The following is a 57,671-nucleotide window of genomic DNA, read 5'->3' on the forward strand; positions in this document are numbered from 1 at the left end:
TGACCCTGCCCGTGCCGGACTTCCGTACCCTGCGCGATGAAACCCTGAGTGTGCCGAGCAGCAATTTATTGGACACGCTCTATTTATGCCAGCAGCGGCAGGATTGGTATCGCAATTACGCCCGACTGAATGGCCTGCCGGCACTCGCTTTTGTCGGCAGTGTAAAAACAAGGGATGCGCCGGAGATAGCAGCGCAACAGATACGCGACGCGCTAGATTTATCCATTGATGAGCGCCGCCAGTTGCCCACATGGACGGATGCTCTGCGCCAGATGATTGCCAAAGCTGAAGATGCCGGCATGTTGGTGATGGTCAGTTCCGTCGTGGGCAGCAACAGCCACCGCAAACTGGACGTCAATGAGTTTCGCGGTTTCGCCCTGGCAGATGACCTGGCGCCGCTGATTTTCCTCAATGGCGCAGACAGCAAGTCTGCCCAGATGTTTACGCTGGCGCATGAGCTGGCCCATCTCTGGCTGGGCGCCAGCGGCGTGTCGGACGTACACCCTGGTCAGGTGACGACACAGCAGACGGAACGGTGGTGCAATCAGGTGGCGGCAGAATTGTTAATGCCCCTGACCGCTCTACAGGCAATACACCAGCCCGACAACCCCATACCTGAAGAAATTCAACGCCTGTCGCGGGCGTTCAAGGTCAGCACACTGGTCGCCTTGCGCCGCTTGTTCGACGCCGGGTTCATGGACCAGGATACCCTGTGGCAGCAATACCGTGAAGAAGAAGAGCGGCTGCGCACGCTAAAACAGCGCGGCAGTGGCGGCGGTGACTTCTATCGCACCCTGGGCACGCGCACCGGCAAACGCTTTGCCCGCGCCATGATCGGGAGTACGCTGGAAGGCCTGAACTCATTTACCGAAGCTTTCCACATGTTGGGTATACGCAAGACAGCCACTTTCTACGAAGCAGCACGTCAGTTGGGGGTGACAGTATGAGCTATCTGTTGGATGCCAATGTGTTTATAGCCGCCAAAAATCTGCACTATGGCATGGACTTCTGCCCCGCCTTTTGGGAGTGGCTGGTACACAACAGCAATACGGGCAAGGTATTCAGTATAGACAAGGTATTGGATGAAATTGAGGCCGGTCGGGACGAATTGTCAGATTGGGCCAGAAATCGTGGGGCTGCGCTCTTTCGGCGCACACCACCCACAATGGGGATCCAGTTTGCTCAAGTCAGCACATGGGCAACCAGCCAGCAATACACACCGGCCGCCGTTAACACCTTCCTGCAGAGGGCTGATTACTATCTGGTTGTCCATGCGTTGGCAGGCAGCCATACGCTTGTGACACACGAAGTTGTCCAGGACTCTCAAAATCGCATCAAGATACCAAATGTCTGCATCGGTCTGGGCGTGCGTTTTATAACACCCTTTCAGATGCTGCGTATCGAGGGATCTCGCTTTGTCCTGGGAGATATCGCATGACAAAACAAGCTGCCTTTGCCCTGCGCGAGCGCAACCCCGACGTCCTCTCCTGCATTGCCAACCTCTCCAATGACGAGGTGTTCACCCCGCCGCAGCTGGCTAACCGCATGTTGGATAGGGTAGCCGAGGCGTGGGCGGCTGACCACGACGGCGCCAACATCTGGGCGAACAGCAGCGTACGCTTCCTCGACCCGATGACCAAGTCAGGCATCTTCCTGCGCGAAATCACCAGCCGCCTGACCGATGGGTTAGCCCACGAGATACCAGACCTCAAAGAGCGCGTCAACCACATCCTGACACAACAGGTGTACGGCATCGCCATTACCCACCTCACCAGCCTGCTGGCGCGGCGCAGCCTCTACTGCTCCAAGCACGCCAACGGCAAACATTCCATTGCCAAGGGTTTTGCCAGTGAAGCCGGCAATATCTGGTTCGAGCGGCTGGAACACACCTGGGCCAAGGGCAGGTGTACCTTCTGTGGGGCAAGCCAGAGTACCCTCGATCGCGGTTCGGAACTTGAAACCCACGCTTATGCGTTTATCCACACGGACAACATCAAGACTCGGATGGCCGAGTTGTTTGGAGGCGATATGCAGTTTGACGTAATCATTGGCAACCCGCCATACCAGCTAGACGACGGCGGCTATGGGACAAGTGCTGCGCCAATCTACCAGTTGTTCGTTGAGAAGGCACTCGACCTTGTTCCGCGATATGCGGTGTTTGTGACACCCTCACGCTGGATGGCGGGCGGCAAGGGTCTCGACAAATACCGGGAGCGGATGCTCACCGACAAGCGTCTGCGGAAAATCGTTGACTACCCAAAGCTCTACGAAGCCTTTCCAGGCGTGAAGATTCGTGGCGGTGTTTCCTACTTTCTTTGGAATCGGGATTATGAAGGGCCGTGCGAGGTGCAGACCGTTTGGGATGGGCGCCCCACAGGGCCGGCAGTTGCCCGCCACCTCGATGCCTACGATATCCTCGTGCGGCGCAATGAAGCCGTGCCGATCTTGGACAAGGTCAGGGCGAAGGGTGAGCCGACTCTTGACTCGCGCGTATCGAGCCGCAAGCCGTTCGGCCTGCACACTTTCTTCCACGGCAAGCCAGGCGCAAATGGGCTCAAGAAACCCGTCAAGCTCTTTGGATCACAGAAAGTTAGTTGGGTGGAGAAAGAGGACATCACGACTAACTCTGAGTGGATTGACGAGTGGAAAGTCCTGATGACAGCCGTACAAGGAACAAGTGCGGCGGTCGAGACCAAGTTCCTTAGCAAGCCCATCATCGCGGAGCCAGGCACTGCATGTACCGAGACATATCTCGTTGCCGGGCACTTTGACAATAAGACAGCAGCATTCAATTATGCGCAGTATCTGCGCACCAGGTTTGCCCGATTCCTTGTTTCTCTTCGCAAGCCAACGCAGCACGCAACACGCACCGTGTACTCCTTTGTCCCCGACTTGCCGCTGGAAGAAGAGTGGACTGATGCCAAACTCTATAAGCGGTACGGGCTGACCGAGGAGGAAATCGCCTTCATCGAATCCCAGGTCGCCGAACACGACGATGCTACACCTGATGAAGTTGTTACGGATGAAGAGGACGATGAGTAAACCGACTATCGAAGAAATCCTCGCGCCCAAGCCGCAGGCCACACCGCGCATTTCGTCGTGTTATGCAATCTCTTTGACAGAGTTGCATGCACTGCATACAATGATTGCATTGATGTCAACACTTAGTAACCGCCCGAAAACAACTTCACACTTTTTACGGGCGGTTACTGACAAGCTGCCCGCACATTTCCGCTAATTTAATTGCGGGCAGCCACTTAGGACAGGTGTCTATGTCTAGCCTGACCATTCGCAATGTGGACGAGGCCACCAAGCGTAGACTGCGCATTCGGGCGGCGCGCCATGGGGTTTCGATGGAGGAGGAAGTGCGGCGCATCCTGAAAGAGGCGTTGCGTCCAACAGAAGCGCCCTCCGGGCTTGGCCAGCGCCTGCGGGACCGGTTTGCCGAGGTCGCCGCCGAAGAGTTTGTCGCGCCCAAACGACATATACCGCGCACGCCGTTACAGTGGGATGAATCGGCATGATCCTGCTCGATACCAATGTGCTGTCCGAGTTCATGCGTCCGCGGCCATCGGCCAATGTTGTCTCTTGGCTGGACGGACAGCCCGCAGGTGAGGTTTACACGAGCGCCATCAGCCGCGCGGAGATCGAGTTGGGGCTTCTGCTGATGCCGCCTGGCCAGCGTCAGGAAGCCCTGAGCCAGGCGGCGTGGGCGATGTTCGATGAGGAGTTCGCCGGGCGTTGCCTACCGTTCGACGAAGACGCAGCACGCCATTACGCGCGCATCGTATCCGCCCGGACGCGGGCAGGCCGACCAATCAGCGTGGAGGATGCACAGATCGCCGCGATTGCGCTGGCGCACCGGATGTCATTGGCCACGCGCAACACCACTGACTTTGAGGTGATTGACGGCCTTGAGGTTGTCAACCCTTGGATCGACGGCGCGTAGCCACCCGTGTACCTGGAAGCGGCGGATATATGACCAGACCCATCGACGAGATTCTCGCCCCCAAGCCGGAGGCCCGGCCGCGCATCTACGCCTACGCCATCCACGACGCGGGGCACGCCGGCCTGCTCAAGGTGGGGCAGACAACGCGCAGCGTGAAGCAGCGCGTCGCCGAGCAGCTAAAAACGGCGGCGATCAAGAATTACACCATCGAACTGAATGAACCGGCCGTGCGCGACGATGACAGCTTCTTCAGCGACCACGACGTCCGCGCCGCCCTCGTCCAAAAAGGGTTCGAGAACGTGCAACTGGAATGGATGCGCTGTACCGTCGCCGACGTGCAAACCGTCATCGGCGAACTGCGCGCCGGTCAGCGATTCAGCGGCGCCCGCCACGAGACGTTCACCATGCGCGCCGAACAGGAAGAGGCGGTCAGCAAAACCCACGTCTACTTCCACTCCATCTGGCAGGAGAATATGCACGCCGTGCCCCGCTTTCTCTGGAACGCCAAGATGCGCTTTGGCAAGACGTTCACCGCCTACCAGCTCGCCAAACGGCTGGGGGCCAAGCGCGTCCTCGTCGTCACCTTTAAGCCCGCTGTCGCCGACGCCTGGCAAACCGACCTCGAATCCCATGTGGACTTTGACGGCTGGCAGTTCCTCTCGCGCACCTCAGAGCGAGACCCCACGCAGATCAACCGGCGCAAACCGGTTGTCTATTTCGGCTCCTTTCAGGACTTGCTCGGCCGGGACAAAGCAGGCAATATCAAGCCGCGCAACGAATGGCTGCACCTGATCAACTGGGATCTGGTCATCTTCGACGAATATCACTTCGGCGCGTGGCGCGACACCGCCCAGGAACTGTTTGAGGGCGAAGACGACGCCAGAGCCGAAATCAAAGCGGAGTACGGCACAACGCTTTCCGGCCGGGCCGGCAAAAGCGCCACCCTTGAAGATTTCAAAGAAGGGCTTGAGGAGCTTTCAGAAGCCGAACCCGACTTCCTGCCCATCACCAGCCGCGCCTACCTCTACCTCTCCGGCACGCCGTTCCGGGCGCTGGCCACCGGCGAGTTTATCGAGGAGCAAATCTTCAACTGGACCTACACCGACGAACAACGCGCCCGCGCCACATTCGCCGCCAGCCATCCCGACCAGCCCAACCCCTACGCCGCCATGCCGCAGATGCGCCTGCTCACCTACCAGATGCCGGACGAACTGCTGGCCATCGCCAGCGCCGGCGAGTTCGACGAGTTCGATCTCAATTCATTCTTCGAGGCGACCGGCAAAGGCGTCATGGCGCAGTTCAAGCATAAAAGCGACGTGCAAAAGTGGCTGGACATCATTCGCGGCGGCTACATGCCGACGGCGGTGGAGCATCTAAAAACCGGCACGCGGCCGCCATTCCCCTATTCCGACGTGCGCTTGCTGCCCTACCTGCAACATGCCTTCTGGTTTATGCCCAACGTCGCCGCTTGCCACGCCATGGCCAATCTGCTGGCGGAAAAGCACAATACCTTCTGGCACAATTACGAGGTCATCGTCGCCGCCGGCGCTTCGGCGGGCATTGGGCTGGATGCGCTGCCGCCCGTGCGCAAAGCGATCGGCAGCGGCCTGGACACAAAAACCATCACCCTCTCCTGCGGCAAGCTGACCACCGGCGTCACCGTGCCGCAGTGGTCGTCAATCCTGATGCTGCGCAACCTGCAATCGCCGGAAACCTACTTCCAGGCCGCCTTCCGCGTGCAGTCGCCCTGGTCGATCCAAAACCCCCACGGCGACGACCCCCACGAAGAAGAAATCCTCAAACCCGTCTGCTTTGTGTTCGACTTCGCGCCCACCCGCGCCCTACGCCAGCTTTCGGAGTATGGCATCGGCCTGTCGCCCAACGAACCGAACCCGGAAACGGCCGTGCGCGATCTTGTCTCCTTCCTGCCCGTGCTGGCCTACGATGGCGCCAATATGACGCAAATTGACGCCGGCGGCATTCTGGACATCGCCATGGCGGGCACGTCGGCCACGCTGCTGGCGCGCAAATGGGAAAGCGCGCTGCTGGTCAACGTGGACAATGACACCCTGCGGCGCATCCTCAACAACCCGGAAGCGCTGGCCGCCGTGGAGCGCATCGAAGGGTGGCGCTCGCTGGGCGACAACATTATCGAAACGATCATCAACAAGAGCGAGAAGATCAAGGGTCTTAAGAACAAGGCAAAGGATACGGAACTGAGTCCGGAAGAAAAGAGGGAACTCAGCGCCGAAGAAAGGGAGTTCAAATCGAAGCGTAAGCAGGTGCAGGAGAAACTGATCAAATTCGCCACGCGCATTCCGGCCTTCATGTATCTGACCGACTTCCGCGAGAACACGCTGCAAGATGTGATCACCAAGCTGGAACCGGAACTGTTCCGCACCGTCACCGGCCTGACGGTCGAAGATTTCCACCTGTTGGTGCAACTGAGGGTGTTCAACACCGAGCAGATGAATCAGGCGGTGTTCGCGTTTCGGCGCTACGAAGATGCGTCGCTACGCTACACCGGCATCGAGAGCCACGCTGGGCTGACGCATTATGGACTGTACGATACGGTGGTGGCGAGGGAGTGAAGGATAGTACTGCGAGACTGCTGGCTGACTGGAGCGTTGCGAAAACTTGCGCCGATAATTGCAGGTCCACCATCAAGAATCTGAGTTCCCCAAATCCCTCTTTTCACTCTACCATTGTGATATCCGTAACGAGTAAGAATGCCGGCACACTCCCCCTGCCGGCATCTCCCACCTACCACACCACCCGGCTGCGAAAGACAACCCCCAAACAAAAAAACCTCCTTCCCATTTGCCTCAGGAAGGAGGTTTTGCATTCTGGTGGGCGCGAAGGGACTTGAACCCCTGACCTCACGGATGTGAACCGTGCGCTCTAACCAACTGAGCTACGCGCCCGAAGTGAGCCACATTATAGCATCGTGTGATGTGAGTAGCAAGCGAAGTGCGCTATAATGGGGTCGCTAACATTAGCCTGGGCGTTGGGTCACGGGCAGCCAGGAAAAACATTCGCTGACCGCTCAACCATGAAAAGGGCGTATCCATCATTGTCGGATGCGCTGAAAGGGTTCTCGTTTCCGGGAAAGCACAATTCGCCCCCGAACAAACCCAAAGGAAGTTCCCATGAAAGCATTTGTGACAGGCGGATCCGGCTTCGTTGGCCGGCATCTGGTACGTAAATTGGTGGCGCGCGGCTACGAAGTCGTCGGACTGGCACGTTCGGATCAGAGCGCGGCCATTCTCACGGCGGCAGGGGCGCAGGTGGCGCGCGGAGATATTCTGGATGTGCCCTCGCTGCGTGCCGGCATAACCGGCTGCGATATCGTATTCCATGTAGCCGGCTGGTACAAAACCGGGTCGGCCGACTGGCTAAACGCCGAGCCGATCAACGTCAATGGCACACGCAATGTGCTGCGCACGGCGTTTGAACTGGACATCCCCAAGATCGTGTACACCAGCACGGTGGCCGTGTTTGGCGACACGCACGGAGAGATGGTGGATGAGACGTATGAGCCGGGCGAAGGACCATTCTTGACGGAGTATGACCGCACCAAGTGGCTGGCGCATTACAAGGTGGCGGAGCCGCTGATTGCGGAGGGCGCGCCGATTGTCATTGTGATGCCCGGCGGAATTTATGGGCCGGGGGATACGAGTCTGTTGGGGGAGATGATGCGCCGCTTTGTTTTAGGGCAAATGCCGGCAGTTCCCGGACCCGAACTCACCATCACCTGGGCGCACGTCGATGACATAGCCGACGGGCACATCCTGGCCGCCGAAAAGGGGCGCATCGGCGAATCCTACATCCTGGCCGGTCCCGCCATCCCCATGGGGGAAATGGTCGATTTCTGGTCCTACCTCACGGGAAAACAGGCACCGCTGCTGAAAGTGCCGGCAAGAGCCATCCAACCCCTCGGCCCCGTCGTCGGCAGCCTGGAGAGCAAACTTCCCCTGCCCGATCTCTTCAGCGAAGAAGCCATCCGCATGCTCAGCGCCACCTACACCGCCCGCTCCGACAAAGCGCGGCGCGAACTGGGTTGGCGGCCACGTCCCCCGCAGGCCGGCATGTTGGAAACCTTCGAATGGATCGCCACGCAGAATGCCGCCGCCATTGACGACGACAGCAAGGGACGTTCCCTCGCTCCCTACGCCCTCGGTGCGGCGCTGCTGCTCTTTCTGCTCTGGCTGCTCACGCGCAAACGGCAGGAAGCATAGGGAGCCACGGTATGACTGATAACGTCGCCACCAACGAAGAAAAGCTGGATTTTCGCAAAATCCTGCCCGTTTTCGTCATCGTCCTCATTGACCTGCTGGGGTTGACCATCATCATCCCCTTGCTGCCCCTTTATGCCGCCTCGTTTGGCGCGGACCCATTGGTCATCGGTGTTTTGGGAGCCGCCTACCCGGTGATGCAGTTCATTGGCGCGCCGCTGCTGGGCCGGCTATCAGACCGCTACGGGCGCAAGCCGATTCTGATCATCAGTCAGATCGGCACGTTTTTCGGCTTCATCCTGCTCGGCTTTGCCCAATCGTTGTGGCTGCTGTTTCTCTCGCGCATCATTGATGGTATTTCCGGGGCGAATATCGCCACGGCGCAGGCGGTGATCAGCGACAGCACCACGGAGAAGACGCGCACACAGGGTTTGGGGCTGATTGGTGCCGCTTTTGGCCTGGGCTTTATCATTGGGCCGGTGATCGCGTTTGCCAGTCTGGCGTTGAGTGGGAATCGGTATGAAGTGCCGGCATTTGTCGCCGCCGCCTTCTCCGCCCTTTCCATCATCCTCACCACCTTCTGGCTGGAAGAAACCCTCCCCGCCGCCAACCGCAGCCAGGCTACCGACGGCCACAACAAATCCCCCCTATCCTTTGGCGCCATGATACGCGCCCTCCGCTACCCCGGCGTCGGCATCCTCCTCATCCTCATGTTCAGCCAGCAAATCGCCTTTGGTGGCTTCGAGCAAATCCTCTCCCTCTTCACCCTCAACCGCCTCGGCCTCAATGCCTCCGGCAACGCCGTCGTCTTCGTCTTCGTGGGCATCATCGTCGTCGCCGTGCAGGGAGGGCTGATCGGCAAATGGAGCCGCCGCTACGGTGACCGCCGCCTCATCTACGCGGGCCTGGGGCTGCTGGCCGTCGGCCTCACCCTCACCGGACTGACGCCGCGTCAGCCGGTGCCCTGGTACTCACGCGCCGAACTGACGCAGGAACTATCGGGAACACGGCAAGCTCCCGGCGAAACACCCCCCACGCAGGACATGTCCGTGCCCATTCCTGACGACGACAACAATGGCTGGCTGGGGTTGGCATGGATACTGGTAGCCATGATTCCTGCCGGCATTGGCGGCGGCATCCTCCAACCCGCCATCAACAGCCTGATCACCAAGCGCGTCACGCAGCGTGAAACCGGCGGTATCCTGGGCATCTCCTCCGCCTTCCTCAGCGCCGCCAACGCCCTCGCCCCCCTCATCGGCGGCGCCATCTTCCAGGCCATGGGCGCAACGGCCCCCTTTATCTTTTGGGGACTCCTCATGGCCGTCTTGTTGGCCCTGGCGCTGCGCTGGATCACGGCGGGAGCAGAAGAAATGCCCCCCGCCCCCCAATCCGCAACGTAACCGGCAAACAAAAGGCGGCGCGCGCCACGCTTTCACCGGCGCGCGCCGCCCCGACTCCCCCCAATTCTCGACCTCCCGCCTACACAGGCGGGTGCGCCCCTTCCTCTTCCCCCTCCGTCACCCCGTAATACTCCTCTTCACGCCAGAAGTTTTCCGGCGCGGTCAGTCGGTCAATGTACAGCACGCCATCCAGGTGGTCAATTTCATGCTGGAAAATGCGCGCGCTCCAGCCATTGATACGCAACTTCATCTTGCGCCCGTGGCGGTCCAACGCCTTCACGCGCACGGATTGACTGCGCGTCACTTCCCCCACGAAGCCCGGAATCGAGAGGCAACCTTCGATTCCATCAACGACCGTGTCGGACGCCCACACGATTTCCGGGTTAATGATCACGAACAACTCGCGCGAGTTCTCAATTTCCACGCCATCCTTGTCCACTTTAGGCAGGGTTTCAATCACCGCCAGGCGCTCGGTGCGCCCCACCTGGGGGGCGGCCAAACCCACGCCGGCGGCGGCGCGCATGGTTTCGATCATGTTGTCAATCAGGATTTGCAGCGCGGCATCAAGGCGGACAACCGGCTTAGTCGGCTGGCGCAATATCGGATTGGGGGGGGTAACAATCTCCAGTACAGTCATGAGAGGGATTATAACGGCAAACGGGTCAGTTTGGCACGCATTCTCGCTGTTTGCTTGCACGATGTCCGCGTTACGGCGCAAAGGGGCGCATTCGCTTATAAATCTGGCGTTGATGGAGCGCGGGTAGGTGGCTTGCTTGCTGGATAGGCCAGGGCCGATTCTGGGTAAAACCAAAGCGGAACGCGGACGAACGCGGACGAACACGGAAAACGCCGATAAAGGCGGCTCCTGGAGATAGGATAGGGTATGGCTTCCTCGACTACGGGCGCGTGCGGTTGGGGATACGTTCCTGTTCGGTGGCCTGTTTGTATACGTCCAGCAGCACGGCGTATTCTTTGCGTCGCTGCTCCCCTTCGCGGACGCGCTGCTGCTGCAAGAACTGCTCCCGCCGCTTGAAGATGTCGCTCTGGATGCGGTTGGGATCGACGACGTTTTCAAAGGTGATGTTGGCGTTCGTGCCGGCAGTTTCCACGTACACAAAGCCATAATTGAACATCGTCGCCAGCAAATTCGGACGGTCCGCATTCACATTCTGAATGTCGCTCAACTGCGCCTGCTTACGCGACTCGCCAAAGCCAAACGGGCGGCGGTCAATGTCAATCACATAGCGTGGCGTCAACTGGAACGTATCATTGCGCCAATCTTCAACCCGCCAAACCAACGACGCCAGGTCAATCAGGAGGGCAACGAAGGCGCCGATTATCACAGGTGTGATGCGTACAAACCAGGCGACGACGGCAATGATGATCAGGACGCCCACGTGCATCCACGTCTGCCCGACCAACACAAACAGGTGCTTGCGGTAGGTGACGGTATCGCCCGTTTCCACGCGGTAGGCAAACCGCTCACGAAAACGCGCCCAGGCGCTCTTGCGCGGCGGGGATGGTGGCGACGAGGAAGCTTCTCCCTCCTCCTCCGGCGCCACTTCCTGGTAGGTAGGTGGAACCTGGAAATGTTTTTCAATGGCGGTGCGCATGGTGGCCTGCTCTCTGCCGGCATCCAGCAACCGCACCTGCTGCCTCACTTCATTAATCGTCTCCGACACACGCAGCGGATCGTCGATGTAGTCAAAATAAATCGCTCCCTGCTGCGCCGCCGTCGTGATTCGCGCCGTCCCTACCCGCAGCAAATTGGAAAGCAGCGATGGCTTGTCAATCTCCACGCTCTGCACCTGGTCAATCGGCGTCTTGTTAATCACGGAGCTAAAGGTGCGCAGGCTGAACTCCCGATGCACCAGATGCTTGTTCGTAATGATGAAATGATCGTTGCTCCAGTCCAGGTACCGGTAAACGACCACCCCCAACTCCAGCAAGAACACAATCGCAAAGACGATCTCCGCCCCCACCAACCCTTGCGTCAAGCCCACGCGCGGCATGATCACAAACACCAGCAGCGCCGCCAGAGAAAACAAAAGCAGCGTCGGCCAGGCAATGTTTAAGTAAAAAAGCCAGCGCGAACGGCGCGATTGGTAAAGCACCAGTTCCTCCGGCAGCAAACGCGCGGCCTTAAACGCTTTCGGCGGCGCGGCCACGCGCGTCTTCAGGGCTTCCTCCCAGGCTCGTTCCGAAAGCCCCATTGCTTCCTCTCCCTCCATTTCCGGTTCGAAAGGGGCCAGTTTGTCCAACACCCGTGGGTTCCGCTCCAGAAAATCGAGGAAATCGCTGCCCTTGATCACCAGCACGCGGCTGACGCTCGCCGTCTTCACGGTGGCCGGATAGGTCAACGTGGTAAAGAGCCAGAGGTCCTGAAAATAATCGCCCGTTAGATACGCCTGGTCCCACTGGGGCTGGCCTCGTTCGTCCAGGGCATACGCTTGCAGCCGCCCGGTGCGCACGATGTACAGGCGGTCGGCAACATCGCGCTGGTAGACGACGACGGCGCGTTCGGGGTACTCGTACTCCCGCGCGATTTCCGCCAGCAATTCGAGTTCGTCCTCGTCCATGCCGGCAAATAACGATACTTCACCCAGAAATTCAGCTTTACTCGTCACGGCAACCTTCCTGCGTCACATTTTAACATAAGATCATCTAGCGGGAAAGACCGCCATCCTCCCTTTTTGCTCCCGCATTCCTCCTGGTATATCATCCCTCCGCACCATCACAATCCCTTCCCGGAAGCTCAATTTCAGGCCCAAAGCGTCTCGTCACAGCTTTCGGGAAGGCGCTGGAGCGGCTCCAGTCTGTCGCCAGACCTTTGTCGTCTCAGTTGAACCAAAATCCGCCGCGAATTTGACCCCGGTCAGAACCATGTCCTTCAATTTTATCACCTCCCTCTTTGACCTCCTCTCTCTCTATTATATTTACCGCGCCCTGCGCATTGCCTACGAAACATGGCGTGATCGCGCCCGCCTGGGCAGCAACCCCCTGACGCCCGAACAGCAGCGCCGCGCCGAAGAAGCCGCCTTTTTTCTGGCTATTCCTCCCGGCGTGGCGGTCCATGAGTTTGGGCACGCGCTGGCGATCTGGCTCAGCGGCGGGCAGGTGGTGCAGTTTGGCTACCGCGTTTTTTGGGGTTTTGTCGTCCCTACGGGCACGTTTAGGGCGGCGCAGGATTGGGTGATTGCCGTTGCCGGCACAATCGGCACGCTGATCTACGGTCTGGCCCTCTGGCTCTGGTTCCGCACCCGCCGCACCAGCTCGCTCCGCTTCTTTGGCCTGCGCGCCCTGCGCCTGCACATCTTCTACGCCCTCATTTACTATCCGGTTTTCTCGGCCATGGGTCTGTTCGGCGACTGGGTGACGATCTACAATTTCCGCGCCACGCCTTTGTTGAGTGGGATGACGGCGGTGGTTCATGCCGGCATTCTCCTCGCATACTGGCGGCTAAGTCGGCGCGGCTTCTTTGAGATGCCCCACTTTGCCAATGCCGCCGCCCAGGACCGCCTGCATGCCCTGCAAACCGAAGCCCAGGCACAGCCCCATGACGCGGCGGCGCAACTTCGGCTGGTGCAGGCCCTCATCCAGACAGGCACGCCCCGCCAGGCCGAACGGGCACTGGACGCCTTCCTGGCGCAACACCCCGACAGCGCCGCCGGCTGGTTGGAAAAAGCCACCTTGCAGGCCGTGGGCAAGCGGCACATCCCCAGCCAGGCAGCCACCTCCGCCGAAAAAGCATTGCAAATGGGCCTCTCCGACCCCCATGGCGTCCGTCGCGCCAACTACCTGATTGGCCTGCGCTACCTGGACATGGGCAAACCGGCGGAATCCCTGCGCTACCTGGATCGGGCCGTTGCCGTCGTCGAAAGCGAGGGGATGGAGCCAAACCCCCACTTCCACACCCTCTACCAGATGCGGGCGCGGGCGCGACGCCAGTTGCGTCAGCCCCAGGGGGCGCTGGCCGACGTGGAAAAAGCCATCGCCCTGGCGCGGCAAGTAGAGCAAACGGAGGCGGTGCGGAGTTACGAAGAACTGCGAGAAGCCATTCGCCGTGACGCCGGAAACCCCAAGTGACCGTCCAGTATTTCGTTCTCCCCAAGACGGGTTCTTTCTTGAGTTCACTGAAAAAACCGGGTTTTTTGATTGTTCGGCTGAAATTACCAGAGTGGTTCATGTGCAAAAACCCGGTTTTTGGCCTTTTTTCAGTAGAGTCTTTCTTGGAGAATGAACCCACCTAAACGGAACGAGTTGTCCGATTTTCCAAATCGGACAACAGGATGGGGTTGAACCATCCGATTTGGAAAATCGGATTACAGGATGGGGTTGTCCCATTTTCTAAATGGGACCGTCCGATTTGGAAAATCGGACTACGGGGGGGGGGAATGAAAAGCCATGTAGTCTTAGCTCACCTGGCGTACACTCTTTGGTAAATCCCTGAATCAGCCGACAACCGCTTGAGAATAATCCCGTTCGGGCTTATACTCCCGTGTTTGGATAGCGCAAGGTTGCTGCGCGCGTTCCCGTACCCGTCGCCGCCTTGACGCGGTTTGGTTCTTGAATGGCCGGTTGATTTTCTGCTGTAAGACATGACAAAAATGAAGGCTTTTTCTTTGCGTTTTAGTGGACGAATGGCGCGGTTGATTGACCGCTGGCAGCCGTCGGAATCGGTTGTATTGGGGGCGGCGGCGCTGGTGGTCGGACTGGCCAGCGGCGGTGGGGTGTGGCTGTTCAAGCAACTCATCGAGATTGTGCAGAAAGTTGCCTTTGAGGACGTAGGTGGCTTTCTGGAGCCGCTGGGGGCCTGGACGGTTTTTCTGCTGCCGGTGTTGGGGGGCCTGGTGGTCGGCGGGCTGCTGCACTTTTTCATTGATGAGGAGCGGTATCATGGCGTTGCCGGCATTATGGGATCCGTCGCATTAGCAGGCGGTCGGCTGCGCTACAAAGTCATGCCCTTCAAAGCCGTCGCCTCCGCCATCTCCCTCGGCGCGGGCGCATCCCTCGGCCCGGAAGACCCCTCCGTCCAAATTGGAGCCAACCTTGGCTCCATGTTCGGTCAACTGCTGCGCCTCTCCGACGAACGAGTGCGTACCCTCGTGGCCGCTGGCGTAGCCGGGGGCATCGCCGCCGCCTTCAACGCCCCGATTGCCGGCGTGTTCTTCGCCCTGGAACTCATCCTCGGCGAACTCGGTTCCGGCGCGTTTGGCGTCATCACCCTCGTTGCCGTCATCTCCGCCGTCGTCACCCAGGCATTATCCGGTCCACAGCCCGCCTTCCGCGTGCCATCCTACTCCTTCTACTCCGCCTGGGAATTTCCCCTCTACCTCGGCCTCGGCCTCCTGGCCGGCCCCATCGCCGCCCTCTACACCCGCGCCATCTACGCCGCGCAAGACGCCTTCAACGGCTGGCACATTCCCCGCTGGACCAAACCCGTCGTGGCCGGCCTCATCGTCGGCCTTGTGGGCATCCGCCTGCCCCAGATTTTCGGCGTCGGCTACACCACCGTGGAACGATTGCTGGGCGGCATCACCCCCGGCGTTGGTCTCTTGCTCATCCTCCTCGTCGCCAAGCTGCTGCTCACCGCCATCAGCATTGGTGGCGGCTTCCTCGGCGGCGTTTTTGCCCCATCCCTCTTCCTGGGCGCGACTCTGGGCGCGGCCTATGGCACGATCATGCACCAGCTATTTCCCACGGTCGTCGTCGTCCCCGCTGCCTTCGCCCTCGTGGGCATGGCCGCCGTCCTCGCCGGCGCGGTCCATGCCCCTCTCACGGCTATCATTCTCCTCTTTGAGATGACCAACGACTACCGCATTATCCTGCCGGTCATGTTTGCCGTAGCCATTAGCCTGTTTGTCTCGCGGCGACTGCAAGAAGAATCCGTCTATGAACTGGGGCTGGCGCGTAAGGGAATTCGCCTGGAGCGTGGGCGCGACGTGGAGGTGCTGGAGGGGATCACGGTCAGCGAAGTGATGCAGAAATCAGGCAACTCCTTGAAGGATACGGATACGCTTGCTCACGCCGCCGAGGTGCTGATGCGTACGCGCCATCATGGGCTGCCCGTGGTCAACGAGGCGGGAGCATTGATGGGGATCCTCACAGTGCAGGACCTGGAGCGCGGCCAGAGTGAGGCCGGCAAGATGCTCAAAACAGTGGGGCAGTATTGCACGCGGGAACTGCTGACAGCGTTCCCTGACGAGACGATCGGCACGGCGCTGCGCCGCATGGGGGCACGGGACATTGGTCGCCTGCCTGTGGTGGCGCGGGATGATATGACGAAGTTGTTGGGAGTGCTGCGGCGCTCCGATCTCGTGCGCGCCTACGACATCGCTTTGAGCCGCCGCGCCGCCTTTCGTCATCGCGCCCATCAGGTGCGCCTGGGAGCGGTGAGCGGCATCAATGTGGAGGAGTTTTCGATTGAGCCGCATTCGCGCGCTGCCGGCAAACGCCTCAGCGAACTCCAGTGGCCGCACCAATCCGTCATCGCCAGCATCCGCCGCGGACGCCGCCTGATCATTCCCCACGGCGACACGGTATTGCAAAAAGGGGACACCATCGTCGCCGTGGTCGAAGGGGACGCGGCGGACATCATTAGCGCCATGTGTAGGACCGATAGGGAGCAGATCGGGTAGCGACTGTCCTGAGTGGGGGGCACGAATGAGTGCGGATTTTGCGCTCTGTGGCGGGACCGCTAAATTGCCGGCATATAAGCCACCAGCTCACGCCAATCATTATCATCGCCAGACTCAACCAGTACCAGGGGCTGTTGCCGGCATTTTCCGCCACCACCACCACGATCTCCGTCACCGCCGTCGGCACGTCAATGACAATACGTCCGTCGTCCTCATCTGTAATCAAACGCAGGCCGCTCCCCTGTGCCGGCCCAAATCCGCCATTATTGACATACACCATCACGCCGCCAGGCGCGCCGCTGCTGAGGTGCAGCGGGTCGGTACGCACATCCACAACGGCAGTACCTTGCGCCAGCGCCACAAACGTCAGCGTGACAACAGGCACGGCCACAGCGTTCACCGTGGGGGCGGGGTTGAAGCGATAGCAGTAGCCGCCCACCTCGCCCGGAATCAGGGACGTGAAGAAGCAGAGGCCGCCATCGGCGGCGAACTGGGCGGGCGTGGCCGCCACCAGGTCCAGCAAGGCGGGGTCGTAGGTGATGGCAAACTGGACAGCGTATAGTTCGGCGGCGTCCACCATGATGGCGGTGTCAAAGATTTCCGCTTCCTCGACGACGCGCTCTTCAATGCCGGCATCTGTCGGATCCGGCGCGAAGAACAATTCGGCAAATGTAGCGTTACCTGCATCCACAACACCACTTCCGGAAACGCCATCGCCGGCAGCCGCGCCATCCATGTGTCCCCAACTGTTAAAGCGGGCATCCAACGGGGATAGGCCGTCATGCACGATACCGCTGCCACCATTCTCTTTGAACAAATTGCCGCGCAGGGTCACGACGCCGTTCAACATCACGTTGGTGTCGATGTGAATGCCGGCATCACTGTTCTCATGCAAGTAGCTATTGACCAGTTTGAACGAAGTCACGCTCCCGGCAATCGACACACCATCCAGCCAATGACGCACCTCGCAGCCATCAATGATCAAATTGTCCGCCCCCACCTGCACCACAATGCCCGGATGGGGACTGGGCAAAGCCGGGTCGCCCGGATAACCGTCAAGGTCGCCATCAATGAGGCCCCCTGCGAAGCAGATAAGAGACGTATCCGCGGCAGTGATGGTCAAAGCTGCGCCGGATGGTCCGGGCACAATCGTGGCGTCATTCAGGTCAATGGTCAGGTTCTGCTTGTCAATGACCGCCCCCGTGTATGTTTCTCCTGGCTGCAACGTGATGGTGTCGCCCGGATTGGCGGCGTCTACCAATGGTTGCAAGTCGCTGGCGGCAAACACGCGCGAAACCGAGGCCATCCAGCACAAAACTGCTACCCACCACCATACTTGCCAGATTCGGTACCGGCGGAGGCGTTCTATCCTGTACGCCAGTTGTGTAACCATTGTCGAAGAGCGGCTTTCCCGTTCGTTAAGGGCTGACGACGAAATAAAGTACGGCATTGCATCGTCAGTTTGCAGGAACGGTCAGGAAACAACTTCGTTGTCTTGTTCAATTTCCGTTCCTAAGGCAAAACCGGCGGCGGGATGCACTGAAGACGTGTTCCGCCGCCGGTTTCGACGCGGTTGTATCAACGAACCGCGCCCAACGTGTTCACGAGTTCAAAATCGTAGCAGACGATCCCGGCCTGCGTGGACATCTGGGTGAAGACGCCGACGGTGCCGTAGTGGGGAAAGCCAAAGGTGAAGGCGTTGTCGAAGGTGTAAAAAGAAGTACCCATTGATTCACCTCAAAAGCGTTGTTGGTCTTGACAAAAAGGTCGCAGCCAGACAGGCTGGCTGCGACCCCACGAAAAGCTGCCGTCCCTATGGCGTCCAGGGGCTGCTGTCTTTGCTGTAGTTGCCGGACATAAGCACCAGGTCCAACAGGTCAATGGCGCTGTCGCCGTTGACGTCGGAGTCTGCGCCCGCGCCGCCGGTGCAGGTGCTGCCGCCCGTGCCGAAGTCCGTGCCAATGCAGGTGGCGTCCGCCAGACCAATGACGTTGTCGTCGCTGGCGTCGCCGCCCAACAGTTGCAGCAAGGCCAGGTTCACCGATCCGTCCGGGTTGTCCGGAGCCGTAACCGTCTTGCTGTGTGCGTAGTCCGTGGCGCTGTCGGGGGTGGTGGGCAGGAACAGCGGCGCATCCGCATACAGGTAATAAGTCGTTGCCCCCAACGTCAGGGCGCTGGTGGTGTACGCGCCGGAACTGGCGCTGCCGCCGCCCGCGATTTCCGTGGCCGTGGCGATGGTTGCCTGGTCAAAGATGTGCATCTCGCCGCCGGCGTCATCGCCGCGACCCTCCAGGTCTATGAAACCTGTAAACGTCATGTCAATGATAATGATTTCGCCGTCGTTGTTGTCCAGGATGACGCGCAGCCCGCTGCCCGCCTCCGCACCGTAGCCGCCGTTGTTCACGTACACCTTCACCCCGCCTTGCGCCGTGCTGTTCAGGTTGCTGCCCGCGCCCGTGAGCACATCAAACACGGCCGTACCGGAGGCAATAGCAGTCAAATCCAGCGTGATCGCCTGCGTGTCCACGCCTGCCGCGTCCGCGTCCGGGTTCTGGCGATAGCAGTAACCGCTCACTTCGCCGGCAACGTTGGTAATGAGGGAGCAGTCGCCTGTCCCCGCGAACGTACTCGCCGTCGCGTTTGTCAGGCTCAGGCGGGTGCTGTCATACAGCAGGCGGAACTGCACCCCATACAGCCCTGCGGCGTCCACGTCAATCGTCGTTTGTGTGCTTTGCCCCACGTAGAGGGAGGTTTGCGTCTGGTTCGTATCCCCAGGGACAGGAGCGAAGAACACTTCGGAGAAGGTGGGGTTGCTGGCGTCCGTCGTGCCACTGCCGCCAACGCCGTCGCCGGAGGCCGCGCCGCCGATGTCGCCCCAGGAGTTGTACTGCGCGTCCAGGGCGGTGGCCCCGTCGTGCTGGATGCCGTTGCCCCCGTTGGCCTTGAACAGGTTGCCGCGCGCTGTCACCACGCCGCTCAGGCTGACGCCGCTGTCTATTTGCAGGCCGGCGTCCGTATTGTCGTGGATGTAGTTGCTCAACAGTTTGAAAGAAGTGACGTCCCCCTCGACCTGCACGCCATCCGCCCAATTGAGGATTTCGCACCCTTCAATGATGGCGTTGTCCGCGCCCGCCTGCACCAGGATGCCCGGGAAGGTACTGGGGCCGCCGCCCGTGTCCCCGTCGAGCACGCCGCCGCTGTCGGCGCAGGTGACGGTGACGTTGTCCGCGGCGATAATCAGGCCGGGTGAGCCGGCCAGGATGGTGGCTCCATTCAGGTTGATCGTCAGGTCATCCACGTTGACGGTGGCCCCTACATAGGAACGCCCACTGTCTAGCGTGATCGTGTCGAATGGGTTGGCAACGTCAACCAGGTTTTGCAGCGAGGATGTGGCTTGAAACGACCAGGTTTCGTCATTGTTGACGCTGCCGCCAAACATAATCAGCTCGGCGCGATTAGGATCGTACGCCATGTAATTGGCGTGACGGGCCGAGGGGCGGCTGCCCACGGGGCCTGGTTCCAGTTGGGTCCAGTTCACGCCATTCCAGGCCCAGGTGTCATCCAAATTATTGGCAGCATCGCGCCCGCCAAACAGGATCGCCTGCCCCAGAGGAGGGAAATAGTCCAGGTCCGTGGCATAGCGCGCAGATGGAGAGTTGGCCGGCAATCGCTGCGTCCAATCGCTACCATCCCAAACCCAGGTGTCCGCATAATGCCCACCCGCGTACTGTCCACCAAAGACAACCACTTCGGCGTGCGCCTCATCGTAAGCCATCATGGATTCGCGCCGGGCGGGCGGGCGGGTGGTGAGCGGCGTGCGCTCCGTCCAATCCGTCCCATCCCAAACCCAGGTATCGTCGCGCACGCCCTGGCTGTCGCCAAAGAGAACAACCTCGCCGCGAGCGACATCGTACACCATCCTGTGTCCATAACGGGCTGAGGGGGAATTAGCGGGAAACTGCTGTGTCCAGTTCACGCCATCCCATGTCCAGGTATCGCCCAACTCCTGTGACCCATTTTGACGTCCGCCAAAAAGCAAGACCTGGCTGTTACCCGTATCATAGACGATGCCCGCCACATCGCGGGCGGGGGGTGAAACAGCAGGAAACTGCTGCGTCCAGGTAACGCCATCCCAGACCCAGGTTTCCGCGTTCAGGGTGAACATCACGATTTCATTGTTGGCAGCGTCGTATGCGATAGCCACGTTATCGCCAGCGGGAGGGCTGGTGGTCGGCGTTAACCGCACCCAGTCATATTGGTTGCTGGCATAAGCGGGCGCTACAAACAGCGCCAGCATGACAGCGATCCATGCGAAAAGCGCACCTCTGCGCATTGTTCTGGAAAAATGGAACATCATCATTCTCCTTTTCAATCTGTTTGCGTTTCAGTTGGTGTGTGGCAAGTGCGTCACACGGATGTTGACAAGGTGGGATACACTAGAGTCGAGTGGGCATACCTTTCCCTGTTCTCTCAGGGGTGGCGGGCGATGACGAGGGCTGGCTGCTGGCCGTTATGCAGTTTTGCGTTTTTATTGCGTGCCGGTATCCACCAAGTCATGGCTCCCTGTTTTGCCGGCATTAACCTGAGTCAAAATCAACAACAAAGATCAAACATGCTTTACGCTTCTGTCCCCTGAACCTCCTTTTTGCACCCAGGTAGCCCAAATGCACCGCCAGCATCCCCTGAGAAACTGGCCGTGATTCGAGGCAAAACCCTGAAACCTAATTGATTTTTCGAGAAATGGTTAGTTGTCGGGTCTAGCAACCTGTCTAGCTTCGAGCGACGGAACAACACAAAAAACAGTATAAGACGTACACGTGTGGAGAATCAGGCGCGAGCGTCCGTGTTTTCGGATCGGCACGGGCGAGAGCGATCCGATTTTTCAAACAGGTGGGACAGCAGGCGGACAATCAAATGTCCGCCTGCTGCCAGCAAGGCGAGGGGATGATGTCCCGGTTACCGCAGGCGGCGACCGTTCCGGTCAAGGCCACGCAGGTACAGCGCCTGTGTGTAAAGCGACTCAATATCCTGCTCGGGCATCATCGACCGGAATGACTCGTGGACAACGGCGAGCGTCTGAAACTGAGTCAGGCCATCTGGCGTTAACGCGCCTGTGTCGACAACGGCGAAGTCGTAGCACAACATGCCCGTTTGCTGCGTCCAGAAGATGGTGAAGACAACGACATTGCCGGCATTCGCCAGCGGGAACGTGAATGTGTTCTGATAATTGGTGTTCGCCGGAAGTTGCGAAGTAAACAGAGATTGCCACTGTCCATTGACGTTGACGAAGTTGTTCCACTTCACATTCGTCGGCCCCGTGTACAGATCATAATCCAGCACCAGATTGGCTCCGTCGTAACTGGCAGCCAGGTCCATCGTACAAACGTCCCCAGGCGCGCCCAACAGCCAGGGATCGAAGATAAGATTGTCGCTGACGCGATCCCCCAGCCCGCCCGGATTCAGGTAAGGGTGATAGGGACCACTAGCGTCTCCCCACCAACTATGGCGCACGTCCAGCGTATCCAGCAGCGTGGATTCATTGAGAACACCATAATCCGTGTTTCCCACATAACTGTTTTCAATCAAGAACGGGCGACCGGCAATGATGCGTATGCCATTCTTGTTACGCAACAGTTGCGTATTCATGATCGTTGGCTCCGCCCCATCAGAGATGTAGATACCCGTGGCCTGGCTGAACGAGTCCCGGATGATGGAATTGGTGACCGTAGACGGGCGGTTCACGGTATTGGAGCGGACAGTCAGCGCCTGGTCCATGTCCCCCGCACTATGTCCCGCGTAGGCCATCGTCACATAATCCAGGTCCACCATACCGTCTGTGTACACGTAGATGCCCTCCCAGTAGGTATCCAGGCCACCCGTGAAGGTGATCGGCTGCGCCTGCGTGCCATCAGCGTTCATGTCCCCATGCACCCAAATACCCGTCGTTGTGTTCTTAAACTGCACTTCTGTCCCTGGTGCCACGGTCAACACCATGTCGTGCGGCACGGTGATGTCGCCCTCAAAGCGGAAGGGGACGGGCTGCGGCCCCACCGCGCCCAGCGTCCGATCCCCCGTGAGGGTGGCGGCGCTCAATTCGATATGATTGGAGCCGTTGCCGCTGAGGGTGAGGTTGCTGATGAGGGGGTCGCTGGAGACAGCCATGTTCAGCCAGATTGGCGCGCCGGTGCCGGCATAACTGTCGCGCACGGTTGTGTTGGAAATCACCGCCTGCTGCCCCGCGTAAATCGCCAGCGCCCGCGCATGATTGCCATTTACATGCCCTGCCTTCTCAATCGTCACATAATCCAGCAACGCGGTGGCGTCCACACCGATGCGCACCCCGCCCCAGTTTCCGTCCAGGCCATTGGTAAACGTGATCGGCTGCGACGGTGAGCCATCAGCCATCAGGCTGCCATCCACCAGCAGGTCATACGACGTGTACTTGAATTGCACGGTGACGCCCGGCTGGACGGTGAGGGTGCGGCCTGAGGGCACGGTCACGTCCCCATCCCACATATAGGGAATCGGAGCCGGGCCAATTAGAGCCAGCGTGCGATTGGTACTCAACGCGCCGCTACCCAGTTCTATCACGTCATAGCCATTGCCGGACAGGATCAGGTTGGCGAAGGCCGGATCGCCGCCAGCAATGTTGCCAATCCAGATGGGCGCGCCCGTGCCGGCAAAGCCATTGCGCACCGTCACATTCGCAAAGGAAACGTTGTCAGAATTGATCAAGAGAGAACGGTCAACGTCACTGCTACTATGCCCGCCTTTTTCAATAATGGCGTCATTCATCACCACATTGGCCCCGCTGTCAATGCGAATGCCACCCCAGTAATTATCCACGCCGTTTGTAAACGTCACGGGCTGCGCCGCCGTACCCATCACAAACAGGCTGCCGGCCACAAAGAGATCATGCGGCGTGTTCTTGAACTGCACCTCTACGCCTGGCTCTACAGTCAGGATACGCCCCACGGGCACGGTTACGTCGCTGTCCCACAAGTAGGGGATGGGCGTCGAACCAACGGCGGTCAGGGTGCGGTTAGCGACCAGCGCGCCACCGCCCAACTCGATCTTGTTGGCCCCGTTGCCTGTCAGGGTCAGGTTAGCGATCAGGGGGTCGCCATTGGCCAGGTTGGTGATGTGGATGGGAGCAATGGTGGCCGGATTGCCGGCATATCCGTCCCGCACCACCGTATTCAACACGCTCACCTGGTTGGAATTAATCCACAGCGAACGCGCGTAAGTGCCATCCGTATGCCCGCCGCGCTCCAGCGTGGCATCATCCAGCGTTGCTTTGCCGCCCGCATTCACATAGATGCCACCCCAATAATTGGAAGCGCCGTTCGTGAACAGGATCGGCAGCGCCGGCGTCCCCACTGCCGATAGTTCCCCATCTACCCACAAATCCGTGCCCGTCGCTTCCATTTCCACAGTCACGCCCGGCTCAATCGTCAAAACGTATCCCGCGGGAATGGTCACATCCCCCTCCAGGCGATACGGAATGGGCGTAGGGGCAATCAGCGCCAGCGTGCGGTTACCCGATAGGGACGCAGACTCCACGTCAATGCGGTCTATCCCGTTCCCCGTCAACTCAAAGTCGTCAAAAATGGGATCCGCGGGCACATTGCGCAGCCACACAGGCGCGTCCGCCCCAAATCCGTTGCGGATGCGGCTGTGCACCAGCGTCACGTCCCCCGATTGAATAATCAGGGAACGGGCAATGCCGCTGGTATGGCCGCCATTTTCAATCGTCACGTAATGGAAATCCGCCAACCCCGTAGGATTGACGTAAATGCCGCCCCAATAATCATCCGTGCCATTGGTGAACGTAATCGGCTGCGTGATCGTGCCCGCGGCAATCAGGTTGCCGCTCACGTATAGATCGTGCGCTGCCGCCTCAAACTGCAACTCCACGCCTGGCTCAATCGTCAGCACGCGCCCATTGGGGATCGTCATGTCTCCTTCAAAGCGATAAGGAATCGGCTGCGGTCCAATTTCAGCGGCCAGGGTGCGATTACCGGCCAGGGTCGTATTCCCTTCCAGGTCAATGTAATTCTTGCCATTTCCATTCAACGTCAGATTACTGAAGAACGGGTCAGTGGCGATATTGGAAATGAGGATGGGCGCTTCCGCGCCATATCCGTTTTGAATCCTCACATTGGTGGCGGAAACGTCGGGCGAGCCAATGGAAAGCGAGCGGTTCAGCCCACTGCTGTGCCCGGCCGAATCAATCGTCACGTAATCAAGCACAGCGGTTCCGCCGGCCTGGATGCGCATCCCTCCCCAGAAGTCATCCGCGCCGCTGGTAAATGTAATAGGCTGCGTCGGCGTTCCGTCCGCCACCAGGTCTCCGTTAATGAACAGGCGTTTGGCTACAGTCTCGAACTGCACTTCCACGCCCGGCTCAATCGTGAGTTGTAAGTTAACGGGAACGGTCACGTCTCCTTCAAAGCGATAGGGGATGGATTGAGGGCCACTGATGTGCGCCAGGGTGCGGTTCCCCGTCAGCGTGATGTCTCCCTGTAAGTCAATGTAATCGGTGGCATTGCCTGTTAGCGTCAGGTTGCTGAAGAGGGGATTGCCAGCCATATTAGAGAGCCAGATAGGGGATTCCGTGCCGCACCCAAACTGCACGGTGGTGTTGGTTACGCTCACGTTGGGCGAGTAAAGCGTCAAGGAGTGATGCTGCGAGCCATTCGGGTGACCGCCGTAGGCGATAACGGCGTAATCAAACGTGGCCGTCCCCGCCGACCCGATGTTAATGCCGCCCCAACAGGTATCCTGGCCGCGCGTGAAGGTCACGGGCATAGCCGCCGTCCCCGCCGCCAGCAATGTGCCGTCTACCAGCAGCCTGTGGCTTGTGCTTTGAAACTCGACTGTCACCCCCGGCATGATCGTCAGGATGCGGTTGTTGGGGACGGTGACGTTGCTGAGGAAACGGTATGGCACGGGCACGGGACCAATATGCCCCAGTGTGCGGTTGGCGGTGAGGGTGACGTTTCCTTCCAGGTCAATACGGTTAATCGTGTTGCCCACCAGTGTAACGTTGCTCAGGTTTGGATTGCCCGCCACGTTAGCGATGTAAATGGGCGTCGTCGTGCCGTATCCGTTCTGGATGGTGGTGTTGGCGATGTTCACCTGGTATGTATCCAGCCACAGAGAGCGCCCCAAACTGCCGTTCACGTGCCCCGCTTGGGCGATGGTCACGTGGTCCAGGTCGGCGGTGGCGGAACCATAGATGCGTATGCCTCCCCAGTAGCTATCGAACCCGTTGGTGAAGGTGATCGGCTGCGCCACGGTCCCCAGCGCGACCAGATCGCCTTGAACGTGCAGGTCGTGCGCCAGATTGGCAAATTGCACTTCTGTTCCCGGTTCAACCGTCAGAACCAGGTTGTTGGGCACTGTCACGTCCCCATCTATCCAGCGATAGGGTACGGGATTCGGACCAATCTGGCGCAGGGTACGATTTCCCGCCAGGCTGACATTGCCCTGCAATTCAATGCGATCGGCGCCATTATTAACCAATGTGAGGTTATTCAGAGTGGGGTCGGCGCTCACGTTGCTGATGTACAGGGGGGCAGCGAATGTGTCGCTGATAACGCTGTTGGAAGCGGTGACATTAGAGGACTGGATGGATAGGCCGTAGCGAGCGTTGCTGCTGGGGTCTCCACCATAGGTGATGGCCGTATGGTCCAACACAGCCGCGCCGCTGCTACTGATTTGGATCCCCCCCCAGTTACTGTTTGCGCCGCCCCGAGTAAAGGTGATCGGCTGCGTCGGCGTGCCCTGCGCCAACAGAATACCATTGACAATCAGATCGTAAGCGGCAGCTTCAAATTGCACTTCCACGCCTGGCTCAATGGTCAGGGTGATAGAGCCGTTGACGGTTACGTCGCACGTCACCAGAACAGGGCTATCAACAAGCGCCCAGGTCGTGTTTGTGGTAATAGCCCCACACGCGGCGATGCCCGCGCCGGTTTCTTGGGCGCTGCCGGCATACGCGATTCCCATGGTAAAGAGCAGCATGAGCAACAAAAGATTGCTGGCGAACAGCGCTGCCTTTTGCCATCTGTTAAGCTTCTTAAATTGCATCTGATTTCCTCCCGGATGTAGGCGATAGTCGCACTCTGGCAACGATCAGCAAAGTTTTGTCGCGGATTGATGCGACAACGGACATAGCGGTCATCGTATCGGGTTGCGGCTACGAATTGGCGGAGTCATCATCCGAATTTTGGGATCAGAGGTGGGGGAATTTAGTGATCCGATTTTTCAGATCGGGTATAATCAGGGGCAGGATTTTGCCAGTTGCGCAGTCAATCAATTGCATCCCCGCGAACCAGCTACTCTTGTTTCAAGGCAACTCCGTTGTATTGATGCCGGCATAATCGCTCCCGCTCCACACGTCGTTCGGCTGCCTTTTCAGCGTCAAACATGTCTGCCAAAACCCAAAACAATCAGGATGGATGCCGCAAAATGCCGGCATGTCCGCTCCATTCATCACCCCAAAGTAACTGCCGGGTAGATACTCCCCCAATCGGCAGCGCAGCGACAGAATAACATCCCCCGGCGCGACAGCTCCGAAATCCAAGTCTTTTCCGTTCAGGAACATCGCTATCATTCGAGGTGTACGTAATGCCCAAGCATGAAGCATTCAGCCGCATGTTGTCACAGGCTATCTACATCATCAAGACGCTGGAGAACAAGAATCTCAGCGTCGTGCAGGATGAGCTAGGTTATGCCTTGCAGCGCAAAGGGGGGAGCGCGGTGGAACGGTGGCGCAAAGGGTACTTGCCGCCGACCATTGATGACATTGAAACGCTGGCGCGCCTGTTGATCCAGCGCAGCCAGGGACATTTGAGCGGCGAGTGGTTGAACGCTTTCCTGGTGGCAGCGGAATATCCCTACCCGGACCAACTAAGCGAGAAGATTCTTGTGATGCCGGCATCTTCGCCACCCCAGAACCACTCCACCAGACCCGGCTCAAGGATTGAGCGCCCTTTGGCGACGCAGTCGGTGGCCGGGCGTAGGGCGCTATCCGAAAATCATTCTCCTGTGCCGGCAAACAGGCAGCCGCCGGCCGCATCCACGCTAGCCATGTCACCGGCCGCGTTTATTGCCGGCCCGCCTATTTTGCGTCCACGAGACTTTTTCGGGCGGGAGTGGGAGCTAAAGCAAATCTTTCATCGCCTGCAAGGGGGCATGTTGCAACACGTGGCCGTCATGGGCGCGCGCCGCAGCGGAAAAACCTCGCTGCTGCATTATCTGCGGCAAATCACGACGGCCTCGACGCCATCGCTACGCCCCGACCAGCGACAGGATTGGCTCCCCCATCCACAACATTACCGCTGGGTCTTTGTGGATTTTCAGGACAGCCGTATGCTGCGCCAGTCTACCTTTCTCGGCTATCTGATGGACCAGTTAGAGATCCCCCGCCCTGAACCGTGCGAGCTAAATACGTTTATGGAGGCGGTGAGTGAGAATTTGCACATGCCGGCCATTCTTCTCCTGGACAAAATCGAAGCCGCCCTGGCCTCGCCAGAATTGGACATGCCCTTCTGGTGGAATCTGCGCTCTCTGGTCACCAACCAGACAGGCGGCAACCTGGGTATTGTGGTCACCTCGCATAAACAACCCGTCGAACTGGCGCAGGATTACGGCAAACCCTCCCCCTTCTTCAACATCTTTGGCTACGCCATCAATCTGGGGCCATTGAGGGAAACGGAAGCGCGTGCCTTGATTGCCAGTTCCCCGGTCCCTTTTGCGGCGGAAGATACGGCATGGATCTTGGAACAAAGCAAAGGTTGGCCGGCTCTGCTGCAAATTCTCTGTGCCATCCGCCTGATAGCGCTGGAAACAGGTCAACATGACCAGCTTTGGCGCGAGGATGGCTTGCGCCAGATCAAACATCATCGCCACTTGCTGGAAATGCCGGCATAAACCACCAGCCTCCCATCTCCCAACCATGACCTTCACGGACGCGCCCGATCTCCACCCCCACCCTGTTTGCGCCAGCCTGCAACTGCTCTTCTGGCTCACCTTTCGCCCCTCCGCCTGGCGCGCCTACATGCAGCGCCTGAGCAGTGAGGAAGAGGCGGACATCTCACTACTGCACCTGACCCGAACGCAACGGACCGCGGCCCGCCCACTATTATTGACACTCATCGCCTCGCCTCTCCTGGCAACACTCATCATCATCCTGCTCAGTTGGCTCGTCGGCGGGGAGCGTCTTGGTCTGCTCAACCCAGAAGTCGTCATCACGATCACACACCTGTTCACGGCCACCGGCGCCATCGTCATTACCCTCACGATATGTGGCGGCATTTTCGTCGGTTGGGGCATGGTCGTCAGTCTGCTGCTGGTGACGATACTGGCTCTGGCCTGGCAGCAACTATCTGCCCTACCACTCTTCCAGGCGTCACCCGATTTACTGAACTACGTGTCCCGAATTGCCGGCGTCGGCTTTGCTTCCGGCGTCATCGCCAGCGTTTCCATCAGCGTGAGTTCTGGCGGGCGGCAGCGTTATGAAATCAGGCAGCAGTTGGGTGCGGTCATCGTGGGCATTTTTGTCAGCGGCGTCATTTTAGGAGCCGGGCTGGGGCTGGCGTTGGTGTTGAGCCGCGGCACGGCGGGGGAGGTGATTTCCGGGCAAGCCAATCATATCGCCGGTATTGTGCCATTGGGGCTAAGTGCCGGCATTGCCCTCGGCATCGGATTCGTCATTGTTACACGCCTGCCGGCCCGCCGCTCCCGCAAAAATATCCTCACCGGAATCGCCTTCGCCCTCCTCGTCATCCTCACTTTCCTCCTGGCCGCAAACATCCCCAAAATCTATCGCAACTTCCCCGTCGGCGTTGGCACGGGCATCTTGTTTAGCGTCATGTACATCTTCCCCTTCCAACTCGCGCGGCGGCTGGCAGGCGTTTGGGCCGGAGCCGCCGCCGGGGCCATCGGTTGCGGCAGTCTCTATGCCCTCGCCCTCATTGCCACGGGCAATCATAACCCACTGACCTTGCTCCTTTCGGGCATACTCAGCAGCATTATCGGTTTGAGTTTCTCCTTCTGGCGTCCCCTGCTTTTCTACCCCTTCGCCATGGCCTGGAACACCCTCATCTTTTACCTGGATCGACAGCGTCCCCCAGACGCGCCACGCCTGCTGCACTGGCATTCCGCCTTCTGGGATGAGCAACAACGATTGCCCCTGTACGGCCTGGACAATTACCTGGTCTGGATCGCCACGCCAGACCCGGCCACGGCGAAAACGGCCATGGCCTACCTCACCACGGGCCATCAGCGGTGGGCGGCGCAGGCCGCCAGTATTGAATTGGAAGCGCGACGGATGGAATCCTGTACAACGGTGGCGGAAATTGCCGGCATTCATAAACACCTGGGTTCCGAATATCTATCAGAATCCTCCACGCCCGTCTTCGCCAGCTTCAAACACCTCAGCCAGGACACACAGGCCGCCCTCAACCAGACCATTCGCTACCACCAGCGCCTGACCCTGCACGAAATTGCCCACCGCCTCGAACTGCTGTCGCACGAATTGCAGCGCAGCAACAACCTGTATGCAACCCGTTTTTTCCCCATTGCCCTCCGCTGGCAACAGATCATCACCACGCACGCCCACGAACTCACGCGGCAAGTCGACCACCAGCAAGAAATCGACAACCCGTATATTTTTGGCGTGCCCCTGACGGCCCAACAGCACATATTCGTCGGACGCACCGACATCAGCCGCCGCATTGAGCAGCAGATTTTGGACCAGCGACATCCCCCACTGTTCCTCGACGGGCAGCGGCGTATGGGCAAAACCTCGCTCCTGCACAACCTGGGTCGGTTGCTCCCGAACGCCATCGTCCCCCTCTACGTTGATGGGCAAGGATTGGCCGGCTGCCAGAATTACGCCGACTTGCTCTACAACGCCATCTGGCAGATGCGGCGCTCCGCCATGCAGCACCGCCGTCTGACCCTGCCTGACCTGGCGCGCGATAGCCTGGCGGACAAGCCGTTTCCCGCGTTCAACGACTGGCTGCGGCAGGTGGAAGACATACTCGCACAGGAGAACCAGGCAGTGGGGCTGCTCATTTTTGATGAATTTGAGGCGCTGGATGCCATTCTGCGGCAGCGCGGCCTCGATGAAACAGCCATCATGAATCTACTGCGGCATCTGATTCAGCATCGCCCCACTTTTCGCCTCTTGTTCGCCAGTTCGCACCCGCTGGAGATGTTCGACCATTGGGCCAGCTACCTTATCAATACGCAGGTGTTGCACTTGAGCTATTTGCAGGAACCGGCTGTGCGCCAGTTGGTAGAGCGTCCTATTCCCCGTTTTGGGCTGCACTATGCCCCGGCCGCAAGCGACTATATCTGCCACCTCACCCGCGGCCATCCCCACCTGGTGCAGTTGTTGTGCTACGAGATTGTCAACGCCAAAAATGAACAGCCAGTCACGGAGCGGTTCGTTGCCGGCATTTCCGACATCGAAACAGCCGTCGCGCGTGCCTTAAAAAGCGGGCGCTTCTTCTTCGTGGATATCGAACGCAACCAGGTCGGGCAACACGGCCTCAACGTCCTCCGCTTCCTCGCCGGCCAGAGCGCAACCGGCCCCCTCCCCCTCGACACCCTGCGCCAACAATTCGGCACAAGCGTTGACGCCACCCTCCACCAACTGCAACAGCGCGAACTCATCGAACCAAACGGCGCGGCCTACCAGTTTCAAGTAGAAATGATCCGACGCTGGTTTGCCTAGCGCCGCCACGCCGCCTGCTTTGTCTCCCCTGCGCGCCAATGCTATAATGCCCGCGAAAACGCAAGCAAACACCCCCGATTCCCGACAGGACCACCAATCTTTCGGGGGTGGCAAATGAACAATTATCGTAACGCTAACGCTCTCTAGAAATTGGTCCAATCTGGCTTAGCAGTTGCCAATTATCATTACCATGTCTCTCACCCTGGCAGACGTTGAAAAAATAGCGCACCTGGCCCGCCTCGAACTCACCCACGCGGACATGGAGCAATACCTGGGGCAACTTTCCGCCGTCCTGGACTATGTGGCCCAGATCAGCGAGCTAGACCTGGACGACATCCCCCCCACCACGCACGCCGTCGTGCGGCATAACGTGCTGCGCGACGATCGGGTGCAGCCGTCGCTATCCCCGTCGGACGCTTTGTTCAACGCGCCGGAACAGGAAAACGATCAGTTCAGGATACAGGCCATTCTGGAAGATTGAAAGCGCGTATCCATACACGTAGACCTGCCAGATTTCCTTGAGAAGCATCTCATAAACAAACCGAACCCGGCGGGTCTTGCTCGGAAACCGGGCAGTCACCTGGCAAATTTCCATCTCACAAATGTGGCAGGGCACGCGCCCTGCTTTTGTTTCTTTGGGTTCGTGCAAAATCGACGTTGGCCTATCCGCCAAACAAGAACCCTTCCCGCACATCTGTCATTTCCCAGCTTAAATACGGATGCGCCCTTTGGCATTACCCTTCATGAACTTTTCTTCTCTTACGTTGACTGAACTGCGCGACGCATTGCGCCAGGGGCGCGCCACCAGCGTTGCCGCCACGCAGGCGATGCTTGATCGCATTGTCGCCGTTGACAATGACGTGCGCAGCTACCTGACCATCACGGACGAGATGGCCCTGGAGCAGGCCGCCGCCGCCGACGCCCGCCGCCGGCAAGGGGACGACTCGCCCCTGCTGGGCATCCCCGTGGCCGTGAAGGACATCATCTGTACCGAAGGCGTGGAAACCACGGCGGGCAGCCAGATTTTGGAGGGCTTCATCCCGCCGTATGATGCGTTTGTGGTACAACGGTTACGGGAAGCGGGAGCCATCATCCTGGGCAAAACCAACACGGATGAGTTCGCCATGGGGTCGTCCACGGAGAACTCCGCCTACGTGACGACGCGCAACCCGTGGGATTTGACGCGCGTGCCGGGGGGCAGCAGCGGCGGCAGCGCGGCGGCTGTGTCCGCGGGCATGGCCTACGCCGCCCTGGGTACAGACACAGGGGGGAGCGTGCGCCAGCCGGCTTCGTTGTGCGGGCTGGTGGGATTGCGCCCCACCTACGGGCGCGTCTCCCGCTGGGGCGTGATCGCTTTTGCGTCTTCGCTAGACCAGGTTTCTACGTTGGGGCGCACCGTGGCGGACTGCACGGCCATTTTCCAGGCTATCGCCGGCCATGACGAGCGGGACAGCACCTCCATCGATGCGCCCGTGCCGGATTATGACGCGGCGCTTACGGGGGATATTCGCGGGCTGCGCGTGGGTGTGCCGGGGGAGTATTTTGGCGCGGGGTTGCAACCGGCGGTGAAGACGGCGGTGCTGGCGGCGATTGATCGGTTGGCCCAGTTGGGGGCGGAGATTCGTTCCATTAGCCTGCCGCACACGAAGTATGCGTTGCCGGCATATTACCTGATTGCCCCCGCCGAAGCCAGCGCCAACCTCGCCCGCTACGACGGCGTCCGCTACGGTCCCCGCGTCAACGGAAGCGACGTCATCGACACCCTGAAGAAAACGCGCGCCCTCTTTGGCCCCGAAGCGCGGCGGCGCATCATGCTGGGCACATACGCCCTCAGCGCCGGCTATTACGACGCTTACTATGGGCGCGCCTTGAAAGTACGCACCCTCATCAAGCAAGACTTCCGCGCCGCTTTCGAGACCGTAGACGTCATCGCCGCCCCCACCAGTCCCACGACCGCCTTCAAAATCGGCGAGAAGGCGAACGACCCGCTGAGCATGTACCTGGCGGACATTTTGACGCTGCCGCTGAACCTGAGCGCAAGCTGCGGCCTCTCCGTCCCCTGCGGGTTCGACGAATTGGGGCTGCCCATCGGCTTGCAACTCATGGGCGACACCCTGCAAGAAGCAACCATTCTCAACGCCGCTTTTGCTTATGAACAGTCGGAATCCTGGTGGCGACGGACGCCGCCCATCACGAAAAACGGCTAACTGAGAAAAGAAAACGGGAACAAAAACGGACCATTATCCACTATTCTCGGAGGAGACTTCACCGGCTGCCGCCGACCACCATGAATGAAAATGGTGTGCCGTCGTAGCCCGATTTTCCAAATCGGGCGGGCGATTTGGAAAATCGCCCTACATTTTTGAAGGAGTTTTAGATGAAAGTTGTCATTTTACTCGGCGGTTATGGTACACGTATGCGCCCGCATACGTGGAGCCGCCCCAAGCCGCTGCTGAACGTGGCGGGGAACACCGTCCTGGGTCACATTCTCGACCTGATGCACGAGATCACCACGGAAGAAGTGGTGTTTGTCGTGGGCTATAAGGGCGACATGATTGAGGCCTGGGTGCGGGAAAACTATCCGCACCTGGACAGCCACTTCGTGGTGCAGGAACAGGCATTGGGCCAGGCGCACGCCGTCTGGCTTTGCCGCGATTTTCTGGACGCGGGCGAAGTGGTGATCGCTTTTGGCGATGGCATTATTAAGGCGGATTTCGCCCATTTCGCCAGCGATGGGGACGCTACCTTCCTGGTGCAGGAGGTGGAGGATCCGCGCATTTTTGGGGTGGTAGCCCTGGACGAAGCGGGGTTTGTCTCCCGGTTTGTGGAGAAGCCGGCGACGATGGAGAATCGCATGGCCGTGGTGGGCATCAACTGGTTCCGCGACGCGGCGCAGTTGCGTCAGGCAATTGATATTGTGATGGAAGAAGGGCGCATGACGAAGGGGGAGTATTTCATGGCGGATGCGTATGAGGTGCTGCTGGAGCAGGGGGCGAAGTTTCGGGTGGCGCCGGTTGCGTATTGGCTGGATGCCGGCAATCCACGCAACATCCTCAACACCAATCGCCAACTGCTACAGAACAGTGCCGCCAGCCCCGACGCCGCCGCCCGCGCCGCCGCCGAGGGCTTCACGCTCGTGCCTCCCGTCTATCTGCACCCCGATGCCCAGGTCGCAGCTTCCGTCGTCGGCCCCTATGCCACCATTGGCGCGGGGGCGACCGTGACCAACAGCATCGTCAGTGACTGCATCATTGACGCCGGCGCATCCGTGCAAACGTGTATTCTGAAACAAACATTGGTCGGGCAAAACGCGCGGGTGACGGGGCGGGCGCTGCAACTTTTCGTGGGCGACAATTCCGCCGTAGAATCAGGAGGATAAGATCATGCAACGTTATATTTCGCGCCGGGTGGCGGCGACGCCGCCATCGGGTATTCGCAAGTTTTTTGACATTGCCGCCACGATGGAGGATGTGATTTCGCTGGGGATTGGCGAGCCGGATTTTGTGACGCCGCAACCTGTGTTGAATGCCGGCATTGCCTCCCTCCAACGCGGCGAAACAGCCTACACCTCCAACAGCGGCACCATCGAACTACGCGCCGCCCTCAGCCGCCACCTGCAGCAACTTTATGGCGTCAGCTACAATCCCGACGACGAGATCATCATCACCGTCGGCGTCAGCGAAGCCCTCTACCTGGCCATGACCGCCGTCATCGATCCGGGTGACGAAGTCATCATCCCCGAACCCTGCTTCGTCTCCTACGCCCCCGAAGTCACCTTCGCCGGCGGCACGCCCGTCACCGTGCCCACCTACGTGGAGAACCAATTCCAGGTCACGGCAACGGAGATCGCCGCCGCCATCACCCCCAAGACCAAAGCCATCCTCCTCGGCTACCCCAACAACCCCACGGGAGCCGTCATGACCCGTGCCGTCATGGCCGAAATCGCCGCCGTCGCGGAACAGCACGACCTGCTGATCATCTCCGACGAAATCTACGACCAGCTCGTCTACGGCGTCCCCCACACCTGCGTCCCCAGCCTGCCCGGAATGCGCGACCGCACCATCCTCCTCGGCGGCTTCAGCAAGGACTACGCCATGACCGGCTGGCGCATCGGCTACGCCTGCGCCAATCCCGATCTGCTGGGCGCGATGCGCAAAGTGCATCAATACACCATCATGTCCGCCCCCACCACGGCGCAAATGGCCGCCCTCGTCGCCCTTTCCGACGGCGCGGAACACGTGGCGCGCATGAGGCAGGAGTACGACCGCCGCCGCCGCCTGATCGTGGACGGCTTCAACACGCTGGGGCTAGACTGCTTTGAGCCGCGCGGGGCGTTCTACGCCTTCCCCTCCATCGCCCGCAGCGGCATGAGCAGTGACGACTTCGCCAACCGACTGCTGGCCGAGGAGCAGGTGGCCGTGATTCCGGGCGAAGCCTTTGGGGCCAGCGGCGCCGGCTTCGTCCGCGCCGCCTACGCCACCGCCTACGAGAAAATCGAAGAAGCCCTCAACCGCATCGAATCCTTCATGCGCCGCCACGGTTAATGGGCAGCCGATGGGTCCCCTTGCGCAGGCCGGCGCCCAATTTGCCGAGGTCAGCAATGCAAAATTTAACGATTGAAAATTTCGGTCCAATCAAGCAGGCTGAAATTGAAATACGGAGCGTTCTCGTCTTTATCGGACCGCAGGCGAGTGGAAAAAGCACGATCAGTAAGGCCATTTACTTCTTCAAATCCTTGCGGGATGATCTGTTTCGTTATTTGTTGGACATCCTCAACGGCATTGAGGAAGCTCCCGCCCCACCTGGCTACTCCCTTTCCCAATTTGGCAGGCGGGCGCGTGATAAATTCCTGGGCATCTATGGACCGGTGGCGCACTTTGCTTTGATGCGTTTGTACTACGACTATGGTAATGGTGTGTATGTTGCGGTTGTGCCTTCTAATGACGGTCTGGGCTTTACAAACGTCTGGCTAGGCGGCAGCTTTGGCGAGAAATTCAAGCTACTTGTTCAAGATACCGTCACGTTTCGCCAGAAAGCAGAAGAGTTGCGGAGAGATAGGTTTCTTTCGTCTCGTGAAACGCTGCGTTTTGAGGCAGAACAGTAGAATTAAAAGACCGGCATCTGTTGGCGGGCGTCAAGCAAATCACGGCCACTTTGGAGATGTTTGACCCGTTCATCAGAGAAAGCCATGGGAGACTTTTCGCGCGGATTGTCGTCACCAGGGTCAACAACCCACGCGCCGTTGAAAATGATGCTTCCGTTCTCCGTCTGCGAAAGCGTCTCAAAAAACAAGGTGGAGATTTCAGGTACGAGACTCGCGTGTTAACGGATGTGTTATGACAAAACCCTCAGGACGCTCTATGAAGACATCTTTCCGAAATATCGTGGCTGTGGTGATTGCCGGCATTTGGATCAACGCATCCGAATTTTTCCGCAACGAAATCCTGCTCAAAACCCATTGGATCAACCACTATGAATCGCTGGGGTTGATCTACCCATCCGCGCCCCAAAACGGGATCGTGTGGGTCGTTTGGGGCTTTTTGTTCGCCATCGCCATCTACCTGCTCTCCCGCCGATTCAATCTCTGGCAAACAACCCTCATCAGTTGGTTCATGGGCTTTGCCTTGATGTGGATCGTCACCTGGAACCTGGGCGTCCTTCCGCCTGGCATTCTCATTTATGCCATTCCCCTCAGCCTGTTGGAAGCCTTTCTTGGCGCTTACATCTGCATCAAAATGAGCAGGGATAGCGTCGCCAAGAGTTGAAATGACGCGCCTCGCCGATGATGAAAATGCCGGCATTCATCCACCCAGACAAGCGCGATCAAAGGTTGCACGGCAACCTATGTGAGGGGTCAAAGTGAACGAAGCGTTTTCCCAATGAGTGTGTTTCAAATGGGTTGCTCAGGCTGCGCGCGCCGTAGGACAATTTGCCTAAATTGTCCCTTCATGGCGGAGGACAATTCAGCGAATTGTCCTACAGCAAGCAACAGTCAACTAAAATGAAACACACCCATTGACAACAGGCATTCACAGGAAAAAGGAGCAAAGCATGGAACTCGGCGCATTTTCAATTAGCCTGGCGGTGAAGGACATCAAGGCTTCGCAGGCGTTCTACGAACAACTTGGCTTCCAGGCCGTCATGGGAGACGCCTCCCAAAACTGGCTCATTCTCAAAAATGGCACACACGTCATCGGCCTGTTCCAGGGGATGTTTGAAAAGAACATCCTCACCTTCAACCCCGGTTGGGACAGCAACGCGCAAAAATTGGACAGCTTCACCGATGTGCGCGAGCTGCAGCGTCAACTGAAAGCGCAAGGCGTAGCATTAGTCAGCGAAGCAGACGAAACCACCACCGGCCCCGCCCACATCACGTTACTCGACCCCGACGGCAACCCTATCCTCATCGATCAGCACGTTTAACCAGGCGCTCACATTGACTTGATGGTACTGTTATGACAAATTATGAATTAGTCGTGGGGTTGGAAGTCCACGCCGAACTGCTGACGGAATCGAAAATGTTTTGCGGCTGCCGCGTCGTGGACAGCGTCACGGCGCAGCCGAACAGCGCCGTTTGCCCCGTTTGCCTGGGGATGCCGGGGATGCTGCCGGTGATCAACCGGCGGGCGGTGGATTTTGCCCTGCGTGTGGCCCTGGCGCTGCACTGTACCATTCACGAACATAACATTTTTGCGCGCAAGAATTACTTTTACCCGGACTTGCCCAAGGGGTATCAAATCAGCCAGTACGAGCTGCCACTGGCGACGGACGGCTGGCTAGACATCACGCTGGAGTCGGGAGAGACGCGGCGCATTGGCGTCCGCCGCGTCCACATGGAGGAGGATACGGGCAAAAATACACACCTCTCCGATGGCTCCTCCCTGGTGGATTACAACCGCTCCGGCGTGCCGTTGTTGGAGATTGTGTCGGAACCGGATTTACGCACACCGGAGGAGGTGTATGCCTATGGCGTAAAGCTGCGGCAGGTGCTGCGCTACCTGGGGGTGAATTCGGGCGACATGGAGAAGGGGGTGCTGCGCGTGGAGCCAAACATCAGTGTACGCCCGGTGGGGTCCACGGACTTCGGCACGCGCACGGAGGTGAAGAACCTGAACAGTTTCCGCGCCCTGGCGGGCGCGACGGCGTTTGAGTTCGCGCGGCAGGTGGCGGCGCTGGAGGCGGGGGAGTCTGTCGTGCAGGAAACGCGCGGCTGGGACGAGGGGCGGCGGGTGACTTTCTCGCAGCGGGTGAAGGAGGCGGCGGAGGATTATCGCTACTTTCCGGAACCGGATTTGCCGGCACTTTCCATCCCCCCTATCTGGATCGAACAGGCCCGCGCCGCCCTGCCCGAACTCCCCGACGCCCGCATCACCCGCTATCGCCACAATTTTGGCCTCTCCGCCTACGACGCCCACATCCTCACCGACGAGCGCGCCGTCTCCGACTGGTTTGACGCCGCCATCGCCACCGGCGGCGACCCGCGCCAGGTCGCCAACTGGATGATCAACAGCCTGTTCAGCCTCATGAACGAACACAAACAGGAAATTGACCGGATTCGCGTGACACCGGCGGGTTTGGTAGAACTAATCAGCCTGGTGGAAGCTGAGACGATTAACCAGAACACGGGCAAGGAGGTGCTGGCGGAAATGTTCCGCGGCGGCGAGCCGGCGCCGGCCATCGTCGCCGCCCGCGGTCTGGCGCAAATCTCCGACGCCGACGCCCTGGCGCCAATCGTGAGCCAGGTTTTGGCGCAAAATGAAGCACAGGTGGCCGCTTACCATGCCGGCAAAACACAACTCCGCGGCTGGTTCGTGGGGCAGGTCATGAAAGCCACGCGAGGCAAAGCCAACCCAACCCTGGTCAACAAGCTGTTGGACGAACGCCTTTGAATAAAAGGCCGGACGTAACGAAGTTAGCGAAAATGTGCGGCGCACAGCCACAGTGCGCCGCACAGCCACAGTGCGCCGCACAGCCACAGTGCGCCGCACCTCATGGAGCCAAAATCGAATTAACGCCCCCGCGTACGCAGCGGCAGCCAATCCTTTGACTGCCAGTAGCGGCGCTGAATCTCGTCCGTCTGCTGCGCCAGAGCCGTACGCGCCGCATAAAGCAGCATCCGCACCAACCCCGGCGGGTGAAACAATGTTTTACCAATCCACAGCCGTTCCGTCGGCTGTTCCCCCTCATGACGACGGAAAAACCGGTGCGCCGCCACCAGCGGATGGGCATCCCGCAACAGCCCCATGCGCCGCGCCACGGCTAACCCCAACACGGCGTGCGCCGTTTCCTCCAGCGTGGAGCCGCACACCTCGCCCCATCCGCCGTCAAACTGCTGCGCCGCCAGCAAGAAATCCAGCGCCTCACGCGCCATCTCATCATCCCAACCCGCCAGCGTGGAGACCGCATGAGCCGCCACATAAACGGGCGAGAAATGCCACTTATCCGTGTAGCCATTGTTCCGGCGCAGTTCCCGCCGCAGCCATTCCGTCACCACCAGCGCCAACTGCTTATGGTCGCGCCGGTCTAAATCCTGGCGCAGCGCGGCCAGGGCATGCAAATTGACCGTGACGGAGGGGGTGCGTTCGTCATGGTACGTGCGAAAGTGGTCGGTGCGCCAAAAGGAGAACAGCGGCTCAGGAGAAGGGTACAGCCCACCCCAACGTAGCACGGCATAGCCCATGCTGGTGTCGTCGCCATCGCTGACCATAAAAGAGCCGCTGGAAGACAGTCCGGCGGGGCGGGCGGACCAATAACGGCTCAACTGTCGCAGCAGCGTCGCCACGAACGGGGTATTGGGGTCTATGCCCGCACGCCAGAAACTATCAAGCGTCCAGGTTAGCTCAAACACCTCAATAGGCCAGCAGAAGCCGACGCCGCCACCGCCGAAGTGGACAACATGGTGCAAGAAAGCATCCGCGCGGGCGTTGTCCTTTCCATGCTGGCGCAGGGCGCGCAGATAGGCGGCGGTGGCCGCGATGGAGGTTTCCACGGAGCCAAAGCGATTGAGCAGCCGGGGATCGATGCGGGCGAGGGCATCGTCGGGCAGCATTTCCAGGTTAAACCACCAGCTTCGGGGCTTTTCGTAGTTAATTTTGAATTCACCGATGAGGCGGCGTTTCTGCTCGGCGATGCGCAGAATCGCCTGCCATTCCGGCGGGTCAAGGGCAAGGCCATGGTGGCGCAATTCGTCTACAAGACGGGGTAGGAGGAGTTCAAAACCAACTGGCTCGTGAATTTCTGCCGGCAAATCGCGGGCATAGCGATACAAAGCGGACACACCGCGCTCAATCCGTGGCGCATCGTCAGCCGCCGGCCACTGGCGCAAAGCCAGCAGGCAGGCAAGCGTGGAAATTGTGCGCTCGTGGGCGTTATAGACGCGCGGCGCGCCCCAACCACCATCCGGCAGTTGGTGGGCGCGAATAAAGGTAAGGGTTTCAGGCCATGCCGGCATTCCTGCATGCACGCGCGACGGAACCATCGCGGCCCATGCCGTACTGTACGGATCTGGAGAAACCAGTCCCCGTCTGGATTGTAACAACCGCTGGAGTTCATTATTCTGCATCACTTTCAATATCTCCCTGTTTTCAATTAAGCTCCTGAGTGGTACCCCACCCACAAATGAAGTGACTTATGCAAAAGTCGTTACCGACGATAACACGTCAGTCGTCGAAAGAGATGTGCCAGCATTCCCCGTATTTAGTTTTTAAGGCCAGATCCACAAGGAATCACGGGATACTAGCGGAAGCGTTTTCTTCTCCCGATGGCTGTGTCCTGTCTGTATTACTTCCTCCCGCACAGCCAGCCCAAACCATCTCAAGAGAATTAAGAGTAGGATAACGATAATACAAGAAAGTTGATATTAACAAGTTAATAGATCATGGTCTAATGGGGAGTACTTTTAGCCTATTCCTGCGCAAATTGGCTATTTTCGACGCAAAGTGATCCCTTTCGTCATCGTTTTTTCGCCATTCGCTGGCCTATTTTTGCCGGTCCGGCTATCATTCCCAAATGGGAGGCTACCAACATGACGCTTAATGATTCAACAACACAGACCGCGTTCCTCGCCGCGCCAATGGCGGAAGTCGCGCGGGCGGCTCCGGCGGCAATGGTTTATTCTCCAGGAGGCACACGGCGGCAGGCGGCGTTTGCCGGCATTTCCCCCTGGAGCGACGACTACTTCCGTTGGGCACGCCAGACCACCATCGGCGACTTCCATCTCATCTTCACCCACGGCGTGCGCCACCTCTTCTCCCCCACCCTCACCCCGGGCAATTTTCAAGAAGTCAATGCCCATCGACACAAGTTGCTGCAATGGGTGGACTGGGGCGTGGCGGGCGACGACGCTTTGCGTGACTATGCGCAGCACGGCTGGCGCGTGCGCCTGCTGGGCGGCGAAAGCGTGCCCGAACTGCAAGCGACAGCCGCCCGGCTGGAAGCAGAAACACGCACCAATAGCCCACATACACTCTGGTGGACGGTTGTCCCGGACCCGGAAGCCATCTGGCGCGCCCTGCTGCAAACAGCCCACGAGAGCCAGGCCACCACCCGCGCCGACCTGATCCGCGCGCATTATGGCGAGGACATTCCCCTCATCACCCTCTACCTCGCTTTTGGCAAGCCGATCTTCTCGGCCAGCATCCTGCCGCCGCTGCTGGCTGGCGAGGTGCAAGCATATTGGAGCCAGCAACCGGGCTACGGGTTGACTGCCGAACGATTCCGGGCGATTCTCTACGATTATGCTTTTTTGCGGCAAACATGGGAGCAAGACAAAACGGGGCGCGCGGAGGCAGCATTACCCTACCGCCGCGTGTGGGAGCGGCCACTCATTCTGGGTCTGGGGCAGCGGCTAGGACCCCACTGGTATCCCGCGAATATGCCTCCTGTCCCGCGTGAGTGAGCGGCGGACTGGCCGCCCACCCTGACTATTTTCCCACTCAGACAGCGCGCCGCATCACGCCTTTTTCACATAGGCGACGGTTGTTTGTGCTACCATATTTGGCATTCTCCCGCTGCCGTATGGGGTCGTTTACGGTGCGCTCATTGCGCCATCCTGTTGACTGCCAGGTGCAATATCAATGTATTGCTTCCTTCAAACTGGCTACGTTGTTATGTACCTGACTCTCTGAGCACGACCTAACCGCACTTTTTTCCCCAAGGAGTTTCCTATGCTCGACCACATCCGGGCGTTCATGGCTCCCCCAAGATTTTCCGATAGCGAAGAAGCGCGCACTGCCCGCCTGCTCAACACCGCTATATGGGCTGTGATCATCGCCACCAGTCTCACGGGCATCTCGCTAACCTTCATCGGCGTCGACTTCTCCGCCGGGACCGCGACATCGGCGATCACAGGAGGCAGCAGCATGATGCTGGTGCTCCTCATGTTCGGGCTGCGCCGCTTGCTCCATCGCGGCCATGTACGTGCGGCGAGCATCTTGCTGGCGGCCACGTTATTCACCATTATCACGTTAAACACGATCGTGTTTGGCGGCGTGCGCAATTCCGGCACCAGCGGTTTCGTGCTGGCCATCATCCTTTCCAGTCTACTGCTGAATGACCGCACCATTCTCATTATTTTCACCACAGGCAGTGTGCTGGCGACTTTCGTGGTGTATTACCTGGAATCTGTCGGCCTCATCTTCGTCCCCCTGGCCCCCACCGCCGGCCTCATTGACTGGCTTCTGTTCGCCACCATCTTTTCCCTCGTCGCCCTCCTGGTGCAATACGCCGTCAGGAACCTGAACGACGCGCTCGACCGCGCCAACCGCAGTGAGCAAGATCTGGCGGAAAGCAACCGCCGCCTGCAAGAGCTAAACCTGTCCCTGGAAGAGCGCGTCGCCGAACGCACCCGCGCCCTGGAGTTAAGCACCGTTGTTAGTCGTCGCCTCTCCACGATCCTTGATGAGGCGCGACTGATTTCCGCTATCGTTTCCGAAATTCAACGCGCCTTCAAATACTATCACGTACATATCTATCTGCTTGACGAAGCCAACGGTCGCCTCGTCATGGCTAGCGGCACCGGTGAGGCGGGCGAGCAGATGCGGCAAGCCGGACACGCGCTGCCGCTGGGGCGTGGTCTGGTGGGACGAGCCGGTCAAACCCAATCCACCGTTCTCGTTCCGAATACATCGCTCTCGGCGGAATGGCTGCCCAATCCCTTGCTGCCGGAAACAAAAGCGGAGATAGCTGTGCCTATTGCGTTGGGCGAGCGCGTGCTCGGGGTCTTGGATGTGCAGCACAATGTGATCAATGGCCTGGGCATTCAGGATACGGATCTCTTGGAGTCTATCGCCAGTCAGGCCGCTATTGCTCTGCAAAATGCCGGCACGCTCCGCGAAGCCCAACAACGCGCCGAACAAGAGGCCACCCTCAACACCATCGTGCAAAAAATCCAGTCCACAACCTCCATCAACGATGCCTTGCAAGTCACCGTGCGCGAATTAGGGCACGCCCTCGGCGCGCCCGCGGCGCAAGTGCGGCTGGCATCCGCCCAAGAGATAGGGCATCGTAATGGAGAAAGCGCCTGAGCAACCACGCCCCCCGTCAGGGGAATGAAAGGAAACAACCGATGCTTGACCGGCTCAAAGAGTTTGTCGCCCCGCCCCCTTACGAAGACGCGCGCGACCAGCGCACCGCCAACCTTCTCAACACCTTAGCCTGGGTCACGCTGCTGATGGCCTTGCTCTCCACCATCGTCGGCGTTGTTGTCGCTCGCCCCACCATCATCAATCTCTTCCTACGCACCCTGCCCATTATTCTTTGCCTCGTCGCCACTCTTTGGGCCATACGCACCTATCGCCTGCGCCTTGCCAGTTTCATTTTCGTCTATCCCCTGTGGATAGTCCTCCTCTTGCTCTCCTTCATCGGCGGTGGCATCCGTTCGCCCACCTTCAACAGCCTGGTCATTATCATCATGATCGCCAGTTTCGTCCTCGGCGGGCAATATGGCATACAGGTCACCATTCTCACCATCTTTGTTGGCGGACTGATGGTCATGGCGGAATATCAAGGATGGCTGCCGGCATCCCAATTCGCCACCCCGCCCTTCGTTTACTGGCTGGCGATTGCCGCGGGTCTCATCACCGTCACCACCCTCTTCTCTCTCTTCATCCGCAACTTTGAGCAAAGCATGGAACAGGTCCACGAATCCAATCAAAAATTGCGGCAAATACAACAGCAGCAAGAGTACCGTATTCAAGAACGCACCCGGGCGCTGCAACTGGCGGCGGACGTCAGCCGCCAGCTTTCCACCATTCTCAACCAACCCGACCTGATCGGCGCAGTTGTGCATCAGGTACAAATCGCCTTCAACTATTATCACGTACATATCTACCTGCTGGACGACGCCCAACAGAGCCTGATAATGGCTGGAGGAACGGGCACGGCCGGGCAAACGCTGCTGAAAAACCGTCACGCCGTGCCCGTTGGCCACGGGCTTGTGGGCACGGCGGCGCAAAGTCGCCAGCCCGTACTGGTTCCGGACGTTTTCGCGGACGCCCGCTGGCAATCCAACCCCTTGCTGCCGGAAACACGCGCCGAAGCAGCCGTGCCTATCCTCATTGGGGGCCAGCTCAGCGGCATCCTCGATGTACAGCAAAACGTGCGCGATGGTCTGTCTCAAAGCGACGTGGACCTGCTGCAATTAATCGCCAGCCAGGTGGCAATCGGCTTGCAAAACGCGCATTCCTATGAGGTTGCCCGGTCACAGGCCGCGTATGAACGGCGCATCAATGCGATTGAGCGAAAAATCCAGCAAGCCCATACGATTGAAGAAGTGCTGGCTGTAGCCGCCACGGAATTGGGACAGGTTCTTAACGCGCGGCAGGCGTCCGTTCTCCTGAACGCCATGCCCGTCGCCAAAAGTCAAATAGAAGTGAGGTAGTCTTGTTAATCCTAAAAGTCCGCTATTTTGTTCTGATGATACTGGCGTTGTTTGTTCTCGGCGCCTGCAACGTTACAAACGAAACCCCGGAAGAGACGCCGACGTCTGCCGCTCCCCCGCCGGTGACCATTGGCCTGCTGCTCTCGAACCGGCAAAATCCGTTTTTTGCCGCGCTGCAACAAGGGGCGCAGGAGGCGGCCACTCGCGGTGGAGCGACATTGATTGTGGAGGATGCGCAGGATGACGCACAAAAGCAGGCGGAACAGATTGAGGCGTTGATCAGGCGCCCGGTGAGCGCGCTGCTCATCAATCCGGTGAATGGGGAAGCCCTGCAAGCGGTATTGGGGGAAGCGGCAAATGCCGGCATTCCCGTCTTCACCGTAGACAGGAGCATTGACAGCCCAAACATCGTCGCTCATATCGCCTCCGACAACGTCTCCGGCGGCGAAATGGCCGGCAGCTACCTGGCGGAAATCATCAACCAGAAAGGGCGCGTCGTCGAATTGCAAGGCATCCTCAGCACGTCCGCCGCCCAGGACCGCGGGCGCGGCTTCAACAACGTGATCACCATCTACCCCAATATCCAGCTTGTTGCCCAGGAAACCGCGAACTTTAATCGAGCCGAGGGACATGACGTATTTGCCGGCATTCTCGCCAACAACGACCAGATCGACGCCGTCTTTGCCCAAAACGACGAAATGATCCTGGGCGCAATCGACGCCGCCAAGGAAGCAGGCCGCGCCGACCGGATCGTGTTTGTCGGTTTTGACGCCATTGACGACGCCATTACCGCCCTGGAAAACGGCGAATTATCCGCCACCATCGCGCAGCAGCCCAAAGAAATGGGTCGGCTCGGTGTGGAAAGCGCCATGGAGTACCTCGGCGGTGAGGACGTCTCCTCCTTCATCGCGGTTGATCTGGCCCTCATCACACGTTAGTGGCTGTCCATGATGGCTTGTCAGTAACCGTCCGTAAAAAGTGTGAAGTTATCTTCGGACGCTACAAGTGGTCCATAGGTAGTTGCCATCAGTCACAAGAGCCGCTACCAGGTGAAAAGAGACGTATTCGCAATTCGTTTCTCGTAAGTGGCTATCCGCAATTAAGTTAGCGGAAATGTGCGGACAGCTTGTCAGTAACCGTCCGTAAAAGGTAAGGTATGAAGTTGTTTTCGGACGGTTACTAAGGCTTTTTCGGAAGTAACTATTCACGTCTCCGAGAGATTGGACCAATTTTGTAGACATCAATAAGATTCAACCAGAGCAAATTGGTCCAATCTGGGCAGATGACCTGTATAGTCACTTTCGGAATTTGAATGATCTGATTCCATACCGAAAAAGTCTCAGGCCAATCGAGAAAATCGCATCTTTCCCGGATCGATATTTTTCTGGATTGGCCTGAACCGTTCGTCTCGATTCCAGGAAACAATCATGAGATTCAATCTATCTCTAGGACAGCGCATCAGTCTCGTCTTTCTGGTCATTATTGGCCTGGTCGTGGTCACCAGCGCCCTGGGACTCTCGTTCACCTCCTCCGCGCGCTCCACGGTGAATACCACCCTGGACGGCGTGCAGCAGGTGCAGCGCGCGGCGGAACTATCCAACAACTGGTCAAACATCGTCAGTACCCTGGACAACATGCTGCTCTCCCGCCGCACGAACCTGATCGCGCAAAGCCTGGACCGGCAAACGGCCGACTTTTCTATTCGCCTCACGGAACTAAACAACCTGAAGTTTGCCGCGCAAACCCCTCTGGGTGACAGCCGCATCGCCAACATCAATTCCCTCGTCCTCCTCGGCAACCAACTCCTGCGCACCGTGCGCGAGGTGGAACTGCTGGCGCAGCAAGGGCGCTGGGCCAGAGGCCAGACCCTGCGACACACGGAACTGGCCTCGCTGCAACGCCGTCTGGAAGAAAGCCTGGACACGTTTCGCCAGAACACGCAAACCACCGTGGACGAGGCTGTCGCGGAATCCGTGCGCGTGCAGGCCGCCACGAACAACTACTGGAGCATCGCTGCCCTGCTGACGGTGGGCGCGGGTCTGGTGCTGGGTCTGGTCGTCACACGCAGCATCACCAATCCCGTGCGCACCCTCATTGAACAGACACAGCGCGTGGCGCAACGTGATTTTAGTTACGCCACGCCGCTGCCACACCGGGATGAAATTGGCGAGCTTTCCCGCGCTTTCGCGCAAATGACGGCGTGGCTGCGTGAATCATACGAAGAATTGGAGCAGCGCGTAGCCGAGCGTACCCGCGACCTGACCCTGGCCGCGGAAGTGGGGCGTTCGCTCTCGCAGGTGCGCGAACTGGACACGCTGCTGGCGGAAGCCGTAGCCCTGATTCGCGCGCGTTTTGACCTGTACTACACGCAGGTCTATTTGCTGGACCAGAATCGGCAGTCGCTCACGTTGCATGCCGGCACGGGCCTGATCGGGACGGAGTTGGTACGGCGCGGCCATCGTCTGCCGGTTGGTTCTTCGTCAATCAACGGGCAAGCCGTGTTGGAACAACGCGCCATTATCGTGGCCAATACGCGGCAAAGTTCGTTGTTTCGTCCTAACCCGCTGCTGCCAGAAACGCGCGCGGAAATGGCCGTGCCGCTGATGGTGGGCGACGAGGTCGTGGGGGTGCTAGACCTGCAAAGCAATCGGGAAAACGCGCTCACGGAGGAAAGTCTGCCGGCATTTGCCACCCTCGCCGGTCAGTTGGCCATCACCATTCAAAACGCCCGCCTCTTCTCCCAAACCAGCACCATTCGCCACCAGGCGGAAGCAGAAGCCGGGCGTCTCACTCGCGCCGGCTGGCAGCAATTCCTGAATGCCATTGAGCGCCGCGAATTCATGGGGTATCGCTATTCCGCCGAAGGCACGGAACCCTTGCTGGCCCCCATCACCACAACCGCCAGCAAAAACAGCACCACCACCCCTATCCTCCTCACCAACGAACCAATTGGCGCAATCGTCGTTGACGCAGACACCGACACAGCCTGGTCCCCGGAGCAGGAAACATTGCTGCGCACGGTGGCGGACCAGGTGGCCCAGCGCGTAGACAACCTGCGCCTGCTGGCGGAAGCCCGCCGCTTCCAGGAAGAATCGCAAGCGGCGAACCGCCGCCTGACGGCAAGCGCATGGTCGGCATTCGTCGGAGATCGGCAGCGCACCGCGGGCGATGGCCAGTTGCCAGGCTACGTCTATCAACAAGGCCGGGTACAGCCAATGATCGCGGAGGACGCAGTCAACGGGGATTCCGTCATGGCGCGGCAAGCTTTGGTCGTACGGGAACAAGAAGTGGGGGTGCTGGAAATCGCCGGCGACTCCCACGCCTCTCCCCACGCCGACGACCTTATCCAGGGTGTCGCCCGCCAGCTCAGCAGCCATTTGGAAAACCTGCGCCTGACTCAAGAAACGCAAGAAGCACTCGACGAAACGGAAAAACTATATAACCTCAGCAGCGAACTGAACAAAGCGCGCACCTACGACGAAGTCCTTGACGTCCTCTACACCCACACCATCCTCGGCAACAATGCGCAAAATATCAGTCTCAACTTCTTTGACCGCCCCTGGGTGGAGCACCAACGCCCCGAATGGAGCCGCGTCCTGGCCCGCCGCAGCACACTTCCTGCCGGCACGGTACTGGAAACCTACCGCTTGAGCGATTTCCCTTCCGCCTTTGAGATTATTCACCCCGATCGCCCCACCATCATCCAGGACGTACGTCAGGAACCCGGACTGGACCCCAACGTGCGCGCGCTCTACGCCAATCGCTTTGGCGCAGTGAGCACCCTGTTCGCGCCCCTGGTGGTCGCGGGAGAATGGATCGGCTACCTAAACGCCATCTACCAACAGCCAACCCGCTTCCCTGAACGAGATGTGCGTGTTCTCATGTCTCTGGCCAGGCAGGCAGCCGTGGCCGTGCAAAACATCCACAGCCGCGAACTGGCGGAACAGCGCGCGCGAGAAATGCAGGCGCGCAACCAGGAACTGGCCCTGGTCAATCGCGTCGTTTCCGCCGTCGGTTCCTCGTTGGACCTGAACCAGAATCTGCAAACAATTGCCCACGAGCTAGTGGACTCCCTCAACATGGAGCACGTCGGCATTTCCTTGTTGAATACGGCCGGCACTGCCCTTGTCGTGCTGGCGGATGCTTCTCGAGACCTGAACGACACCAGCGCCATCGGCACCGTATTTGAACTGGAGGGCAACGAGCTATCCCAGCAAGTGCTGCGCACGCATCGCCCCGCGATCGTCACCGACGCGCAGAACAATCCGCTTACCGCCCCGGTGCATGACGTAATGCGCTGGCGACGCACGGAAACGTTGATTCTGTATCCGCTTTTTGCCGGCAACGACATCATTGGCACACTCGGAATGGACATCGCCGAAAAGGACCGCACCTTCAGCGCCGACGAGTCGCAGTTAGTGGAAACCATCATCTTTCAGATTTCCACGGCCATCAAGCAATCACAGTTGTTCGCGCAGCTTCAGGACGCCCTGGCGGAAACGGACATCCTCTACCAGGTCAGCCGCCGCCTCAACGCCGCCGCCTCTCTCAAAGACATCCTGCATATCATGTCCGCGCCCGAGATTATGCCCGGCGTGAAACGGATCACCCTCTCCGCCATCGAATTGGATGAGGAAGGGGCGCCCCAATTCGCCACCGTACGTGACACCTGGCGTGCCCCCGACTTCGCCGGAGAAACGTCAAACCCCGGCTACCGCTTCAACGTACGCAAAATGGATTACTTCCGTCATTGGTTCAAAGGCCAGGATACGCCGCTGTTCATCGGCAATGTACACGATGATGCGCGCATGAACCCGTTGACGCGCCGTATTTATCACGACATGCACGCCCTCGCCCTGATTCCCCTGAAATTGGGGCCGCGTTGGCTCGGTCTGCTCGACCTGAACTGGACGGAGCCGCGCGAATTTAGCGAGAAGGACCTGCGTCTCTACAGTTCCACGGGAACGCAGGTCGCTATTGCCATCTCCAACCAGCAGCTTCTGCAGGAAGCGCAAAGCCGCGCCCGGCGAGAACGCATTCTGCGCGAGGTGACCGCCCGGGTACGTAATGCCACGGACGTGAATTCGGTGCTGCGGTTGGCGGCGCAGGAAGTAGGCAAGGCGTTGGGTCGAGAGACGTTCATTTATCTAAATCAGGAAAGTGTAGGGCAGCAGGATAGCGCGACGTAAGCGTCACGGCATATCCCACCACAGGCGAATATCCCATGCAAGACGAAGACCACCTGTTTCGACTCCTGTTTGAATCCAGCCACGAACCCACGTTGATCGCCCGCCCGGACAAGATTATTGCCGGCAATCAACGCGCCCTCGCCACCTTCAACTGCCAGAACCAGGAAATGCTCATTGGGCATCCCCTCGCCCACTTTGCCGCCACCCCCCCCGCCGCCAGCCTGCTGCAAACCATGTTTGGGGAAGCGCAGGCAGGCCAGAGCGCCCAATTTAGCTGGCGTGCCCGCTGCGCCCAGGGAAAAAGCTTCCCCGTCCGCCTCACCTTCACCCGCCTGCCCATCCCGGACGATCTCCTCTTCCGCATTGACGTGCAGCCGGAACCCATAGACCTCCCCCCGCTCCACTATCGCTTCATCATAGACAACGTCGGCGACGTTTTCGCCCGCTACACGCCGGATGGTGTCTTCCAATACATCTCCGCCAGCAGCCCAGACGTCTTAGGCTACGAACCCGTCGAACTCATTGGCCGCTCCATCTACGACTTTTTCCATCCCGACGATCTAGAACAGGTGCAGGCCGCCCACCTGTCCATGACCCTGAACGACGAAGTCAACCGCGTCACCTATCGCTTCCGTCGTCCCGACGGCACGTTTGCCTGGATGGAGTCGCGCGGGCGTGGCATTCGCCACCCGGAAACGGGCAAACTCGTGGAAATCATCGCCACAACCCGCGACATTGACGTGCAAAAGAAGACGGAAGCGACGCTGCGCTACCAGACAGAATCCCTCACGGCCATCAACCGCATCGCCGATGCCCTCTACAGCGCCCAACACGTGGACGTCGTCGTGCAGCAAGCGTTGGAATCGATTGCGTCCTATGCCCGCGCCACCGTTGGCGTGCTCTTTGCGGTCAATGAAACGGATGGCACGCTGCAACTGCTGGCGCAGCACAATCTGAACACGCCTTTTCCCCCGGCAGGGGAAAGATTACCCTTGATAAACGAAATCTTTAGCGTTGCCGTCCAGCGCCGCGCCATTGTCACCAGTCATGATCTGGCGCACGAGCCACACCTGGAAAACTTCTTAAAGCATGCGCTGGCGCAGCAAGGCGCGCAGGACCTGGTTTCCATCCCTATCCTGTTTCAAGACCAGGTGCTGGGGGTCATTAACCTGGCGTTTGCCACGGCGCGGACCACCACGGCGGCAGAGCGCGAAACGCTGCTGGCTATTGGTAAGACCGTGGGCGTTGCTCTGTCTAACGCGCGTTTTATGGCGCAACTGCAGGCGGAAATCGGCGAACGTGAGCAACTGGAAGCAAGCATCCGTGAATCGTTGCAGCGCCAGAGCAATCAGGTGCAATTAACAACCTGGATCAGTCAGGAAATCGCCCACGCCACCGACCTGGACACGCTAAATCGGCGCGTGGTCGATCTCGTGCAGGAACAATTCGATTTCTATCACACCCAACTGTTCCGCATCGATCCGGTGCAAGGTCTTGCCTTGCTCAGCGTCGGTTATGGTCCGGTTGGGGATGAAATGCTCGCCCGCCACCATGCGCTGCCGTTGGGCACGGGCCTGGTCGGCACAGCCGCCGCCACCGGTCGCTCCGTGCTACGCCCGGACGTCACCGACGACCCACAATGGCGACCAAATGATTTGTTACCGCAAACACGCGGCGAATTGGCCGTTCCGATCTCCTTTGGCGATACCGTTCTGGGCGTGTTGGACGTACAAAGCAGCCGCGCCGGACAGTTAACCGAAGAAGACGGGATTGTTCTTGAAGGTCTTTGCGGCCAGATTGCCAACGCCATTGAAAGCACCCGCCTGCGTCAGAGTCTGGAAGAGCAGGTGCGCGAACTCCGCACCCTCCAACGCCTCATGAGCCGCGAAGGGTGGCACTCCTACCAGACAGGCCATGGAGACACCCCCTCTGGGTACCTCTTCGACAAGGAAAATGTACAACCACTCCCACAGACGCCGTTCGCTGCCGGCAACGACAGCCCTTTCCACGACGACGTACCCGGCTTTATACGCCCCATCACCGTCCGCGGCGAAGTCATTGGCACGATGGGCGTGACCGCCGACGCGGACACCCCCATCAACGCCGAAGAGCAGGAACTGCTGGACGCCATCTCGCGCCAGGTGGCTGAAGCGTTGGAGACAGCCCGGCTGTTGGAAACAACCCAACGCCGCGCCGTCGAACTGGAAACCGTGGCTCGCCTCAGCACCGCCGCCTCCACTATCCTGGATATTGACAACCTGCTGCAAACTGTCGTAGAACTGACACGCTCCAACTTCAATCTGTACACTACCGATGTGATTCTCTACGACGAAGACAGAAACGAATTGGTACTGGCAGCCGCGTCTGGGCCAAACGCCGCCGCCTTCATGAAACAGGCGATGTCCATCCCGCTTGAACATGAACACTCCATCATTGCCCGCGCCGCCCGCACGCGCCAGGGCGTCTTGGTCAATGACGTGCTGGCACAGCCCGACTTCCTCACGCACCCGCTCCTATCCGACACCCGTGCCGAGTTGGCCGTCCCCATGATCGCCAGCAATCGCCTCTTAGGCATCCTCGACCTGCAAGCGGACGCGCGCGATTTCTTTACCGCCGAAGACCTGCAGGTATTTGCCGTCCTGGCGGCGCAAGTAGCCGTTGCCCTGCAAAACGCCTTGCTCTACCAGGAGCAGTTGGAAACGGCGCAGAAACTGCGTGAAGTTGAACATCTCAAATCCCAATTCCTGGCAAACATGAGCCACGAACTGCGCACGCCGCTGAACTCGATCATTGGCTTCTCCGATGTTATTCTGGAAGGGCTGGATGGTCCTATGACGCCGCGTATGGAAGAAGATGTGCGCATTATCCGCAACAGCGGGCGACATCTACGCGAACTCATTGGCGAGATTCTGGATATGTCCAAGATTGAAGCGGGTATGATGCAACTGCGCTACGAACCGGTGGACATTTCAAACCTGGTGCAAGAAGTCATCCACACGTCGGCCCCACTGGCGACGCAACGTAAGCTGGAACTACGCCTGGAAATGCCGGCACATCTGTCCCCGGTCCAGGCCGACCCCACGCGCGTGCGCCAGATTTTGCTTAACCTGCTGGGCAACGCCATCAAATTCACCGATGAAGGTTGGGTGTGCGTGCAGGTGGATGACCAGGGCGATCAGGTGATATTCCGCGTGGTGGATACCGGTATTGGCATTGAGGAAGACAAAATCCCCATCGTCTTTGAAGAATTCCGCCAGGTAGATGGCAGCCTGACGCGGAAATCAGGCGGCACCGGCCTGGGCGTGCCCATCAGCCGCCGCCTGGTAGAATTGCACGGTGGGCAGATTGGCGTAGAGAGCCAGATCAATCAAGGTAGTACGTTCTGGTTTACGTTGCCACGCCAGGCGAATCCTAAATCTTAAAGGTTCTGGAGACCTTCAGGTTTGGCGTTTCTTACTCAGCATTTCTTGAGCAATCAACCATTTTGCGGTAAAGTAGTGATTATTCGCAACTCCTAAGTCAAATTGGTCCAATCTCCAGAAAGCGTTAGTCGTTACGATTATTCGAAATCTTTCATCCCAGGCAAAAATATGATGACATCCGCTCCCAAACGTGTTCTATGCGTGGAAGACAATCCCACCAATTTGCTCCTTATATCCCGCATCGTGGAAGCGGAAAACATGGAACTGCTCATCGCCGCCGACGGCCATGCGGCGCGCGAGCTTCTGACGCGAGAGATTCCCGACGTTATCCTCATGGACATCAACATTCCGGGCATCAGCGGCCTGGATTTGACGCGCATGATTCGGGAAGACGAGGCTATTTCGCACATCCCCATCATCGCCACTACCGCCAACGTGCTGGTCGGGGATCGGGAGCGGTGCATTGAGGCGGGCTGCAACGATTATATGCCTAAGCCACTGGACATTCGCAGAGTACGCAGCCTGCTGCGTTATTACACGAACGCACGGCAGTAGGCGGCGTTTGCGGACACCCGTTTCGCGCCAGCACACTACGGCGTAAACAGGCCAACAGGCATCTTCTCAAAAAAGGGGGGGACTGTTGGTTGAGCCTGTCGAAACCAATGGCCTTCGATAAGTTCAGGCTGCGTTTCCCCCAAGATATTGAGGATTTACGCCGACAGTTCCCTGATGCGCTATCCGCTGTTTACACTCTGGTGAAAACCCGTCAAACTATAGGGTTATTTTAGCCGTCCTGTACAAGCAACTGACTGTTTTCGGTCGATTGTTTCCAGGCGACCGGCTCCCCCACCAACACAGTTGGCTCTCCGATAACGTGTGTCAGGAAAATAAAACGGTGGCGGCTGCCACGCAGGCGTAGTTGCTGCCGCAGAGCCTCCGTCTGCAAAGGCGAACCGCGCTTCTTGATCGTCACCTGCCCTATGTCATGCTGACGCAAGTAGTGGCGCAGCCGTTTTAACTGGAAGGGGAATGCGGCTTCCAGGCGGAAGGCACGCGCAAAGGGCGTAGGTTGGTGGTGAGGAGCGGTGAGGTAGGCAATGTCGGGGTCGATCTGGCTGGCCTCTAGCTGCCGCGCCAGGGTTGTCACCAAATGAGCGCGGATGATGGCGGCGTCTGGTTCGTAGAGGAATGTTTGTGGGGCGGAGAGGGGGGCGGTGGGGGGTTCGTCGGGGGCGCTGCTGAGGGAAATGCCGGCAGGCAGCAAAGTAGCGCGACGATCAGCACCCTGGCGCAAGTCGCCCAACCAGAGGACAGCCTCGCGCAGTTCACCGTCAACGGAAATGAATTCGACTTCGGTTTGTGCCGGCATTTCCCCATAATCCAGCCCCGGACTCACCTTCACCCCCATGTGCGGCACAGCCCGCCGCCACTGCGTCAAAACCGCCGTCACCGGTGGGCGGTACTGCGCCAGATGATACACCCGCTCCCCACGCTCATCGCGGCGCGCCGGATCAAAAAAGATCGCCCGTGGCCTGGGCTGCCCCCGTCCCGCCAGCAGCGACGGTGACAACGCCAGCACATCCGCACACGTGCCACGAAAGACCCCTTCCCCCTCATAGACGGCCACATTATGCGCGGCCATCGCCAGCCGCACCTCGTCCTCGTCCACCCCGATGACGTGCCCGCCCGCCGCCAACGCCAGCGCATCCCCGCCAATGCCACAGCACAAATCCAGCACCGTCGTCAATCCCGCCGCCGCGTAACGCCCGGCGCGGTAGCGGGCCACCACCTCCGCCGAAGCCTGCTCCAACGCCTCGCGCGTGAAAAACATGTGGTCGGCGCGGCTGAACTTGGCCGCCGCCCGCCGCCGCAGCAGTGCCGTTTCCAACAGCGCCTGCGCCCACGCCGGCTCCACCTCCTGGCGCAGACGGCTGGCCCACGCCAGGTGCGTTTGCGGCGAGAGGTCCGCCCCCGCCAGTTCCGCCAGCCAACGTTCGCCCACGGGCGTCTGGAGAAAGCGAAACGCCTGCAGATCCATCACGCCGCTCTGTCCTGAAAATAGACGACAAATGTCTCAAACCAACTTTGACAGGGATACGCCCGGCCAAGACTTTTGTCGTCTTTCATCCGACGTCAGGCTCCAAATGAGGGGGCGCGGCGTCTTCCTCCGGCTCCAGGTCCTCGACGGCGGCGCGGGTGGCAGCCAATGGGACCACCTGCTGCCGCCCGCAGTAGGCGCGGAAGGCACAAATGGCGCACTCTTGCAGATTGTCCGTGAGCGGCCAGACCGCTTCCGTCGCTTCGATCTGCGCCGCCAGCGCCGTCACCTGAGCGGAAAGATTCGCCCAATTCTCGGCGTGCTGCCGCCGGCTGTAGCCCAGCGTCACGGAAGCGGCGGGGTCGGTGGCGTACCAGTAGGTGATGCGCACATGATCGGGGTTGATGGGACCGTCCGCGCCCAGAGCGGTGGCGCCTTCCGTAACCATCGCCAGGTAGAGCAAGGTCTGCAAATCGTCGCGTAGCACGGCGGCTGTGCGCGGGCGCGCCTCGGTCTTCCAGTCGAAAATGTGCGCCCCGTCTCCGGTGAGAACAAGGAGGTCGAAGCGCCCGGTGAGGAAGTGCGGCCCGATGGGGACGGTGAGGGTGTATTCGGTAAGGCGTTTGCCTGCCGGCATTTCCGGTCCCGATTGCCGAAAGGCGCGCCACCAGAGTGATAGTTTTTCGTCGGGAATGCCGGCATCCTCCGCAAACGGAGGCAGACCCAAATAATAACGCTCCACCAGGCGATGAAACGCCTCCCCCCGCTCCAGAGCCATCTGCAACGGCAGCGCCCGCGGCGCGGCAGGCCACGCCAACCGCTGCAAATAGCGCAGTTGAAAGCGCCGCCGACAGGCAGCAAACGTTGACAAACGATAGCGGCTGAGAAGCAAACGGTCCGGCATGACACAAGTGTAAGCAGAGAGCGCATCATTTGCAACATACCCATAGTTGTTGTATTATCTCAACAAAACTATTCACAGTGCGACGCGCTGGTGCAGTGTGTCGCGTCTCGTTTGTGGCAGTACAAGGTGATGAATTCAGGTCCGCAAGTAAGCATCAAGGGCGTGCGCGAAGGTCTGTTGGTGACAATAGCCGGCGGCGATTACGACAACGTCCGGCAAGAATTGGCGCAAACGGTCGCGGAAAAAGGCAGCTTCTTGCGCGGCAGCCAGATCATCCTCTCCGTCGGTTCCTTATCTCTGGATACGGCGCAAGTGGCGGCAATGCAGGCCATTTTTGCCGCGGAAAAGATGGAGGTCTGGGGCATTCTCACGGAAAGCGAAGCGACGAAAGAGGCGGCGCGCGAGTTGGGTCTGGCGACGCGGCTCTCCGGTAGTCAGACGGACCTGGATGGAAAGGCGTTGACCGGAGAGGATGAACCTGTTGTGGCGAATAATGCCGGCAACTACGCCTTGGTACTCAGGGAAACGCTGCGTTCCGGACGCGCCATTACGCACAACGGCCACGTCGTCATCGTGGGAGACGTGAACCCAGGCGCGCAGATAATTGCCGCTGGCGATGTGATGGTTTGGGGACGGCTGCGCGGCCTGGTTCACGCGGGCGCGTTCGGCGACCACGGGGCCATGATTTGCGCTCTGGAACTCAGCCCGATGCAGCTCCGTATCGCCGACCAGATCGCCATCTCCCCAGACGACGGCATACGTCGCGCCGTTCCGGAGCGTGCCTTGATTCGGGACGGTCAGATTGTGGCCGAACCGTGGAACCGACGCGCCGCGGAATAGCAGCGCTTGGTTCTCCCCAAGATTGGTTCATTCTTGGAGAATGAACCAATCTGAATAGCCCGTTGCCTGAGCCTGCCGCAGGCAATATGGGTGGCAACAAGCTCAGCCCACGAGAGGGTTGGCTATTACGCCAGTCTTTAGAACTTGAGGAAACTTCATGAGTGCACGGGTAATTACAATCACTTCTGGCAAAGGGGGCGTAGGCAAAACAACCGTGACGGCAAACCTGGCGGCGGCGCTGGCGGCGACCGGGAAGCAGGTTGTGGCGCTTGACGCGGACATCGGGCTGCGCAACCTGGACGTGGTCATGGGGCTGGAAAACCGTATCGTCTACGATCTGGTGGATGTGGTGGAAGGGCGCTGCCGCCTGCGCCAGGCGATGATCAAGGACAAGCGATTGCCGGGTCTGTACCTGATTCCGGCGG

The 57,671-nt window shown here is 59.2% G+C and carries 39 protein-coding genes and 1 tRNA gene (1 of these 40 running past the window's edge); 29 read left to right on the top strand and 11 right to left on the bottom strand.

Annotated features, from left to right (window positions below; translation table 11 throughout):
* The 6 genes from H6650_22175 to H6650_22200 form a co-directional block, all read left to right on the top strand.
* On the top strand, positions 1-947 hold a 947-nt coding region (locus tag H6650_22175; protein ID MCB8954721.1), incomplete at its 5' end, for an ImmA/IrrE family metallo-endopeptidase.
* The gene (locus H6650_22180; GenBank protein MCB8954722.1) at positions 944-1,438 is read left to right on the top strand and encodes a DUF4411 family protein; all 495 of its coding nucleotides are present in this window, start codon (positions 944-946) and stop codon (positions 1,436-1,438) included. The genes H6650_22175 and H6650_22180, both read left to right, overlap by 4 nt.
* Positions 1,435-3,042 (top strand): Eco57I restriction-modification methylase domain-containing protein, encoded by a 1,608-nt coding sequence (locus H6650_22185; protein ID MCB8954723.1) that lies wholly within the window; start codon positions 1,435-1,437, stop codon positions 3,040-3,042. The genes H6650_22180 and H6650_22185 overlap by 4 nt, the downstream gene beginning before the upstream one ends.
* 230 nt (positions 3,043-3,272) lie before the next feature.
* Positions 3,273-3,524, top strand: coding sequence for a plasmid stabilization protein (locus tag H6650_22190; protein ID MCB8954724.1), 252 nt, complete (start codon positions 3,273-3,275; stop codon positions 3,522-3,524).
* The gene (locus H6650_22195) at positions 3,521-3,949 is read left to right on the top strand and encodes a type II toxin-antitoxin system VapC family toxin (GenBank protein ID MCB8954725.1); all 429 of its coding nucleotides are present in this window, start codon (positions 3,521-3,523) and stop codon (positions 3,947-3,949) included. Before H6650_22190 ends, H6650_22195 begins: the two co-directional genes overlap by 4 nt.
* Before the next feature lie 29 nt (positions 3,950-3,978).
* Positions 3,979-6,540 carry a restriction endonuclease gene (locus H6650_22200; protein MCB8954726.1) on the top strand — a complete coding sequence of 854 codons (2,562 nt, stop codon included), beginning with the start codon at positions 3,979-3,981 and terminating at the stop codon, positions 6,538-6,540.
* 256 nt (positions 6,541-6,796) lie between these two features.
* Here H6650_22200 and H6650_22205 read toward each other — a convergent pair.
* Positions 6,797-6,873, bottom strand: a tRNA-Val gene (locus H6650_22205).
* A 225-nt stretch (positions 6,874-7,098) separates the two neighbouring features.
* On the opposite strand from H6650_22205, the gene H6650_22210 reads away from it, so the two are divergent.
* Both H6650_22210 and H6650_22215 read left to right on the top strand, forming a co-directional pair.
* Complete coding sequence (locus H6650_22210) at positions 7,099-8,187, top strand: NAD-dependent epimerase/dehydratase family protein (GenBank protein ID MCB8954727.1); 1,089 nt, start codon at positions 7,099-7,101, stop codon at positions 8,185-8,187.
* Between the two features lie 11 nt (positions 8,188-8,198).
* The gene (locus H6650_22215) at positions 8,199-9,584 is read left to right on the top strand and encodes an MFS transporter (protein MCB8954728.1); all 1,386 of its coding nucleotides are present in this window, start codon (positions 8,199-8,201) and stop codon (positions 9,582-9,584) included.
* A 79-nt stretch (positions 9,585-9,663) separates the two neighbouring features.
* Here H6650_22215 and def read toward each other — a convergent pair whose 3' ends face one another.
* Both def and H6650_22225 read right to left on the bottom strand, forming a co-directional pair.
* A complete protein-coding gene (gene def / locus H6650_22220; protein ID MCB8954729.1) occupies positions 9,664-10,221 on the bottom strand; it encodes a peptide deformylase in 558 nt (185 codons plus the stop codon).
* 259 nt (positions 10,222-10,480) lie between these two features.
* Positions 10,481-12,211: a cyclic nucleotide-binding domain-containing protein gene (locus H6650_22225; protein ID MCB8954730.1), complete on the bottom strand. Its 1,731-nt coding sequence runs from the start codon at positions 12,209-12,211 to the stop codon at positions 10,481-10,483.
* Between the two features lie 256 nt (positions 12,212-12,467).
* Here H6650_22225 and H6650_22230 point away from each other — a divergent pair, with 256 nt between their 5' ends.
* Together H6650_22230 and H6650_22235 are read left to right on the top strand one after the other, a co-directional pair.
* Entirely contained in the window at positions 12,468-13,670 is a 1,203-nt protein-coding gene (locus H6650_22230) for a M50 family metallopeptidase (protein ID MCB8954731.1), read from the top strand.
* A gap of 512 nt (positions 13,671-14,182) precedes the next feature.
* The gene (locus H6650_22235; GenBank protein MCB8954732.1) at positions 14,183-16,222 is read left to right on the top strand and encodes a chloride channel protein; all 2,040 of its coding nucleotides are present in this window, start codon (positions 14,183-14,185) and stop codon (positions 16,220-16,222) included.
* Here the strand turns inward: H6650_22235 and H6650_22240 are convergent.
* The 5 genes from H6650_22240 to H6650_22260 form a co-directional block, all read right to left on the bottom strand.
* Positions 16,182-17,528 carry a right-handed parallel beta-helix repeat-containing protein gene (locus tag H6650_22240; protein ID MCB8954733.1) on the bottom strand — a complete coding sequence of 449 codons (1,347 nt, stop codon included), beginning with the start codon at positions 17,526-17,528 and terminating at the stop codon, positions 16,182-16,184. The genes H6650_22235 and H6650_22240 overlap by 41 nt on opposite strands.
* Positions 17,529-17,800: 272 nt before the next feature.
* Positions 17,801-17,950 carry a hypothetical protein gene (locus tag H6650_22245; protein ID MCB8954734.1) on the bottom strand — a complete coding sequence of 50 codons (150 nt, stop codon included), beginning with the start codon at positions 17,948-17,950 and terminating at the stop codon, positions 17,801-17,803.
* An 85-nt stretch (positions 17,951-18,035) separates the two neighbouring features.
* Positions 18,036-20,519 carry a right-handed parallel beta-helix repeat-containing protein gene (locus tag H6650_22250; GenBank protein MCB8954735.1) on the bottom strand — a complete coding sequence of 828 codons (2,484 nt, stop codon included), beginning with the start codon at positions 20,517-20,519 and terminating at the stop codon, positions 18,036-18,038.
* 659 nt (positions 20,520-21,178) lie between these two features.
* Positions 21,179-26,317, bottom strand: coding sequence for a hypothetical protein (locus H6650_22255; protein ID MCB8954736.1), 5,139 nt, complete (start codon positions 26,315-26,317; stop codon positions 21,179-21,181).
* A 259-nt stretch (positions 26,318-26,576) separates the two neighbouring features.
* On the bottom strand, positions 26,577-26,813 hold the full coding sequence (locus H6650_22260; protein ID MCB8954737.1) for a hypothetical protein: 237 nt from the start codon (positions 26,811-26,813) through the stop codon (positions 26,577-26,579).
* Positions 26,814-27,160: 347 nt separating this feature from the next.
* Here H6650_22260 and H6650_22265 point away from each other — a divergent pair, with 347 nt between their 5' ends.
* The 10 genes from H6650_22265 to gatB all read left to right on the top strand — a co-directional run bounded on the left by H6650_22265 (position 27,161) and on the right by gatB (position 38,863).
* The gene (locus H6650_22265) at positions 27,161-28,162 is read left to right on the top strand and encodes an ATP-binding protein (protein MCB8954738.1); all 1,002 of its coding nucleotides are present in this window, start codon (positions 27,161-27,163) and stop codon (positions 28,160-28,162) included.
* 25 nt (positions 28,163-28,187) lie between these two features.
* On the top strand, positions 28,188-30,974 hold the full coding sequence (locus tag H6650_22270) for an ATP-binding protein (protein MCB8954739.1): 2,787 nt from the start codon (positions 28,188-28,190) through the stop codon (positions 30,972-30,974).
* A 190-nt stretch (positions 30,975-31,164) separates the two neighbouring features.
* Complete coding sequence (gene gatC, locus H6650_22275) at positions 31,165-31,455, top strand: Asp-tRNA(Asn)/Glu-tRNA(Gln) amidotransferase subunit GatC (GenBank protein ID MCB8954740.1); 291 nt, start codon at positions 31,165-31,167, stop codon at positions 31,453-31,455.
* A 262-nt stretch (positions 31,456-31,717) separates the two neighbouring features.
* Complete coding sequence (gatA, locus tag H6650_22280; protein ID MCB8954741.1) at positions 31,718-33,181, top strand: Asp-tRNA(Asn)/Glu-tRNA(Gln) amidotransferase subunit GatA; 1,464 nt, start codon at positions 31,718-31,720, stop codon at positions 33,179-33,181.
* A 170-nt stretch (positions 33,182-33,351) separates the two neighbouring features.
* Positions 33,352-34,353: an NTP transferase domain-containing protein gene (locus H6650_22285; protein MCB8954742.1), complete on the top strand. Its 1,002-nt coding sequence runs from the start codon at positions 33,352-33,354 to the stop codon at positions 34,351-34,353.
* 1 nt (position 34,354) lies between these two features.
* Positions 34,355-35,518: an aminotransferase class I/II-fold pyridoxal phosphate-dependent enzyme gene (locus H6650_22290; protein ID MCB8954743.1), complete on the top strand. Its 1,164-nt coding sequence runs from the start codon at positions 34,355-34,357 to the stop codon at positions 35,516-35,518.
* A gap of 56 nt (positions 35,519-35,574) precedes the next feature.
* Complete coding sequence (locus tag H6650_22295) at positions 35,575-36,078, top strand: AAA family ATPase (GenBank protein ID MCB8954744.1); 504 nt, start codon at positions 35,575-35,577, stop codon at positions 36,076-36,078.
* A 256-nt stretch (positions 36,079-36,334) separates the two neighbouring features.
* The gene (locus H6650_22300) at positions 36,335-36,739 is read left to right on the top strand and encodes a hypothetical protein (protein MCB8954745.1); all 405 of its coding nucleotides are present in this window, start codon (positions 36,335-36,337) and stop codon (positions 36,737-36,739) included.
* A 286-nt stretch (positions 36,740-37,025) separates the two neighbouring features.
* Entirely contained in the window at positions 37,026-37,397 is a 372-nt protein-coding gene (locus tag H6650_22305; protein MCB8954746.1) for a VOC family protein, read from the top strand.
* Positions 37,398-37,429: 32 nt separating this feature from the next.
* The gene (gatB, locus tag H6650_22310) at positions 37,430-38,863 is read left to right on the top strand and encodes an Asp-tRNA(Asn)/Glu-tRNA(Gln) amidotransferase subunit GatB (protein MCB8954747.1); all 1,434 of its coding nucleotides are present in this window, start codon (positions 37,430-37,432) and stop codon (positions 38,861-38,863) included.
* A 119-nt stretch (positions 38,864-38,982) separates the two neighbouring features.
* On the opposite strand, the gene H6650_22315 is transcribed toward gatB, so the two are convergent.
* Positions 38,983-40,425, bottom strand: a complete 1,443-nt coding sequence (locus H6650_22315) for a hypothetical protein (protein ID MCB8954748.1) — start codon at positions 40,423-40,425, stop codon at positions 38,983-38,985.
* Positions 40,426-40,998: 573 nt separating this feature from the next.
* Between H6650_22315 and H6650_22320 the strand changes: the two genes are divergently transcribed.
* The 7 genes from H6650_22320 (at position 40,999) to H6650_22350 (ending at position 54,019) form a co-directional block, all read left to right on the top strand.
* On the top strand, positions 40,999-41,871 hold the full coding sequence (locus H6650_22320) for a hypothetical protein (protein ID MCB8954749.1): 873 nt from the start codon (positions 40,999-41,001) through the stop codon (positions 41,869-41,871).
* Between the two features lie 268 nt (positions 41,872-42,139).
* Entirely contained in the window at positions 42,140-43,498 is a 1,359-nt protein-coding gene (locus tag H6650_22325) for a GAF domain-containing protein (GenBank protein ID MCB8954750.1), read from the top strand.
* A gap of 41 nt (positions 43,499-43,539) precedes the next feature.
* Complete coding sequence (locus H6650_22330) at positions 43,540-44,853, top strand: GAF domain-containing protein (protein ID MCB8954751.1); 1,314 nt, start codon at positions 43,540-43,542, stop codon at positions 44,851-44,853.
* 35 nt (positions 44,854-44,888) lie between these two features.
* Positions 44,889-45,791, top strand: coding sequence for a substrate-binding domain-containing protein (locus H6650_22335; protein ID MCB8954752.1), 903 nt, complete (start codon positions 44,889-44,891; stop codon positions 45,789-45,791).
* A gap of 489 nt (positions 45,792-46,280) precedes the next feature.
* Complete coding sequence (locus tag H6650_22340; protein ID MCB8954753.1) at positions 46,281-50,042, top strand: GAF domain-containing protein; 3,762 nt, start codon at positions 46,281-46,283, stop codon at positions 50,040-50,042.
* Between the two features lie 35 nt (positions 50,043-50,077).
* On the top strand, positions 50,078-53,464 hold the full coding sequence (locus tag H6650_22345) for a GAF domain-containing protein (protein ID MCB8954754.1): 3,387 nt from the start codon (positions 50,078-50,080) through the stop codon (positions 53,462-53,464).
* Between the two features lie 168 nt (positions 53,465-53,632).
* Positions 53,633-54,019, top strand: coding sequence for a response regulator (locus H6650_22350; protein MCB8954755.1), 387 nt, complete (start codon positions 53,633-53,635; stop codon positions 54,017-54,019).
* 229 nt (positions 54,020-54,248) lie between these two features.
* Here the strand turns inward: H6650_22350 and H6650_22355 are convergent, their stop codons facing one another.
* The gene (locus tag H6650_22355; GenBank protein ID MCB8954756.1) at positions 54,249-55,505 is read right to left on the bottom strand and encodes an SAM-dependent methyltransferase; all 1,257 of its coding nucleotides are present in this window, start codon (positions 55,503-55,505) and stop codon (positions 54,249-54,251) included.
* A gap of 82 nt (positions 55,506-55,587) precedes the next feature.
* Entirely contained in the window at positions 55,588-56,406 is an 819-nt protein-coding gene (locus tag H6650_22360) for a PD-(D/E)XK nuclease family protein (protein MCB8954757.1), read from the bottom strand.
* A gap of 126 nt (positions 56,407-56,532) precedes the next feature.
* On the opposite strand from H6650_22360, the gene minC reads away from it, so the two are divergent.
* Both minC and minD read left to right on the top strand, forming a co-directional pair.
* The gene (minC, locus tag H6650_22365; GenBank protein MCB8954758.1) at positions 56,533-57,246 is read left to right on the top strand and encodes a septum site-determining protein MinC; all 714 of its coding nucleotides are present in this window, start codon (positions 56,533-56,535) and stop codon (positions 57,244-57,246) included.
* 157 nt (positions 57,247-57,403) lie between these two features.
* A protein-coding gene (minD, locus tag H6650_22370) for a septum site-determining protein MinD (GenBank protein ID MCB8954759.1) crosses the window boundary here: on the top strand, positions 57,404-57,671 show its beginning. 536 nt of this gene lie beyond the right edge of the window; 268 of the gene's 804 nt are visible here — the first part of the coding sequence; it begins with the start codon at positions 57,404-57,406; its stop codon lies off the right edge, out of view.

The sequence above is a fragment of the Ardenticatenales bacterium genome (assembly GCA_020634515.1).
Lineage (GTDB): Bacteria > Chloroflexota > Anaerolineae > Promineifilales > Promineifilaceae > JAGVTM01.

What these genes read in the sequence shown, in the direction of transcription:
- H6650_22190 (MCB8954724.1), top strand. Translation starts at nt 3,273, where the DNA reads ATGTCTAGCCTGACCATTCGCAATGTGGACGAGGCCACCAAGCGTAGA.
- gatB (MCB8954747.1), top strand. Translation starts at nt 37,430, where the DNA reads ATGACAAATTATGAATTAGTCGTGGGGTTGGAAGTCCACGCCGAACTG.
- H6650_22215 (MCB8954728.1), top strand. Translation starts at nt 8,199, where the DNA reads ATGACTGATAACGTCGCCACCAACGAAGAAAAGCTGGATTTTCGCAAA.
- H6650_22255 (MCB8954736.1), bottom strand. Translation starts at nt 26,317, where the DNA reads ATGCAATTTAAGAAGCTTAACAGATGGCAAAAGGCAGCGCTGTTCGCC.
- H6650_22210 (MCB8954727.1), top strand. Translation starts at nt 7,099, where the DNA reads ATGAAAGCATTTGTGACAGGCGGATCCGGCTTCGTTGGCCGGCATCTG.
- H6650_22195 (MCB8954725.1), top strand. Translation starts at nt 3,521, where the DNA reads ATGATCCTGCTCGATACCAATGTGCTGTCCGAGTTCATGCGTCCGCGG.
- H6650_22235 (MCB8954732.1), top strand. Translation starts at nt 14,183, where the DNA reads ATGACAAAAATGAAGGCTTTTTCTTTGCGTTTTAGTGGACGAATGGCG.
- H6650_22185 (MCB8954723.1), top strand. Translation starts at nt 1,435, where the DNA reads ATGACAAAACAAGCTGCCTTTGCCCTGCGCGAGCGCAACCCCGACGTC.
- H6650_22330 (MCB8954751.1), top strand. Translation starts at nt 43,540, where the DNA reads ATGCTTGACCGGCTCAAAGAGTTTGTCGCCCCGCCCCCTTACGAAGAC.
- H6650_22320 (MCB8954749.1), top strand. Translation starts at nt 40,999, where the DNA reads ATGACGCTTAATGATTCAACAACACAGACCGCGTTCCTCGCCGCGCCA.
- H6650_22295 (MCB8954744.1), top strand. Translation starts at nt 35,575, where the DNA reads ATGCAAAATTTAACGATTGAAAATTTCGGTCCAATCAAGCAGGCTGAA.
- H6650_22245 (MCB8954734.1), bottom strand. Translation starts at nt 17,950, where the DNA reads ATGGGTACTTCTTTTTACACCTTCGACAACGCCTTCACCTTTGGCTTT.
- H6650_22230 (MCB8954731.1), top strand. Translation starts at nt 12,468, where the DNA reads ATGTCCTTCAATTTTATCACCTCCCTCTTTGACCTCCTCTCTCTCTAT.
- H6650_22285 (MCB8954742.1), top strand. Translation starts at nt 33,352, where the DNA reads ATGAAAGTTGTCATTTTACTCGGCGGTTATGGTACACGTATGCGCCCG.
- H6650_22200 (MCB8954726.1), top strand. Translation starts at nt 3,979, where the DNA reads ATGACCAGACCCATCGACGAGATTCTCGCCCCCAAGCCGGAGGCCCGG.
- H6650_22265 (MCB8954738.1), top strand. Translation starts at nt 27,161, where the DNA reads ATGCCGGCATCTTCGCCACCCCAGAACCACTCCACCAGACCCGGCTCA.
- H6650_22180 (MCB8954722.1), top strand. Translation starts at nt 944, where the DNA reads ATGAGCTATCTGTTGGATGCCAATGTGTTTATAGCCGCCAAAAATCTG.
- gatA (MCB8954741.1), top strand. Translation starts at nt 31,718, where the DNA reads ATGAACTTTTCTTCTCTTACGTTGACTGAACTGCGCGACGCATTGCGC.
- gatC (MCB8954740.1), top strand. Translation starts at nt 31,165, where the DNA reads ATGTCTCTCACCCTGGCAGACGTTGAAAAAATAGCGCACCTGGCCCGC.
- H6650_22335 (MCB8954752.1), top strand. Translation starts at nt 44,889, where the DNA reads ATGATACTGGCGTTGTTTGTTCTCGGCGCCTGCAACGTTACAAACGAA.
- H6650_22325 (MCB8954750.1), top strand. Translation starts at nt 42,140, where the DNA reads ATGCTCGACCACATCCGGGCGTTCATGGCTCCCCCAAGATTTTCCGAT.
- H6650_22300 (MCB8954745.1), top strand. Translation starts at nt 36,335, where the DNA reads ATGAAGACATCTTTCCGAAATATCGTGGCTGTGGTGATTGCCGGCATT.
- def (MCB8954729.1), bottom strand. Translation starts at nt 10,221, where the DNA reads ATGACTGTACTGGAGATTGTTACCCCCCCCAATCCGATATTGCGCCAG.
- H6650_22240 (MCB8954733.1), bottom strand. Translation starts at nt 17,528, where the DNA reads ATGGCCTCGGTTTCGCGCGTGTTTGCCGCCAGCGACTTGCAACCATTG.
- H6650_22305 (MCB8954746.1), top strand. Translation starts at nt 37,026, where the DNA reads ATGGAACTCGGCGCATTTTCAATTAGCCTGGCGGTGAAGGACATCAAG.
- H6650_22315 (MCB8954748.1), bottom strand. Translation starts at nt 40,425, where the DNA reads ATGCCGGCATGGCCTGAAACCCTTACCTTTATTCGCGCCCACCAACTG.
- H6650_22340 (MCB8954753.1), top strand. Translation starts at nt 46,281, where the DNA reads ATGAGATTCAATCTATCTCTAGGACAGCGCATCAGTCTCGTCTTTCTG.
- H6650_22270 (MCB8954739.1), top strand. Translation starts at nt 28,188, where the DNA reads ATGACCTTCACGGACGCGCCCGATCTCCACCCCCACCCTGTTTGCGCC.
- H6650_22345 (MCB8954754.1), top strand. Translation starts at nt 50,078, where the DNA reads ATGCAAGACGAAGACCACCTGTTTCGACTCCTGTTTGAATCCAGCCAC.
- H6650_22250 (MCB8954735.1), bottom strand. Translation starts at nt 20,519, where the DNA reads ATGCTGGCGCTGTTTGTAGCGCCCGCTTATGCCAGCAACCAATATGAC.
- H6650_22360 (MCB8954757.1), bottom strand. Translation starts at nt 56,406, where the DNA reads ATGCCGGACCGTTTGCTTCTCAGCCGCTATCGTTTGTCAACGTTTGCT.
- H6650_22350 (MCB8954755.1), top strand. Translation starts at nt 53,633, where the DNA reads ATGATGACATCCGCTCCCAAACGTGTTCTATGCGTGGAAGACAATCCC.